Origin of the sequence: Bifidobacterium asteroides, assembly GCF_048001765.1 — a bacterium.
GTDB lineage: Bacteria > Actinomycetota > Actinomycetes > Actinomycetales > Bifidobacteriaceae > Bombiscardovia > Bombiscardovia asteroides_K.
Genome location: NZ_CP181447.1, coordinates 634,386 through 692,056 on the forward strand (window position 1 = coordinate 634,386; position 57,671 = coordinate 692,056).

46 protein-coding genes and 1 tRNA gene (1 of these 47 only partly in view) are annotated in these 57,671 nt (G+C 62.8%); 32 read left to right on the forward strand and 15 right to left on the reverse strand.

The genetic code is table 11. The features are described from left to right. Positions 1-2,947: the 3' portion of a mupirocin-resistant isoleucine--tRNA ligase gene (gene ileS / locus ACNAOV_RS02340; RefSeq protein ID WP_416517804.1), read on the forward strand. 398 nt of this gene lie to the left of the window's left edge; the window shows 2,947 of its 3,345 coding nt (coding positions 399-3,345); its start codon lies beyond the left edge, outside the window; its stop codon occupies positions 2,945-2,947. Between the two features lie 123 nt (positions 2,948-3,070). Here the strand turns inward: ileS and ACNAOV_RS02345 are convergent, their stop codons facing one another. After that, a complete protein-coding gene (locus ACNAOV_RS02345) occupies positions 3,071-4,018 on the reverse strand; it encodes an aldo/keto reductase (RefSeq protein ID WP_416517805.1) in 948 nt (315 codons plus the stop codon). A 166-nt stretch (positions 4,019-4,184) separates the two neighbouring features. On the opposite strand from ACNAOV_RS02345, the gene ACNAOV_RS02350 reads away from it, so the two are divergent. Continuing rightward, a complete protein-coding gene (locus ACNAOV_RS02350) occupies positions 4,185-5,150 on the forward strand; it encodes an SPFH domain-containing protein (protein WP_416517806.1) in 966 nt (321 codons plus the stop codon). A 62-nt stretch (positions 5,151-5,212) separates the two neighbouring features. On the opposite strand, the gene ACNAOV_RS02355 is transcribed toward ACNAOV_RS02350, so the two are convergent. Both ACNAOV_RS02355 and murI read right to left on the reverse strand, forming a co-directional pair. Continuing rightward, positions 5,213-6,064, reverse strand: a complete 852-nt coding sequence (locus tag ACNAOV_RS02355; protein ID WP_029677877.1) for a patatin-like phospholipase family protein — start codon at positions 6,062-6,064, stop codon at positions 5,213-5,215. A 68-nt stretch (positions 6,065-6,132) separates the two neighbouring features. Beyond that, on the reverse strand, positions 6,133-6,918 hold the full coding sequence (gene murI, locus ACNAOV_RS02360; protein ID WP_416517807.1) for a glutamate racemase: 786 nt from the start codon (positions 6,916-6,918) through the stop codon (positions 6,133-6,135). Positions 6,919-6,985: 67 nt separating this feature from the next. On the opposite strand from murI, the gene dapF reads away from it, so the two are divergent. Continuing rightward, complete coding sequence (dapF, locus tag ACNAOV_RS02365) at positions 6,986-7,951, forward strand: diaminopimelate epimerase (RefSeq protein WP_416517808.1); 966 nt, start codon at positions 6,986-6,988, stop codon at positions 7,949-7,951. Here dapF and ACNAOV_RS02370 read toward each other — a convergent pair whose 3' ends face one another. Further along, the gene (locus tag ACNAOV_RS02370; protein ID WP_416517809.1) at positions 7,952-8,560 is read right to left on the reverse strand and encodes a vitamin K epoxide reductase family protein; all 609 of its coding nucleotides are present in this window, start codon (positions 8,558-8,560) and stop codon (positions 7,952-7,954) included. It lies immediately after the preceding gene. 71 nt (positions 8,561-8,631) lie between these two features. Between ACNAOV_RS02370 and ACNAOV_RS02375 the strand changes: the two genes are divergently transcribed. Next, on the forward strand, positions 8,632-9,519 hold the full coding sequence (locus tag ACNAOV_RS02375; protein WP_416517810.1) for a PHP domain-containing protein: 888 nt from the start codon (positions 8,632-8,634) through the stop codon (positions 9,517-9,519). A 64-nt stretch (positions 9,520-9,583) separates the two neighbouring features. Here the strand turns inward: ACNAOV_RS02375 and ACNAOV_RS02380 are convergent, their stop codons facing one another. Next, positions 9,584-9,823: a DUF3107 domain-containing protein gene (locus ACNAOV_RS02380; protein ID WP_024627268.1), complete on the reverse strand. Its 240-nt coding sequence runs from the start codon at positions 9,821-9,823 to the stop codon at positions 9,584-9,586. An 89-nt stretch (positions 9,824-9,912) separates the two neighbouring features. Beyond that, positions 9,913-11,487 carry a phosphotransferase gene (locus tag ACNAOV_RS02385; protein WP_416517811.1) on the reverse strand — a complete coding sequence of 525 codons (1,575 nt, stop codon included), beginning with the start codon at positions 11,485-11,487 and terminating at the stop codon, positions 9,913-9,915. A gap of 103 nt (positions 11,488-11,590) precedes the next feature. Between ACNAOV_RS02385 and ACNAOV_RS02390 the strand changes: the two genes are divergently transcribed. Next, positions 11,591-13,081 (forward strand): ATP-dependent helicase, encoded by a 1,491-nt coding sequence (locus ACNAOV_RS02390; protein WP_416517812.1) that lies wholly within the window; start codon positions 11,591-11,593, stop codon positions 13,079-13,081. A gap of 40 nt (positions 13,082-13,121) precedes the next feature. On the opposite strand, the gene ACNAOV_RS02395 is transcribed toward ACNAOV_RS02390, so the two are convergent. Beyond that, on the reverse strand, positions 13,122-14,744 hold the full coding sequence (locus ACNAOV_RS02395) for a zinc-dependent metalloprotease (RefSeq protein ID WP_416517813.1): 1,623 nt from the start codon (positions 14,742-14,744) through the stop codon (positions 13,122-13,124). Between the two features lie 93 nt (positions 14,745-14,837). Between ACNAOV_RS02395 and ACNAOV_RS02400 the strand changes: the two genes are divergently transcribed. After that, entirely contained in the window at positions 14,838-15,704 is an 867-nt protein-coding gene (locus tag ACNAOV_RS02400; RefSeq protein ID WP_416517814.1) for a S16 family serine protease, read from the forward strand. Between the two features lie 51 nt (positions 15,705-15,755). Beyond that, a complete protein-coding gene (locus ACNAOV_RS02405; RefSeq protein WP_416517815.1) occupies positions 15,756-16,172 on the forward strand; it encodes a DUF3052 domain-containing protein in 417 nt (138 codons plus the stop codon). Positions 16,173-16,291: 119 nt separating this feature from the next. On the opposite strand, the gene ACNAOV_RS02410 is transcribed toward ACNAOV_RS02405, so the two are convergent. Beyond that, complete coding sequence (locus ACNAOV_RS02410) at positions 16,292-17,836, reverse strand: MDR family MFS transporter (RefSeq protein ID WP_416517816.1); 1,545 nt, start codon at positions 17,834-17,836, stop codon at positions 16,292-16,294. A gap of 130 nt (positions 17,837-17,966) precedes the next feature. Here ACNAOV_RS02410 and ACNAOV_RS02415 point away from each other — a divergent pair. From ACNAOV_RS02415 to ACNAOV_RS02455, 9 genes are all read left to right on the forward strand, one after another. Next, positions 17,967-18,040: transfer RNA gene (locus ACNAOV_RS02415), tRNA-Val, on the forward strand. A 100-nt stretch (positions 18,041-18,140) separates the two neighbouring features. Then, on the forward strand, positions 18,141-19,862 hold the full coding sequence (locus ACNAOV_RS02420) for a DivIVA domain-containing protein (protein ID WP_416517817.1): 1,722 nt from the start codon (positions 18,141-18,143) through the stop codon (positions 19,860-19,862). Next, positions 19,859-21,142: a 1-deoxy-D-xylulose-5-phosphate reductoisomerase gene (dxr, locus tag ACNAOV_RS02425; protein WP_416517818.1), complete on the forward strand. Its 1,284-nt coding sequence runs from the start codon at positions 19,859-19,861 to the stop codon at positions 21,140-21,142. The genes ACNAOV_RS02420 and dxr overlap by 4 nt, the downstream gene beginning before the upstream one ends. Continuing rightward, positions 21,139-22,368 carry a flavodoxin-dependent (E)-4-hydroxy-3-methylbut-2-enyl-diphosphate synthase gene (ispG, locus tag ACNAOV_RS02430; protein WP_416517819.1) on the forward strand — a complete coding sequence of 410 codons (1,230 nt, stop codon included), beginning with the start codon at positions 21,139-21,141 and terminating at the stop codon, positions 22,366-22,368. Before dxr ends, ispG begins: the two co-directional genes overlap by 4 nt. A gap of 101 nt (positions 22,369-22,469) precedes the next feature. Further along, positions 22,470-24,122, forward strand: a complete 1,653-nt coding sequence (locus ACNAOV_RS02435) for an alpha/beta hydrolase family protein (protein WP_416518123.1) — start codon at positions 22,470-22,472, stop codon at positions 24,120-24,122. A 15-nt stretch (positions 24,123-24,137) separates the two neighbouring features. Further along, positions 24,138-24,860 carry a DNA repair protein RecO gene (gene recO, locus ACNAOV_RS02440; protein WP_416517820.1) on the forward strand — a complete coding sequence of 241 codons (723 nt, stop codon included), beginning with the start codon at positions 24,138-24,140 and terminating at the stop codon, positions 24,858-24,860. Between the two features lie 3 nt (positions 24,861-24,863). Further along, positions 24,864-25,658, forward strand: a complete 795-nt coding sequence (locus tag ACNAOV_RS02445; protein WP_416517821.1) for an isoprenyl transferase — start codon at positions 24,864-24,866, stop codon at positions 25,656-25,658. Between the two features lie 166 nt (positions 25,659-25,824). After that, complete coding sequence (locus tag ACNAOV_RS02450; RefSeq protein WP_416517822.1) at positions 25,825-27,255, forward strand: amidohydrolase; 1,431 nt, start codon at positions 25,825-25,827, stop codon at positions 27,253-27,255. Between the two features lie 92 nt (positions 27,256-27,347). Continuing rightward, a complete protein-coding gene (locus tag ACNAOV_RS02455) occupies positions 27,348-28,544 on the forward strand; it encodes an MFS transporter (protein ID WP_416517823.1) in 1,197 nt (398 codons plus the stop codon). Positions 28,545-28,749: 205 nt separating this feature from the next. Here the strand turns inward: ACNAOV_RS02455 and ACNAOV_RS02460 are convergent, their stop codons facing one another. From ACNAOV_RS02460 to ACNAOV_RS02475, 4 genes are all read right to left on the reverse strand, one after another. Next, the gene (locus ACNAOV_RS02460) at positions 28,750-30,273 is read right to left on the reverse strand and encodes a glycoside hydrolase family 32 protein (RefSeq protein WP_416517824.1); all 1,524 of its coding nucleotides are present in this window, start codon (positions 30,271-30,273) and stop codon (positions 28,750-28,752) included. A 50-nt stretch (positions 30,274-30,323) separates the two neighbouring features. Then, complete coding sequence (locus ACNAOV_RS02465) at positions 30,324-31,616, reverse strand: MFS transporter (protein WP_416517825.1); 1,293 nt, start codon at positions 31,614-31,616, stop codon at positions 30,324-30,326. Positions 31,617-31,876: 260 nt separating this feature from the next. Further along, positions 31,877-32,950 (reverse strand): LacI family DNA-binding transcriptional regulator, encoded by a 1,074-nt coding sequence (locus tag ACNAOV_RS02470; protein WP_416517826.1) that lies wholly within the window; start codon positions 32,948-32,950, stop codon positions 31,877-31,879. Positions 32,951-33,011: 61 nt separating this feature from the next. Then, positions 33,012-33,347, reverse strand: a complete 336-nt coding sequence (locus tag ACNAOV_RS02475; protein ID WP_416517827.1) for an MTH1187 family thiamine-binding protein — start codon at positions 33,345-33,347, stop codon at positions 33,012-33,014. A gap of 197 nt (positions 33,348-33,544) precedes the next feature. Here ACNAOV_RS02475 and ACNAOV_RS02480 point away from each other — a divergent pair, with 197 nt between their 5' ends. The 16 genes from ACNAOV_RS02480 (at position 33,545) to glnA (ending at position 51,845) form a co-directional block, all read left to right on the forward strand. Then, on the forward strand, positions 33,545-35,062 hold the full coding sequence (locus ACNAOV_RS02480) for a glycine--tRNA ligase (protein ID WP_416517828.1): 1,518 nt from the start codon (positions 33,545-33,547) through the stop codon (positions 35,060-35,062). Next, entirely contained in the window at positions 35,049-36,227 is a 1,179-nt protein-coding gene (dusB, locus tag ACNAOV_RS02485) for a tRNA dihydrouridine synthase DusB (RefSeq protein WP_416517829.1), read from the forward strand. Before ACNAOV_RS02480 ends, dusB begins: the two co-directional genes overlap by 14 nt. A gap of 230 nt (positions 36,228-36,457) precedes the next feature. After that, complete coding sequence (gene ftsZ / locus ACNAOV_RS02490) at positions 36,458-37,630, forward strand: cell division protein FtsZ (protein WP_416517830.1); 1,173 nt, start codon at positions 36,458-36,460, stop codon at positions 37,628-37,630. Between the two features lie 18 nt (positions 37,631-37,648). Continuing rightward, complete coding sequence (locus ACNAOV_RS02495; protein ID WP_029677902.1) at positions 37,649-38,116, forward strand: cell division protein SepF; 468 nt, start codon at positions 37,649-37,651, stop codon at positions 38,114-38,116. A gap of 41 nt (positions 38,117-38,157) precedes the next feature. Then, positions 38,158-38,442, forward strand: coding sequence for a YggT family protein (locus ACNAOV_RS02500; RefSeq protein WP_416517831.1), 285 nt, complete (start codon positions 38,158-38,160; stop codon positions 38,440-38,442). 91 nt (positions 38,443-38,533) lie between these two features. Then, positions 38,534-39,838, forward strand: a complete 1,305-nt coding sequence (locus ACNAOV_RS02505) for a DivIVA domain-containing protein (RefSeq protein ID WP_416517832.1) — start codon at positions 38,534-38,536, stop codon at positions 39,836-39,838. 12 nt (positions 39,839-39,850) lie between these two features. Then, positions 39,851-40,381, forward strand: coding sequence for a signal peptidase II (locus ACNAOV_RS02510; RefSeq protein WP_416517833.1), 531 nt, complete (start codon positions 39,851-39,853; stop codon positions 40,379-40,381). After that, on the forward strand, positions 40,378-41,307 hold the full coding sequence (locus ACNAOV_RS02515; protein ID WP_416517834.1) for an RluA family pseudouridine synthase: 930 nt from the start codon (positions 40,378-40,380) through the stop codon (positions 41,305-41,307). The genes ACNAOV_RS02510 and ACNAOV_RS02515 overlap by 4 nt, the downstream gene beginning before the upstream one ends. Positions 41,308-41,350: 43 nt before the next feature. Further along, complete coding sequence (dnaE, locus tag ACNAOV_RS02520; protein WP_416517835.1) at positions 41,351-44,908, forward strand: DNA polymerase III subunit alpha; 3,558 nt, start codon at positions 41,351-41,353, stop codon at positions 44,906-44,908. A gap of 82 nt (positions 44,909-44,990) precedes the next feature. Next, positions 44,991-46,388 (forward strand): histidinol dehydrogenase, encoded by a 1,398-nt coding sequence (hisD, locus tag ACNAOV_RS02525; protein WP_416517836.1) that lies wholly within the window; start codon positions 44,991-44,993, stop codon positions 46,386-46,388. Then, complete coding sequence (locus ACNAOV_RS02530; protein ID WP_416517837.1) at positions 46,385-47,533, forward strand: histidinol-phosphate transaminase; 1,149 nt, start codon at positions 46,385-46,387, stop codon at positions 47,531-47,533. Before hisD ends, ACNAOV_RS02530 begins: the two co-directional genes overlap by 4 nt. Before the next feature lie 98 nt (positions 47,534-47,631). Further along, positions 47,632-48,234: an imidazoleglycerol-phosphate dehydratase HisB gene (gene hisB / locus ACNAOV_RS02535; protein ID WP_416517838.1), complete on the forward strand. Its 603-nt coding sequence runs from the start codon at positions 47,632-47,634 to the stop codon at positions 48,232-48,234. Then, positions 48,231-48,965, forward strand: a complete 735-nt coding sequence (locus ACNAOV_RS02540) for a hypothetical protein (RefSeq protein WP_416517839.1) — start codon at positions 48,231-48,233, stop codon at positions 48,963-48,965. The genes hisB and ACNAOV_RS02540 overlap by 4 nt, the downstream gene beginning before the upstream one ends. A gap of 31 nt (positions 48,966-48,996) precedes the next feature. Beyond that, positions 48,997-49,728, forward strand: coding sequence for an imidazole glycerol phosphate synthase subunit HisH (hisH, locus tag ACNAOV_RS02545; RefSeq protein WP_416517840.1), 732 nt, complete (start codon positions 48,997-48,999; stop codon positions 49,726-49,728). Between the two features lies 1 nt (position 49,729). Beyond that, a complete protein-coding gene (gene priA / locus ACNAOV_RS02550) occupies positions 49,730-50,461 on the forward strand; it encodes a bifunctional 1-(5-phosphoribosyl)-5-((5-phosphoribosylamino)methylideneamino)imidazole-4-carboxamide isomerase/phosphoribosylanthranilate isomerase PriA (RefSeq protein WP_416517841.1) in 732 nt (243 codons plus the stop codon). A gap of 46 nt (positions 50,462-50,507) precedes the next feature. Then, complete coding sequence (gene glnA, locus ACNAOV_RS02555; RefSeq protein ID WP_416517842.1) at positions 50,508-51,845, forward strand: type I glutamate--ammonia ligase; 1,338 nt, start codon at positions 50,508-50,510, stop codon at positions 51,843-51,845. Positions 51,846-51,854: 9 nt separating this feature from the next. Here the strand turns inward: glnA and ACNAOV_RS02560 are convergent, their stop codons facing one another. Genes ACNAOV_RS02560 through ACNAOV_RS02570 form a run of 3 tightly spaced genes read right to left on the reverse strand, consistent with a single transcriptional unit; the run spans position 51,855 to position 57,489 of the window. Next, the gene (locus ACNAOV_RS02560) at positions 51,855-52,742 is read right to left on the reverse strand and encodes a hemagglutinin (protein ID WP_416517843.1); all 888 of its coding nucleotides are present in this window, start codon (positions 52,740-52,742) and stop codon (positions 51,855-51,857) included. Continuing rightward, a complete protein-coding gene (gene hrpA, locus ACNAOV_RS02565; protein ID WP_416517844.1) occupies positions 52,739-56,824 on the reverse strand; it encodes an ATP-dependent RNA helicase HrpA in 4,086 nt (1,361 codons plus the stop codon). Before hrpA ends, ACNAOV_RS02560 begins: the two co-directional genes overlap by 4 nt. Continuing rightward, positions 56,821-57,489: a class I SAM-dependent methyltransferase gene (locus ACNAOV_RS02570; protein WP_416517845.1), complete on the reverse strand. Its 669-nt coding sequence runs from the start codon at positions 57,487-57,489 to the stop codon at positions 56,821-56,823. Before ACNAOV_RS02570 ends, hrpA begins: the two co-directional genes overlap by 4 nt. Positions 57,490-57,671 lie beyond the last annotated feature (182 nt).

Genomic DNA, 57,671 nt, shown 5'->3' on the forward strand with positions numbered 1-57,671 from the left:
CGTGGATCAGATCGAGCAGATGGGCATCGAGAAGTTCAATGATGCCTGCCGCGCCTCGGTGCTCAAGTACACCAGCGAGTGGAAGGACTACGTCCACCGTCAGGCCCGCTGGGTGGACTTCGACCACGGCTACAGGACCCTGGATGTCTCCTACATGGAGTCGGTCATGTGGGCCTTCAAGACCCTCTACGAGAAGGGCCTGGCCTACGAGGGCTACCGGGTGCTGCCATACTGCTGGAAGGACCAGACCCCGCTGTCCAACCACGAGCTGCGCATGGATGCCGATGTCTACCAGGATCGGCAGGACACCACCGTCTCCGTGGCCGTCAAGCTCAGGGATGAGGACGCCTATGCGGTCTTCTGGACCACCACTCCCTGGACCGTCCCCACCAATCTGGCCATCGTGGTTGGCGCCGATATCGAGTACTCGGAGGTCAGTCCGGTCTCGGGACCCTATGCCGGCAAGCGTTTCTACATTGCCACGGCCCGTCTGGGCGACTACGCCAAGCAGCTGGGGGAGGACTACCAGGTGGTCCGCACCCTCAAAGGGGCCCAGATGGAGGGCTGGCGGTACTGGCCGGTCTTCCCCTATTTCGCCGGAGAGCAGGCCGAATCAGAGGGCGGCACCCCCGGTCCCAATGCCTATACCATCTACACGGCCGACTATGTCGACACTGTGGAGGGCACCGGCCTGGTCCACCAGGCTCCCTATGGCGAGGATGATATGAACACCCTGAACGCCAAGGGTATCCGCAGCGTGGACGTTCTCGATGCCGGGGCCGTCTTCACCGAGCAGTGCCCCGACTACCAGGGCCTGCAGGCCTTCGATGCCAACATGCCCATCGTGCGTAACCTGCGCGCGGGCGATGGCCCCCTGGCACGGATTCCTGCCGAGCATAGGGCCATCCTCTTCCAGGAGAAGAGCTACGTCCATTCCTACCCCCACTGCTGGCGTTGCGGCACCCCGCTGATCTACAAGCCGGTCTCCAGCTGGTTCGTCTCCGTGACCAAGATCAAGGACCGCCTGCTGGAACTCAACCAGCAGATCAACTGGATACCCGAGAACGTCAAGGACGGACAGTTCGGCAAGTGGCTGGCCAATGCCCGCGACTGGTCCATCTCCCGCAACAGGTTCTGGGGCTCGCCCATCCCGGTCTGGGTCTCGGACGATCCCAAGTACCCGCGGGTGGATGTCTACGGGTCCCTGGATGAGCTCAAGAAGGACTTCGGCCGTTACCCGACCGATGACAAGGGTCAGATCAACATGCATCGGCCCTGGATCGACCAGCTGACCAGGCCCAACCCGGACGACCCGACCGGCAAGTCCACCATGCACAGGATCACCGATGTGCTGGACTGCTGGTTCGAGTCGGGGTCCATGCCCTTCGCCCAGTTTCACTACCCCTTCGAGAACAAGCAGTACTTCGAGGACAGGGATCCCTGTGATTTTGTGGTGGAGTACATCGGCCAGACCCGCGGCTGGTTCTACACCATGCACATCATGTCCACGGCCCTCTTCGACCGGCCGGCCTTCAAGAATGTGATCTGCCACGGCATCGTCCTGGGTTCCGACGGCCAGAAGATGAGCAAGCATCTGCGCAACTATCCGGATGTGAACGAGGTCTTCGACAAGTATGGATCCGATGCCATGCGCTGGTTCCTGATGAGCTCTTCCATCCTGCGCGGCGGCAATCTGGTCGTCACCGCCGATGGCATTCGTGACACGGTCCGTCAGGTCATGCTGCCGGTCTGGAGCTCCTACTACTTCTACACGCTCTACGCCAACGCGGCCAACAAGGGCGCCGGCTACCAGGCCCAGGCGCTGACACCGGACCGTGTGGCCGACCTGCCGGAGATGGACCGCTTCCTGTTGGCACGGACCCGTCGGCTGATCCAGTCGGTGCAGAAGGCCCTGGACGACTTCGCCATCTCGGATGCCTGCGATGCGGTGACCGACTTCATCGACGTGCTGACCAACTGGTATATCCGCAACAATCGCGACCGCTTCTGGAGCGAGGATCACCAGGCCTTCGACACCCTCTACACGGCCCTGGAGGCCTTCTCCCGCGTTCTGGCCCCCCTGGCACCCATGGAGGCCGAGCAGATCTGGCGCGGTCTGACCGGCGGCGAGTCGGTCCACCTGGCCGACTGGCCCTTCCTGGCCGATGAGGCCACCGGGCAGGAGACCGAACTGGGACAGGTCCTGTGCGACGATCCTGCCCTGGTAGCCGCCATGGAGAAGGTCCGCGAGGTGGTTTCGGCCACCCTGGCCCTGCGCAAGGCCGAGCAGATCCGTGTCCGCCAGCCCCTGTCCCGGTTGACCGTGGTGGTTCGTGACCCCGATGCGGCCCGTCCCTATGTGGACGTGCTCAAGTCCGAGCTCAACATCAAGGATGTGGAGTTCTGCACCCTGGACCAGGCCGGCCAGCATGGTCTGCGAATCATCCACGATCTCAAGGTCAATGCCCGAGCGGCCGGACCTCGTCTGGGCAAGCAGGTCCAGTTTGTCATCCGTGCTTCCAAGCAGGGCGACTGGTCCGAGCAGGATGGCCGTGTGGTCGTCACAACCCCCGACGGACCGGTGGCCCTGGAGCCAGGGGAATACGAGCTGGACAACCGGATCGAGCAGGAGGATGGTTCCCAGGCCGACAGGTCGGCCTCCGCAGCCCTGCCCACCGGCGGCTTCGTCATCCTCGACACCCAGCTGGACGACGATCTCCTGGCCGAGGGCTATGCCCGGGATCTGATCCGCCAGGTTCAGGATGCCCGGAAGACCGCCGGTCTGGACATCGCCGACCGGATTCGGCTGACCCTGACCCTGCCTGCCGAGGATGCCCCCAAGGCCCAGCAGTTCAATGACCTGATCGCCCACGAGACCCTGGCTACCAGCCTGACCGTCGATGTCGGCGATCTGGACCAGCCGCAGGTGGACCTGGTCAAGGCCTGATTGCAGCTGCATAAAAAGGGCTTCCATCCTGTATTGGATGGGAGCCCTTTTCTATTCGACCTGCCTGGATGGGTGTCCGCTCGCGTCGCACTTGGCCGTGCTGCGGGCAATCAAGCTTGCAGATCAGCCCTTGACCTTGTCGCTGACCTGGTCCAGGGTCTGCATATCCTGGTCGCTCAGTTCCAGATGGGCAGCAGCGAGCAGGGCCGGCAGCTGCTCAGGGGTGCGTGCGGAGGCGATGGGGGCCGCAATCCCAGGCCTGCGGTTGAGCCATGCCAGGGCTACGGTGGCCAGTTCGACCCCGTGGGCCTTGGCGATGCCGTCCATGGCGGCGACCACGTCCAGCCCCTCCTGGGTGAAGAAGTCCTTGACCATGCCCTCGCGCTTCTTGCCCTTGAGGTCGTCCATGGTCCGGTATTTGCCCGTCAGGAAGCCCGAGGCCAATGAGAAGTAGGGGAAGACCGCCAGATCCTCGTCCTTGGCGACCTGCATGAGGCCACCCTCATAGGTTTTGCGATAGACCAGGTTGTACTGGGGCTCCAGGGCTACCGGCAGGGTCAGGTCCTCCTTGCGTGCAATGCTGAACCATTCGCGGATCCGGTCCGGTGTGTAGTTGGACACTCCGATGGCCCGGACCTTGCCCTCCTTGACCAGCTTGTCGAAGGCTGCCGCAGTCTCCTCCAAGGGGGTGGAACTGTCGTCGAAGTGGGCGTAGTAGAGGTCAATCACGTCCAGGCCCAGCCTGAGCAGGGATGCGTCGGCGGCGGCCTCTATGTTCTTGGCCGAAAGACCGGAGTACTGGGGGTGCTGGCTGACCTTGGTGGCCACCAGAACCTTGTTGCGGTTGCCGTTCTTGGCCAGCCAGCGGCCCAGGACGATCTCGGACTCGCCGCCGGAGTGGCCCGGGGCCCAGGCCGAGTAGACGTCAGCTGTATCGATCAGGTTGCCTCCGGCTTCCGTGTATGCGTCCAGGACCCGGTCAGACTCGGATTCGTCGCTCGTCCATCCGAAGGTATTGCCGCCCAGAACCAGGGGGAAGATATCGGCATTGATGCCACGTAGCTTTGCCATGTTCATCCTTTCAGTCCGAAGTCTTTTTTAAGCCGAGTCTATTACCGCTTTATCGTCAGAAGGGATTATTCAGTCGGGTTCATCGTGTATAAATGATTGAAAAGGCCGGAATGAGGCGGTTTGTGGGTCCGGCATCCAAGGGTTTTAAGCTCGAAGGAGAACGCTTATGAGTTTGGGCATTGTCATCCTGGTCGTCCTGCTGATCATCTTCCTCATGGGGATCTTCGTAGTGCCTCAGCAAAAGGCATACATCATCGAGCGCTTCGGCAAGTACCAGCGGGTGGCCCTGGCGGGCATTCATGTCAAGATCCCCCTGGTGGACCGGGTGGCGACCAGAACCAACCTGCGGGTCAACCAGCTGAACGTCAAGCTGGAGACCAAGACCAAGGACAACGTCTTCGTCACGGTTGAGGTCTCTGCACAGTTCCGTGTGGAGGCAGCCAACGTGGCTACGGCCTACTACGAGCTGGGCGATCCGGAGGGCCAGCTGCGCTCCTACATGGAGGACGCCCTCAGGTCGGCCATTCCTGCCCTGAGCCTGGATGATGCCTTCGCCCGCAAGGACGATATCGCCTCCGACGTACAGCAGACAGTAGGCCAGGAGATGCAGCGTTTCGGTTTCTCGGTCATCAAGACCCTGGTCACTGCCATCGATCCCTCCAACGAGGTCAAGCAGGCCATGGACTCCATCAATGCGGCCCAGCGTGAGAAGGAGGCCACTAGGGAGCGTGCCGAGGCGCGTCGGATCGAGATCGAGACCCAGGCCAGGGCTGATGCGGAGAAGACCAGGATGCAGGGCGAGGGCCAGGCCAACTACCGGCGGGAGATCGCCAACGGTATTGTGGACCAGATCAACAGTCTGCGTGCCGTGGGCATGGATATCGACGCCGTCAACAATGTGGTGCTTTTCAACCAGTATCTTGATGTGATGCGTTCGCTGGCCGAGTCCGGCAATGCCAAGACCCTGGTTCTTCCTGCGTCGACCCCCGGTGGGTACAACGACCTCTTCAACCAGATGACCGCTGCATTGATGACCGCCCAGAGCAGCCAGGAGAGTCAAGAGAGTGTGGATTCCCGAGACGGCCGCGGGGAGGTACGGACAGAGAGCGGGACCGAGGCGCCGTCTCTCTAAAGTCTCATAGGAGGAGCCGAAGAAATCCGCCCTTTACATGGCAGGCCCGGTGGGGGCGGATTTCAGCTTTTCAGGAAGTCGGCTATAGCCTCGGCAGCCCGATAGCCCTTGTCGTACATGGCGTTGAGACCCTTGAGTGACTTGCTCAGCGTGGTCAGCCCGCACAGACTATCCGGGGCCAGGATGAGTACCTGGCCCTTCTTCTCGGCTTGTTTGGCTATGGCCACCTCGTCGTTGTAGGTGCGATAGCGCTCCATCAGGCGCTCGGCGGCCGCCGGATAGGTCCTGGCCAGGATTCGGGCCGGCAGGACATCCTTCTTCTGCTCGCGCAGAATATCCCTCTGGCGCGTCAGGACCAGCACGATGCGCTCATAGCCCTCGTCCATGGCCTTGCGGACCGGGACTGGATCGGCGATGCCGCCGTCCAGATAGGGCACGCCATCGATCATGTAGGGCTTATTGGCCACCGGCACAGTGGACGAAGCCTTGAGGACGTCATAGTTGTCCTGAGCCAGGTCCGACTTGTCGAAGTAAGCGGTGGATCCGTCACTGGCCTTGCAGGCCACAATGGTGAACAGGGCGGGATTGGCCTTCAAAGCAGGGTAGTCCAGGGGGCATTCCCCATCATGGGCTGACAGTTTGCCATAGACGTAGTCCAGGTCGACGAAGGTGTGCTTGGTCAGGAAGTTGCTCACACTCGCGTACTCCTTGCGGGAGGAGTAGACGGTGTAGAAGCGGTAGCAGCGTCTGAGCTGGCCCGACAGGAATGAGGCCAGATTGGCGCTTCCGGCTGAGACCCCGTAGCAGTGATCGAAGGTGATGCCCTGCTCCATGCAGCGGTCGAAGACTCCGGCGCCGAAGATGGACCGGTAGCCGCCGCCTACGTCGATAACGGCTGTTCTTTTGCGTGCCATGGACACCTCGTTTCCTGACAGAAATCCGCGCTTGATGACAGCTTATGCGTGAACGTTGGACAAGCTGTTCAGGGGCAGCAGGAGGCCAGCAGCCGCTTGGACAGGTCCAGCATGGCCGGTGAGGAATCAGAGTTGGCGATTTGTATTCTGCCGGGGCCAGGGCCCGGGTTGAGGGCATCGGCTTGGGCCAGCAGATCCTTGAGGTGGCGGGCCGTTCCCGTGTTGCCGTCGATCAGCGCCAGGTCCGGCGGGCAGATGCTGGCGATGGACTGGCGGAAGAAGACGAAGTGGGTGCAGCCCAGAACCAAGGCATCCAAATTCTGCAGATCATAGGGGTCCAGATAGCGGTGCAGGGTGGCAGCGACCAATGCCTGGTCATTCAGCTTGTCCGACTCCACAATGGTCACCAGGTCTGGGCAGGGCTGGGTCAGGATGGTGTGCCTGCCGGAGAACCGTGCCATCAGGCGCGCAAACCTGGTCTCTTTTAGAGTCAGCGGGGTGGCCGTGACCAGAACCCGCTGAGGCCGGCCTCCGCCTCGTGTGCAGGCCAGTTTCAGCGCCGGCTCCATGCCGATGACAGGGACCGGGTAACGTCGGCGCATCTGCTCCACGCAGACGCTGGTGGCGGTGTTGCAGGCTATGACCATGGCCTTGACGCCCTGGTCCATGAACCGGTCGCCGATGACCTGGCAGCGTTGGGCGATCTGGGCCGGCTCCTTGGTGCCATAAGGGGCGTAGGCGGAATCGCCGAAATAGAGGAGATTTTCTCGGGGCAGAAGGTTCTGGATGGCTGCGGTGACGCTCAGACCGCCCAGCCCGGAGTCGAAGATCCCGATTGGTGCATCTGATGCCATGTGATCCGCTCCTTTCGCAGCCGAAAAACCAGCCTAGCCTGTCGCCGAAGGGCCGTACTCTACAAGCATGAGTATTCCCCGGACTGTTTACAAAATGCAAGCCACCGGCAACGATTTCGTGGTCTATGCCGATCCCCGGGGGGATTTGGAACCTACGGACGACCAGGTGCGATGGCTGTGTGACCGGCATTTCGGGGTCGGAGCCGATGGGGTCATTCGGCTGACCCATCCGGCTGATGTCAGCGACCTGAGCCAGGAACAGGTGGATGCCTGTGACCGTTTCGGCTGCCAGTGGTTCATGGATTACCGGAATGCGGACGGTTCCTTGGCCCAGATGTGCGGCAACGGGACGCGCGCAGTCACCCTCTTCGCTCAGAAGCAGGGGCTGACGCCGACCATGGAGGGCTCCTCCTTCCTGCTGGGGACCCGGGCCGGGGTCAAGCGGATCGTCTCGCGCAGTCCTCTGCAGTGCGAGGGCGAGCATGTGTTCAAGGTCAAGGTCGGATCTTGGCGGATGGGCCCAGTGGGGGACCAGCTGGTCGACGGTGGGGCCCTGTCAGGCTCGGCTCCCGGCACCCTGGTGGATATGGGCAATCCCCACGCAGTCGTTCTGAACTCAGTCGCTGCCGAATCAGAGGCCGATGGGTTGCCCGAGACCATGACCGACCTGCTGGCCAGGACTGATCTGCCTGACCTGGGCGATCTGGACCTGTCTGTCCCACCGCGGGTCAGGCCTGGACTGGACCAGGGGCAGAATGTGGAGTTCCTGCGTCTGGATGCCTTGGATGCTGAGAATGGCATCGGGCGGGCCACCATGAGGGTCTATGAGCGTGGCGTCGGCGAGACTCTGTCCTGCGGGACCGGTCTGTGCGCCAGCGGTGTGCTGCTGCGAGCCCTGACCGGGATTGATCACTGGACCGTTCAGGTGGGTGGGGGCCGTCTGAAGGTGGACGTGGACCCTCAGGATGTATGGCTGACGGGACCGGCCAGAATGGTGGCCCGTCTGACCCTGGAGAATGTTCCCGGCTGCTGATCAGCCGAAGAGGGCGGATCCTTCCACAGCCAGAACGATGGTTGCCAGGGCGACCAGCCAGATCAGGTCGACCATCAGGTCGAAGTGCCGCTGGTAATAGGTCTGTAGCCATCCTGGCCGCTTGCGAGGCAGACCCTGCTGGATGACCGTGGCATGGCTGAAGGCCATGAATTGCAGGCTGGTGGCGAAGGTCATGACCAGGCACCAGGGGCAGAGGGCGTGGATGACGAAGAGCGACTGGGTGAACAGCCAGAGCGCATAGGCCAGGGCGGCAAGCGAGGCCAGCCAGGTCCCTGCCGCCAGCAGTGTGGGCATCTTGATCCGGCACAGGCCCACGACGGCCAGCGTCAGGAAGACAGACTCGGCTATCAGTCCCAGAAAGGCATTGGGGACCGGCAGGGTGCCCAGGCGGATCAGCTCGGCCTGGGGAGACTGGGCCACGGCTGAGCAGGAGACCACCGAGTTGATGTCACAGCTGAGCTGGCCCTGGGGGTGACGTGCCAGCTGAAGTGTCTCCGCTGACAGGACCAGGCTGGCATAGAGGGTTGCGAGTGAAGCCAGGGCGGCAATCAGATAGCTGGAAGTGGCTGAAGAGGTCGGTTCGCTCATAGGGTCCATCACCTCGGTGGTCGGGAAGGTTCTCTGAGACGGGAACGCGTTCACGAGTTTAGGATGGAGGCATGACGCATGAGGATACTGCCATGGTCTCCGGCTGGGACCTGCACTGCCACACCGTGTTCTCCGATGGCACCGTGACGCCTCGGGGGATGGTCGAGCAGGCGCAACAGCTGGGTCTGGAAGGTCTGGCCATCACCGACCATGACACCAATGCGGGCTGGGATCAGGCCCGTCAGGCGGCCCAGGACTTGGGGATGCCCCTGCTGCCGGGGACCGAAATCACCGCCCAGGATGGCCGTGTATCGGTTCACATGCTGGCCTACCTCTATGATCCGGAGGATCCGGTCATCGCCGGGCTCTTTGCCAGGACCAGGGAGGCCAGGCTGAGCAGAACCAGGACTATGGTCGAGCGTATCTCTCGGGATTATCCGATCACCTGGCAGGATGTGCTGGATCAGGTCAAGGAAGGGTCGAAGACCACGGTGGGCCGTCCGCATATCGCCGATGCCCTGGTCAAGGCCGGTGTCTATGCCGACCGGAGCCAGGCCTTTGCTGGGGTCTGCTCTTCCGGAAGCACTTACTACCTGCCTACGCCATCGCCGACCACCCATCAGGTGCTGGCAGCGGTCAACCATGCTGGGGGCGTCCTGGTCATCGCCCACCCCGGTGCGGTCAACCGCAATCCCGTCCTGCTCTCCGACCAGCAGATCGCCGCGCTGGCCAGGGAGGGTCTAGGAGGCCTGGAGGTCTGGCATCGGGACAACCCGCCTGAGCAGCGACAACGGCTGCTGGCCCTGGCCCAGCGCTGGGGGCTGCTGGTGACCGGAGGATCGGACTGGCACGGCCAAGGCAAACCCAATCGGATGGGGGAGAACAGCACCACTGATGAGGTGGTGGCGCGAATAGTGGATAGGGCTCGGGGAAGCCGTCCGGTCGCCTGGAGGGGTTAGCGGATACGAATCAGGGGCGGTCGGACCACAAGGACCCGGCCGCCCCCATCAGGCAGTCACAACCTCAGTCGGAGGAACCTCCCAGAACGCCGAAGCCCACAGGATGGGTGGTGTCGGAACCAACCACTGCGTAGCCCAAGGACTCCTTGGGAACGATGATGTGCCGACCCTTGTCGTCCACCAAATCGATGGGTCCGCCCTCGTTCAGGGCCTGGGCGATGTGGGCAGCCACCTCATCCGCCTTGGCATTGGTGCTGAAGTTGACCGTGCGGGCCACGTTCTTGATGCCGAATTCGATATCCATTGCTACCTCCAAGGTTGTTCTCCGTCGCCCAGACCTGCCGGTCCACGGATCTTCCGGTCTCATTATTCGCTGACCCGGGTGATTACGCTCTAAGCGTCCCCTTGGGGCTCCTCCGGGGAAGGGCTGGTCTCCGGCGGCGATGCCGATGCCTGTCCCTCTGCAGTGAGCGTGGGGGTCTGCTCGGGCAGTGGCTTTCTGGGAAGGAGGATGGTCTCTGCCTGATCGTTCGCAAGAGACTGGGCGGACGAGGCATCGTGCGGTTGGGAAGCAGCCGAAGGCGGTTCGTCTCCGGACGTGTCTGCGGACGAGCTGCTTACTGTAGCCTTCGGGTCCGCTTCGCCATCCGCATCCTCGTCGCCGGTGGCTGGGTCGCCGATGCCGCGGAAGTGATCGCTCAGGCCTGATTCCTCCTCCTTGGGAATAGGGGCAACAGCTGGTGGCTTGGATTTATTCCTGGCATCGGAGTGGTCCATGGCGGTCTGGGCCAGAGCCAGGCCAGCCATTTCCACCCTGTTGATGGCGATGGTGGCCGAACTTTCATCCGATACTTCTGCCGAGTCGGGGTCAGGCTTCGGCGTTGGATTCTCCTGTAGCTTGGCTGCAGAGGGGTCTTCAGCATTATCGTCGCCCAACAGGGTGCCCACGGTGATGGTGGAGGGTGTGCCAGCGGGTGACGGACTTGGCGTCTGCTGCCGGCGACGGGCGCGTTGGTCCTGCTCGTGGTCGCCCAGCTGCTGGGCCAGGCGCTCAACCTGGGCCTTGAATTGGATGATCCGTTCGTTGTCTGCATGATCCAAGGCGGTGATGAAGTCGCCCACCTGCTCCATCTGCAGCCAGAGATTGGCCCGGAGCATGATCAGGTCGTCCAGTCGGGCCCCCATCATCCTGCCGTAGGCTGCAATGACGGCGTTGCGGCGGGACCCGTCAAGCTTGGCGAAAATCCAGGCCAGGTCGCGGGCAGGATCGTTGATCTGCATGTCCTGCCAGCCGTAGACCCCGCTCAGTCCTGAGCCTGCATAGAGCAGATCGCCGTCGGAGAAGCCCCCATGCACAGTGCAGGTGTCGAAGGACCAGAGTCCGTCGGTCGCCACGATGGAGGCCCAGGAATCGGTGATTTCCTTGGGCACGTGACCATCCATACGCAGCCGTTTGATCCATCCCCGCAGTTGGGCTGCGATCTGGGCAGTTGAGAAGGCCGGATATCCGTGGGTTTTCAGAAAATCGGGGCGCACCCGGTGGATGGCGCCGATGGCTGTGCCCGCAGCCGTGCATTCGTTCAGGGTCAGCAGATGGAGGGGACGGATTCGGCCTGGGCAGTGGGTCATGACGGCAACAGCTGTGGTGCCGGTCGGGCTGTCGGCCTTCTCGCCTGGCTGGTAGGCCAGGATGCGCTCGACCTGGAAGCCCATGGCTGCCATCTCCTTGGCATCGGCCAGGGCCTGGGCTGCCTTGACTCGAGCAGCCAGCCGACGTTTGCCGGCCTCCGTGCTGGTGGCCCAGACGTCGTAGACGTTGCCGGTCGCGTCCTGGACCACGGCGCAGTCCACCCCCTGGGCGCGGTCCAGGCTGCTGAGCTGGTCGCAGTCGCGCGCGCCGGTCATGGGCACCTCAGGCATGGCGGCCGATGCCAGGGCGGCCAGGGTCAGCTTCGTTCGTTCAGTCACATTCTCAAGGATAATACAAGGACTGTTGCGGATTCGGTTGTCCACTTGACCACATGGGCACGCCGCCGCCGGTTCCGGTACCGGACTTTGACACAATGGGGGTGTGCATGAGGATGAGGAACGATTGCTGGAGGGACTGGATCCTGCCCAGCGGCAGGCGGCTACCGTGCTTGACGGACCTGTGCGTATCGTCGCAGGGGCCGGGGCTGGCAAGACCAGGACCATCACCCGGCGAATAGCCTATGCCTGCGCATGCGGTAGCTGGGAGCCCTCCAAAACCCTGGCGGTGACCTTTTCGGTTCGTGCCGCGGCTGAGATGCGTGATCGACTGACCAAGCTTGGCGTGTCGGCCGCCCTGCAGGCGGCGACCTTCCATTCGGCCGCCCTGCACCAGCTCAGGCGGGTCTGGCCCCAGGTCAGCGAGACCTACCCTCCCGATTTGATCGAGGATGTGGGTCCCCTGGTGTCTTCTGCCTATCAGCGGGTCTGCGGGCAGGAGGCCGATCCGGGCCAGGTCAGGGACCTGACTGCGGAGATCAACTGGGCCAAGGTGGGGCTGATCGCCCCCCAGGACTACGTTCGGGTCTGCGCAGCCAGTCACCGTCTGCCACCGGCTGGTCTGGAGGCTGATCGGATGGCCGACCTGTACACGGTCTTCGAGAGTTCCAAGGCCGCCCATAATCAGATGGACTTCAACGATATTCTCCTGCTGGTCTGTCACATATTGGAAGAAGGCGGCCAGGCCGCTGCAGATATTCGAGACCGAATCGGCTGGCTGACGGTGGACGAGTACCAGGATGTCTCGCCCCTGCAGCACCGGCTGCTCAAGCTCTGGCTCAACGGCAGGCAGAACATCTGCGTGGTGGGCGACCCGGCCCAGACCATCTACTCATTTGCCGGTGCCACATCCTACTACCTGCTGAACTTTCCACAGGAATTCCCGGGCATCAAGGCCGATCTGGACCTGTCCACCGACTACCGGTCCACTGGAAGGGTGGTCCACTACGCCAACGGTATTCTGGCGCGCTCGCCGGTGCGTGACGACTATCTGAAGCTGACCTCGGCCCGTCAGGATGGCAGCAGAGTCGCGATGACCCGTTATGAGGATGATGCTGATGAAGCTGGGGCCGTGGCCTCCCGTATATCCTCCATGATCCGAAAGGGGGCCCGGCCTGGCCAGTTTGCAATCCTGACTCGGATCAATGCCCAGCAGACCCTGATCTGCCGTGCCCTGCACGAACGCGGAATCGGCTACCGGGTGCGTACCGAGTCAGGCTGGCAGAACCAGTCGGTCAATCTGAGCAAGCAGGAGGTGCTGGAACAGTTGGAGGGAGGCATAGGCCAGGGGAGGGTCACGGTCTCTACCATTCACGCCGCCAAGGGGTTGGAATTCGCCCATGTCTTCATCGTCGGCTGTGCCGAGGGGTTGATTCCCTTTGGTTCACCGCAGGAGGGGGATGCCCTGGAGGAGGAACGCCGTCTCATGTACGTAGGGGCGACCCGTGCCGAGGACACCCTGCACCTTTCCTACGCGGAGCACAAGGACGGCAGCGCCTTCGCCCGACGCGCCCCCAGCCGGTTCATTCACCGCTGAGCACTATCGCCTGGGCCCTCGGAACATAGGGAGCCACGGTTCAGGCTTGGCCGATGTCTGAGTCGCCTTTGTCTGAGTCGTCCTGGTCAGGTTGACCGTCATCGGGGTCCTTGGAATCCTTGTCGGCGCTCTTCTGGTCGCCAGGAGCCTCATGGTCTGGATGCTCCTGGTCATTGGAAGCGTCGGGGTCTGCCGGGGTGATCGGGTTGGCAGAGGAATCCTTCTCCTCGGCATTCAGCAGTTTGTCCAGCTCGGCATCCCAATCCACTGAGGTGGCGGGAGTGTCGGCCTTCTGCTCGGATTGCCCGTCTGCAGAGGTCGATGTTCCGACTTGGTCGGCATCCTCCTTGACAGGCAGGGAGGGCAGCAGATCAGGATGGGACCAGTGATCGTCGCGGCCCTGGACACCCTCGTCAGCGGTGATGCGCTCCCAAAGGTCGGCGGCCTCGCGCAACCGCTTGGGATGGAGATGCAGGCCAAGCAGGGACTCGAAGGTCTGTTCGGCCGGCCCTCCGACGGCGCGCTCGCGTCGGGTCATCTCCCGCAGCTGCTCCAGGTGGGGAAGGTGGGCCATGCCGGCGTTCCAGACCACACAGTCCACCCAGCCGTCCACCAGGGCCAGCAGGTCGCCCAGGCTGTGCAGGGCCTCCTTCTGCTCAGGGGTGTCTTCGATGCCGACATTGCTGAGGTTGATGGCGCCGGCGATGGATTCGGGGTTGATTTGCTCAGCATCACGCAGCTGGTCCTCCACAGCGTCCAGGTCGATGGAGACTCCCCGGGCGTATTTGCCAATCAGGGCCTCGAAGCGTGGCATCAACCAGGGGACGGCGGCGTAGAGCCGGGCGTGGGCGGCCTCCTTGAGGGCCATGTAGCGGGTGACTTCGTCCAGATCCAGTTCAAGGGATTTGGCATAGGCCTTGATGTTCTGTGGAATGAGAGCTCCGGCGGGATTCTTCAGCAGCGGGATTCCCTGGTCGAATCCTCCTCGGACCTCCTTGGCCAACTCGCCGGCGGCCTGCCCCAGCTGCATGGCGAAAGAGGTGTTTCCCAGCAGCTTCATCAGCGTGGTGGGATCCTTGAGGTTGTCTGGCAGTGGAATGGGCACAGGTCCGGCGAACATTCCCGAAATCTCGCCCTGGTCGAAGCCCTGGAAGCGCTGGCTTATGACGGAGGTCAAGGCGTCGCTGACCGCCTGGGCCACCGGGGAGGCGAACTTTACCCAGGCGTCTATGCTGCCCTCGATCCATCCGGCACGGGTCAGGGCTTCGGTCTGGCCCGGGGCGGGGTCGAAGGCGCAGACGGTGTCCAGCCAGAGGTTGGCTTCGCTCATGACTCGGGCCACCCGGTCGCTGTCCTCGGCTGTGACTGTGGTATCGGACTGGTCGGCCCTGGTGCGTCCCAAGGCGATGTTCTTGGCCAGTGCAACGTTGATGGGACCCTGGTCAGCCTGGGCCTGCATATCGGCCGGGGTGTTCAGCCCTCCAGCAGTGAAGGCCTGGATCAGGGCCTGGACCTCGGCGGGTTTGGGCAGCTGATCTGCTCCCTGGGCCGCCATCTGGGAGCGGATGGACTCAGGCAGCTGTGAGAACTGACTCCAGGCCAGCTCGCCCTGCACCGGGCCGAAGCACTCGATGAGCCATTGGTGGATTGCATTCTCGTCCATTGCTTTGTTCCAGTCCTCGCCAAGGCAGGCCGTCCGCCCTCAAGGGTGGTGCCTGCCGGGATTATCGTCTTCATCAACCATAATATTGGAGCTATGACACTTCCGCACGGGAAATCGCATCACTGCGCCACAGGCGCACCCGAAAGGCAATCCGGAACGCTTGGCGGGCCTACCCGCAAAATGCTGGTTGGCGGTCTTCTGGTCATTCTGGCCATCTTGGTGCTGTTTCTCCCTTCGCCTTATACCATCGAGACGCCCGGACCCACCCAGGATGTGCTGGGAAGTTCAAAAGGCTCACCGGTCATCATGGTGAAGGGTGGCCAGGTTCACCATGACAAGGGTCGCCTGCTGATGACCACAGTCAATGCCCGCGGAATCCCCGGCTACCCGGCCTCAAATCTGGATGCCTTGGTGGGCTGGGCCGATCCTCACGCCACGGTGCTTCCCCAGGAGGCCGTGGTCCCTCCCGGACAGAGCGTTGAGGAGTATAAGCGCCAGGAGCAGGGCGATATGCACGGCTCCCAGAAGGCCGCATCATCCCAGGCTCTGGCCTTTCTCAAGGCCCGAGGATATGACGTGTCAGGCCTGCAATTCAGCATGAAGGTTGCCGACATCGGTGGTCCCTCGGCCGGGCTCATGTACACCCTGGGTGCCATCGACAAGATCACGCCGGAGCAGGAGACCGGAGGTCTGACCATCGCTGGAACCGGCACCATGGATCAGAAGGGACGGGTCGGTGCCATCGGCGGTATTCAGCTGAAGATGCTGGGGGCCAGGCGGGACGGCGCCACCTGGTTCCTGGCGCCTGCGGCCAACTGTTCACAGGTGGCAGGCCATGTGCCACAGGGTCTGCGCGACGTGCGGGTGTCCACCTTGGACGAGGCCTACAAGGCCCTGGTGGCCATCGGTCATGGTCAAGGGGAGGGGCTGCCCCACTGCACGGCCGCCAAGGCCAAATAAGACAAGGCCGGTCCAATTGGTGAATTCCGGCAGTCTTGTTATGCTGAAAACGTGGCTGAGACTACAACCTATACAGCGGAAGAGTTCGGTTTTCATCCCGGCGATATCGTTCAGGAATGGATGTGGGACGACGATGTCGACGACGGGATCCGGACCAGGATCGAGGATCTGACCGGCGAAGAGCTGGTGGACGAGGACTATGACGCAGCCGTGGATGGGGTCATCATCTGGTGGCGGGACGGCGATGCCGAGGACGATTTGGCGGACACCATCATGGATGCCTCGGCCATGGTCAACAAGGGCGCGCCTTTCTGGGTGCTGACCCCCAAGCCAGGCAGGCCTGGGGCCTCGGCTCCAGGGGTCGTTTCCAATGCGGCCAAGACCGCGGGCATGAACGCCCTGATGCCCACCACCGTCAGCAAGGATTGGAACGCCACCCAGCTGCGGGCTTTCGGCAAGGGCAGGTAAGACTTCTGGCCGCATAAGCGCCAATGAACGAGGTGGTGGGCATCAGGATCAACCAATGCCCACCACCTCGTTGTCATTCAGGAGGAATTCCCGGAGGAATCCGCACGGCGAGCGGCCCTTTACTGCTCGCTCTTCTCAGCAATTGCAGGAGCCACCGTCGTGGCCTTGTTCTGGTATTCAGCCAGCAGGGTGCGCGAGCGGATGTCGCAGAGGTTGGCTACCAAGGCCATGATCAGGATGACCAGGCCCACCACGAAGATCCAATGCAGGCCGTCGAAGACGATGGTGCGGGCCGGACCCAGCAGGCGTGAGGGGATGCTCCCTGCCGTGGCCGGGTTGATCATGCTGTTCATCATGTCCTCGGTCAGTCCCTTATACCGGGGTACCTCGCGGGCAATGACTGTGTTCATGACGATGCCGAAGATGGAGACCATCAGCGTTTGTCCCAGGGAGCGGGCCAGGGTGTTGAAGCTGGTCGAGGCACCCACGTCGCCTGCGGGCACCACGCTCTGGGCGGTGATGGTCGAGGTGGTGATGGTCAGGCCGAAGCCGAAGCCGACCACGGCCGAGATGGCCAGGAAGACCCAGTAGGTGGTGGCCTGGGGGACGGCTATGTAGCAGACACAGGCCGTCAGGATGAAGGCCAGGCCGATGTTGGTGGCCCGGTGTGGCGGGTGGTGCATGGTCAGCGGTCCGGCCAGGTAGGCGCCCAGGAGCCAAAGAATGGAGGAGGGGGTGACCACGAAGCCGCCCAAGGAGGGATTCATCCCCAGCACGGATTGCATCCAGATGGGCATGTAGGTGTCGAAGCCCATGAGGAATCCGGCCACCAGGAGCATGCAGATGTTCTGGATGACGAAGGTCCTGATGTGGAAGAGCCGCAGGGGCAGGATGGGATCCTCCTGGTGGCCCTCAACATGAAGAAGCAGGGCAAAGGTGACCAGAGTGGCCGCAGCCAGAACCAGGGTGATCCGTGCATCGCCAGCCGATCCCAGGCTCTGCAGGCAGAGCATCAGGCAGATTAGGCAAATGCTGAGCAGTCCGATGCCCATGTAGTCGACGCGGGTTTCACGCGCCTGGATATGCTCGCTCAGGAAGATCTGGATCATGATGATGACCAGCAGACCGATGGGAACGTTGATGGCGAAGACCCAGTGCCAGCTTATCTGCTGGACGATGAAGCCTCCCAGCAGGGGGGCGATGATGGAGGCGATGCCCCAGGCCGAGCCGTTCAGGCCGATCATGCCCGCCCGCTTGTCCAGGGGATAGATATCGGCCAGAACCGTGTATGTCAGCGGCTGGATGGCGCCTGCCCCCAGGCCCTGCAGAAAACGGGCGCCGATTAGCTGGGGCATGGACTGGGAGAGTGCGCACAGGGTGGAACCGATCACGAAGACCAGCAGACCGATGGTCAGCAGCGGCTTGCGGCCGAAGCGGTCCGAAAGCTTGCCGTAGATGGGTGTGGTGACCGCCGTCATGAGCAGATAGATGGAGTAGACCCAGTTCATGATGGACAGCCCATGCAGGTCCCCGATGATGGTGGGCATGGCGGTGGAGACGATGGTCCCCTCGATGGCCGTCATGAAGGTGGCGATGAAGACCGCCACCGTCACCAGGGTGCGGTTGGTCTTCCTGCCACTGCCTGTATCGACTGTCTGTGACAACCCGAACCCCCTCTTATATGGTGTATATGTTGTGTTTCTCTTCTTTTGCGGACCAGGCCCGCGAATTCCTAGTGGATTATAGCCGCACCGTGCGGCCTTGTCACCGTGTAATCTGCTAAGGTAGTGTGCTGGTCCCGTGGCTCAGTTGGTTAGAGCGCCACCTTTACACGGTGGATGTCCCCGGTTCGAGTCCGGGCGGGACCACAGGGGTTTTTAGGGGGTGTGCCCGAAATCGCGTCTTAGCGCTCACGTAGAATCGATGCACGACGATCGTTGACAAGAAAGGTCAGGAGGTCGATGCCTGATGTCAGCTAAGCCTGATGCCCGTGGAACCGAGGCGACCATCGCGCGCTCGGGCAAGCGCAAGTGGGGATATGACACCAAGCAGGTGGACGCCTTCCTGGAGCGGGCTCACTCGCTCTATGAGAGCCAGGACCCTGATCTGACCCAGGAGGAGATAGCCAACGCTTCCTTCGACCTGTGCAAGAACGGCTACATCATCACCCAGGTGGATGCTGCCCTCTCGCGACTGGAGAGGGTGATTTCCGACAGGCAGACCAGTTTGGAGATAGCCCGGGTGGGCGTGGACGGTTGGACGACCAGAATGGTCAGCCTGCAATCAGAGCTGACCACTCATGCCGGCAGGCCCTCAGGCAGCGTCTTCAAGCGTGGGGATCCCGGCATGCCCTCATACGACTGCAAGCAGGTGGAGCGGCTGATCGAGCAGGTCCTCAATAAGACTTCTGACCAGCTCAACCTGCAGGCGGGACGGAAGGCCGACTCAGGCAAGTCGAAGAACACCGACATCACGGCTGACCGCGTCTCCAACGTCATCTTCACCCAGCGGCGGGGGAACAAGGGCTATGACGAGCGCCAGGTGGACTTCTTCCTGGCCAAGGCCGTCGAGCTTCTCGAGCAGCTGGAGTCCTTTGCCAGGGTCAGCGAGAGGGCCAAGAGAGCCAGAGCCAATGCAACGGCGCCTGCTGCTGTTCCTGCGCAATCGCAGTTGCCGGTGCAAAACTCTTCAGCTTCGGGCGTTCAGCCGCTGATCGGACAGAGCCAGGCACCCGCCTGGAGCATCCCCAATGCTTCCGCTGCTGCGAATGACCAGGGCAGTCAGGACGATTTCGCTCAACTGCACCAGGCAGAGCGTGCTATCTTCGAGGCGCCGGTCGCCAGCACGCAGACGACGCCTACAGCACAGACGGCGCAGCCCAATAGCTCGCTGAGCGCTCTGGCTTCGGCGGTCAACCAGCGGCTGGCCCAGGAAGGCGCTGGGGCGGCTACAGCAGCATCGGCGGTAGCAACTCCAGCCTCTTCGTCAGCCAGGTCGGCCTCCTCAGCAGGTATGAGCGGCGGAGCCCCCGTTGCCTCTGCCAATTCCGCCCCTGCCAATCTCCCTGTCTCCGGTCAGCAGGAATCAGTTATGTCCGCTTCCGTGCCGCCTGCGGCTGCACAGCCGGCCTCTGCGCCGACCAGCCACAATCCTGTGGCTCCCGCTGCAGCGTCAGCGGCACCTGCGTCGGTTGCGCAATCCGCGCCTTTCAACCCGGTGACGCCTTCTTCGCCCTCGCCTGCACCACAGACTCCTCAGCCGACCCCTTCGGCACCCGTAGCCTCCACTCCGCCTACTTCAGCCGGGAATGCTTTCGCCCCCTCGGCGACAAGGGCTGACACTGACGGCTCGTCTACGCCAGGATCCACCTCAATCATCTCCTCGCCCTTCGTCGATGGTCCTCTGGGCGCAGGCGGACCCCTGGGCAACTATGAGGAACCAGCACCTGCAGCGCCTGAGGTCCAGGAGCGTCCTTGGGCTGAGACAGCCGGAACCAGCACGGATACGCCCGACTGGGCCAAGCCCAGGTATTCACAACAAAACACGCAGGGGAATAAGCAGGACCAGGACCCGGATTCCTACCTGGCTTCGCTGCTCAACCAGGATCTGCCCAAGATGGATCTGGACATCCCCGATATTTCTTTCCCGGCTTTCGGAGACGAGGGGGAGCAGGATAAAGGCAGTCGATGAGTCATCAGACAACAATCAATACAGGTAGTGAAGGTAGACAGGGCGGTTTGTCAGTCGGGCGTGAGCGCACCTTGGCGGATTGGTCGCCCAGGGAAGATGCAGACCAGTCTCGCAGTCTGGTCATCTTGGGATCCACGGGATCCATCGGCACCCAGGCTCTGGATCTGATCAGTCGTCATAGGGATCGGTTCCAGGTTACCGGGTTGGCCGCTGGCGGGGCGCATGTCGAGCTCCTGGCCCGTCAGGCCCGCGATTTTGGCGTGACCCGTCTGGCTCTGGCCGACAAGGCGCAGGTTCCAGCCCTGCAGCAGGCTCTCAAGGCCCTGGGATTGACCGGCATTCAGGTAGAGGCAGGCATGGAGGCGGTTCAGGCGCTGGCTGGTTCCGGCAGCGATCTGGTCCTCAATGGCATCACCGGATCAGTCGGTCTGCGTCCATCCATTGCGGCCCTGCAGGCCGGATCCCAGCTGGCTCTGGCCAACAAGGAGTCCGTGGTGGCCGGCGGCCATCTGCTCTTTGATGCCGAGATAAGACCGGGCCAGATCAACCCGGTCGATTCCGAGCATTCGGCCATCTGGCAGTCCCTGCGTTCGGGACAGCATGGAGAGGTGGCCCGTCTGGTGGTCACCGCCTCAGGAGGTCCCTTCCGGGGTTGGAGCCGTCAAGCCATGCGCGAGGTCACACCTGAGCAGGCCCTGAACCATCCGACCTGGTCCATGGGTCCGGTGGTCACCATCAACTCCTCCACCATGGTCAACAAGGGTCTGGAGGTCATCGAGGCCAGTCGGCTCTTCCGGATCGAGCCCGAGCGGATAACCGTGGTGGTTCACCCCCAGTCCGTGGTCCACTCCATGGTCCAGTTCCAGGACGGGGCCACCATAAGCCAGGCCTCGCCTCCGGATATGCGTCTACCCATCGCCCTGGGCCTGTCGGCGCCCGCCCGTCTTGACAATGTGGCTGCGGCCTGTGACTGGTCCAAGGCCAGCACCTGGACTTTCGAGCCCTTGGATGACGAGGCTTTTCCAGCGGTCAATCTGGCCAGGCGGGCTCTGGGAAGCTGCGAGCCTATGACCGCGGTCTTCAACGCCGCCAACGAGCAGGCGGTCAGGGCCTTCCTGGATCACCGGCTGCCTTACTTGGACATCGTCGAAACCATCCGTTCGGTCATGGATGCCATGGAAACGCATCTTCCGGGAACATTCACATCCGTGGAGGTAATGGAGCAAGTCGAACATGAGGCGCGCCAAAGGGCTGATGCTTTGATAGACATGACTGCGTGAGTAGCATTCCCAAGACCGAACAGTCATCATCCTCCCAAGGGTTCCGCAAGACAGGCGAGCAGGCCATCAGCCAGACTCCGCTGCATCCTCGTCGCCGCTCCCGCCGGATCATGGTGGGGCCTGTGCCGGTCGGCGGGGGAGCCCCTATTTCGGTGCAGTCCATGACCAATACGGTCACTGCTGACATCAATGCCACCTTGCAGCAGATCGCCGAGCTGGCCGCCGCCGGCTGCGATATCGTGCGGGTGGCTGTACCCAGCCAGGACGATGCCGACGCGCTTCCCATCATTGCAAAGAAGTCGCCCATTCCGGTCATCGCTGACATCCACTTCCAGAGCAAGTACGTCTTCCAAGCCATCGATGCCGGCTGTGCAGCCGTCAGGGTCAACCCGGGCAACATCCGCAAGTTCGACCAGGTCGGCCCCGAGATTTGCAAGGCGGCCACCGACGCGGGCATCTCCCTGCGCATTGGCGTCAATGCCGGCAGCTTGGACAAGGACATCTACGCCCGCTACGGCGGCCCCACCCCCGAGGCCCTGGTCGCCTCGGCCTTGAAAGAAGCCCATATGTTCGAAGACGTGGGCTTTCACGACTTCAAGATCTCCGTCAAGCACCACGACCCCGTCACCACTGTCCAGACCTACAGGCTCCTGGCATCCAAGGGCGACTGGCCCCTGCACCTGGGCGTGACCGAGGCCGGGCCCTCCTGGCAGGGGACCATCAAGTCCTGCCTGGCCTTCGGCGCGCTCCTGGCCGAGGGCATCGGCGACACCATCCGGGTCTCCCTGTCCGCGCCGCCTGTGGAAGAGGTCAAGGTGGGCTGCAAGATTCTGGAATATCTGGGGTTGCGCCAGCGCCACTTCGACATCATCTCCTGCCCCTCCTGTGGCAGGGCCCAGGTGGACGTGATCGAGCTGGCCAAGGAGGTCACCGAGGGGCTCAAGGACATCACCGCCCCCATTCGGGTGGCTGTCATGGGCTGCATCGTCAACGGACCAGGCGAGGCCAGGGAGGCTGACCTGGGAGTGGCTTCGGGCAACGGCAAGGGCCAGATCATCATCAAGGGCAAGGTGGTGCAGACCGTGCCTGAGGACCAGATCGTCCCCACCCTGCTGGAACGGGCCAAGGAAATCGCCGCTCAGATGGATGCCAAGGCGGCGGCCGAGGGTGAAACCCTGCCGGAGGCGGGCCCCATGGTGGTCCCGGTCACCGGCCGTGCCAGCTGAGGGCGTAAGCGCCATCCCCGCCACCGGCTACAATGGCCGACGTGTCCCAAGAGGTTGAGCGTTCCCTCCCTGCAAGCGGGTGGAGCAGGGTCAGGCGGCTGATGACCAGCCTGCCCATCTTCGTCATCCTCATGGGACTGCTGGCCTCTGTCTCCCACTTGACCGCCGTTCCTTGGAAATACGAACCAGTGGATCAGAATTTCCCCACTCTGACTCCGGACACCGCGGTTACCTTCGACTGGCCTGCCGGGGTTGCCAGGGATGCCATGGGACAGTACCAGGTCGAATCCCGCCACCAGGAACTGAGCGTGGAAAGGCCCGCCACTGGCGAGCACCAACGCATCAGAATTCTAATTCGCGCTCCCAAGGGGGCTTCAGGCCATCGGCCGGCTGTAGTCTTCATGCATGGCGCTGGTTATGGCACCTGTGACAACTCCTTCGGGGACGTGGCCCGGTCCTTGGCCTCTGCCGGTTTCGTCACCGCTGTACTGGACAAGCCGGTCTGGTCCACCACGGATGCGGACCGGGACTATCCTGCTTCGGCCAGGGCCTACGAGCGGGTTGCCAATCTTTTGCGCGATCGTGATGATGTGGATGCCTCCAAGGTTGGCATCTATGCCACCAGCGAGAGCACCTGGATCGCCGCCATGTTGCTGACCATGGACCACCGGATCGCCTTCCAGATCCTGCTGAGCCCCATGGTCTATTCCCCGCGGCACGCCATGGGCTTCTTCGTGGCCCAGGACTTCGCCATCGCAGGGGCCAACCAGGGCTACCAGTCGGTGGTCCGTCGGCTCTTCAGCACCGATGCCTCCCTCTTGGGCCTGAACAATCTGGACATCGAACCCACCGACCGCTACACCTATGCCATTCCCACCCTGTTGGCCTACGGGGCCAAGGATGTGATGACCGCCCAGGTGGAGGGGGTGCAGCGCGTGCTGTCCCAGGCCCACGCCTCGGGCAACGAGAACGTCACTGTGCGTTCCTACCCGGTCTCCAACCATGTGTTGCGGCTGGGGGATGAGGCCCGGACCGGCACGCCCCTGGCCGACCACTACCAGCAGGACATGATTGACTGGGCGGTGGGTCAGGTCCATGGCCTGCATCAGACCAGCCCCAGCGTGGGCGGGGCCACCATCCACCAGTCCATCGCCGTGCCCACTGATCTGCGGGGGCGGCGCTCACTGACCATTTATATGTTCGTCCTGCACCTGCTGACCCTGGTCCTTTTGTTGGCGGCTCTGGTCATGGCTATGGTCGCCGGTCTGATGAAATTGTTCCGTCTGCGCCGGCGCAGGGACCCGGTCCTGGGCTTCAGCCATGGCTTCGGCGGCACCTTGGTCACCATCACAGGCACCACTCTGGCTACCCTGGTCCTTTTCGGAGCCGGTCTGGGCCAGGTCATCATGGCCGTGGTGCGCCTGGGTTGGGGCGGCGTGCCCGACCAGGCTGGGGTCAGCTACTGGAGTTGGCCTGTCATCCAGGTGGTCTGCGCCCTGGTCATCTGGGCCTGGTCGCGCACCTTTGCCCGCATGGTCGAGGTAGCCTCCCTGAGGGGACTGGACCGGCTGCCCGACCAGGTCCGCACAAGCAAGGCTGGCGGCCCTACTTTGCGTCAGCAGATGCGCAACTTGGATCCCAGGCCTGTTCTGGCCTCCACCCGCTTCGGCGTTGCCCTCTTTATCGTCACCACCCTGGCCATGTTCGGAGTCCTGCTGATCTTCGCCTTCTGGGGCCTGTTCATCTACCAATGAAAGGACGGGACCGTCGTGGCCATCTATCGTGACGAGGGCCTGGTCCTCAGAACGGTCAAACTGGGCGAGGCCGACCGGATCGTCACCATTCTGACCAGGGGACACGGCAAGGTCAGGGCCGTGGCCAAGGGGGTGCGACGGACTAAGTCCCGCTTCGGCGCACGGCTGGAGCCCTTTATGCGTGACGATCTGCTCATCTCACGCGGCCGCAACCTGGACATCGTATCCCAGACCGTCTGCATAGCCCCCTATGCGGATGCCATATGCGCCGACTATGACCTCTATGCCAACGGGGGCGTCATGCTTGAGACCGCCGACAAGCTGGTGGTGGGCGAACATGAGCCGGCTCCGGAGCAATACCGTCTGCTGGTCTCCGCCCTGGCCAGCCTGGCCGGTCACCGACATGGACCCCGTGACATCGGTGCCTCCTACCTGCTGCGTTCCCTGGCGCTGGCTGGGTGGAGGCCCCGGCTGGATTCCTGCATCGTCTGCGGCAGGACTGACCAGCTGACCCACTTTTCGGTGCCTGGCGGCGGTGTGGTCTGCAGTCGGGATAGGCCTACTGATGCCGTGGCGGTGGATCCAGCCACCCTGTCACGTTTCCGGGCGCTGAGCAGCGGGGACTGGTCCAGGCTGGACGGCAAGGGCTCAACCCCCCTCTGCGATGGTCTTGTCGAGAAATGGGGCGAATATTACCTGGAGCGGCCCATCAGGTCCCTGCGGCTATTAGATTCTTGAAGCATGAGCTTTGACCCCGTCGATTACACCTCCCTGGATGTGCCTGCAGCCCCCTTCTCCGACCCCGCTCGCATCCCGCATTTCCCCGAGGGCTCAGTCCCTCGGCACCTGGGTGTGATCATGGACGGGAATGGCCGTTGGGCCAAACAGAGGGGGATGGAGCGCACCCAGGGCCACCGGGCTGCCGAGCCGGTGGTCTTCGACACCATAGCCGGAGCGATTGAGGCCGGGGTCCGATACCTGAGCCTGTATACCTTCTCCACGGAAAATTGGAAGCGCTCGCCTGCTGAAGTCCGTTTCCTGATGGGCTTTTCCCGGGATATCATCCATCGTCGAGTGGCCCAGATGGACGACTGGGGGGTGCGCGTGCGCTGGGCGGGCCGTCGGCCCCGGCTCTGGAAGTCGGTCATCGACGAGCTGGAGGCGGCCATGGAGCGCACCCGGCACAACACTAGAATCGATGTGATCTTCTGCATCAATTACGGAGGCAGGGCTGAGCTGGCCGATGCAGCCACAGATATCGCCCGGGAGGTGGCAGCCGGGCAGATCAAGGGCTCCAAGGTGACCGAAAAGATGATCGCCCAGCACCTTTATAACCCCGACATACCGGACTGCGACCTGGTCCTGCGCACCTCGGGGGAACAGCGCACCTCCAACTTCCTGCCCTGGCAGGCGGCCTATGCGGAGCTGGCCTTTGTGCCTGAGCTCTTCCCCGACTGCGGGCGCGACGTGCTATGGCGGGCCATCGACGATTACATCCATCGGGACAGGCGCTTCGGCGGCGTGGACCAAGTCTAAAGAAAACAAGACAACTCAATTTGTGAAGTTAGCCATAGTCGTCCAAATTTACACGTCTGAACACTCTCGTAATGCCCTTGGAAGGTAGTCTGTGTCATATCGCAGCGGAGCAAGCCATGTCTGCTGTGGAATTCAGGGCAGCAAACGAAGCGAAGGAGTGACAGGCGTGGACGACAAGCAGCGCATTATGCAGATCATCGAAGATAAGTCACAGGAGTTCATCGAGGCCGCCGACCACATTTGGGGTACCCCCGAGACCAGGTTTGCCGTAAAGGAGTCGGTCCAGCAGCACTACAAGGTGCTGGAGCAGGAGGGCTTTGACATCGAGAAGGGCGTGGGCCATATGGACTATGCCTACGTGGCGACCTGGGGATCGGGCCGTCCGGTGATCGGCATCACCGGCGAATACGACGCCCTTGGAGGCCTCAGCCAGGTGGCTGATCTGGGCGAGCACAAGCCCCTGGTCGAGGGCGGCAATGGGCAAGGCTGCGGCCACAACATCCTGGGCATGGCCGCTGTAGCGGCAGGCGTGGGCATCAAGACCTTCATGGAGGAGAAGGGGCTCAAGGGGACCATCAAGGTCTTCGGCTGCCCAGCTGAGGAGTCGGGCTACGGCAAGGCCTTCATGGCCAGGGACGGGGTCTTCGACGGGCTGGACCTGGCCCTGTCCTGGCATCCCTCGGATGTGACCCAGGCCTGGGGCTCCTCCAGCCTGGCGGTCCTGCAGGCCTACTTCGACTTCACCGGCGTGCCGGCGCACGCGGCTGCGGCTCCTGAGCTGGGCCGGAGCGCCCTGGATGCCGCTGAGCTCATGAACGTGGGTGTGCAGTTCCTGCGCGAGCACATGATCGATGAGGCCCGCGTGCACTACGCCTTCATCGACGCAGGCGGCGAGTCGGCCAATGTGGTGCAATCCCACGCCCGGCTCTACTACTTCGTGCGCGCCCCCAGGATGGATCAGGCTCAGGATCTGTTCAAGCGTGTGGAGAAGATTGCCCAGGGTGCGGCCCTGATGACCGAGACCCAGGTCAAGGAGGAGTTCGACGCGGCCTGCTACAACTTCATCCCCAACCATCCGCTGACCGAGGCCATAGACAGGAACCTGGACCTCGTCGGCCCCCTACCACTGGACCAGCAGGAGCTGGACTACGAACGCCGCTACACCGACACGGTCCCCGAGGCCGGCAAGCAGCGGGTGCTCAGCCGTACCAAGGCCGCCTTCCCTGATCTTCCGGATGAGGAAGTCAGGAAGATGGCCGAGTCCACCATGGCCCTGAAGAAGTACCCGCTGGCCTTCACGGATACGGCATCGGGGTCCACCGACGTTGGCGATGTCAGCTGGCAGACGCCCACCGCCCAGTTCAGCGGCGGGTTCGAGCCCCAGGGAACCTCACCGCACTCCTGGCAGTGGGCGGCCAACGGCAAGTCCTCGGTGGCCCACAAGGGTCTGCTGGCTGCAGGCAAGACCCTGGCTCTGACCGCCTATGATGCCTTTACCGACCCGGACCTGGTCAAGGCCGCCAAGGAGGACTTCGACAAGACCTTCGCCGGCCAGGAGTACAAGGTCGTCATCCCTGACGATGTGATGCCCCACTGACCTACCTATTGTTCGGCTGCCGCCGGACCCGATGATCTCTGCGGATCACTTTGTCCGGCGGCGGTCGGCTTCGACTGAAGGATGACAGACCAATGGCAATCAAGCAATCCTCAAAAACGGCGAGCGGAACGCTGATCTTCTCCCTGATGGCCGGTTACTCGATCGTGTACATGGACAAGAACATGATCTCGACCGCCATCATCCCCATCTCCGAGCAGTTCCACCTTGACTCGGGGCAGACAGGCATCATCATGTCGGCCTTCTTCCTGGGCTACTCGCTCATGCAGATACCCAGCGGCTGGCTGGCCGACCGGCTTGGGGCCAAGCGTGTGCTGATGGCCTCCATGATCATCATTGGTCTGTTCAGCTACCTGTTCGGCCTGGCCAATGGTCTGGTCTTCTTCATCATCGTCCGGTTCTTCGCTGGCATGGGCCACGGCGGCTATCCTCCCTCCTGCTCCAAGTCGATTGCGGAGAACTTCCCCCAGGAAAGGCGTACCTTCGTACAGTCGCTGATTCTATCGACCTCGGGCATCGGCGGCATTCTGGCCTTCGTCCTGGGAGCCAACCTGGTTGCCATCAACTGGCATCTGGCCTACGCCGTGCTGGGCACCCTCTACCTGTTGGCCTTTGTCTGCATCCTGATCTTCGTGCCCTCCAAGCCACGCCAGCCCGAGGTTGACCAGAAGCCCGGAACCAAGGGTGCAGGGTTCCTGGAGGTTCTGAAGAATCGGAACGTGTTGGTCCTCTTCGTGGCCATGCTTCTGCTCAACATCCTCTTGTACGGCAATATCTCCTGGATGCCCACCTTCATCAAAAATACCTTCGGACTCTCGATCGGTCAGGCCGGCATTCTGCTGGCGGTCAATGCGGTCTTTACGACCGTCGCCACCATCTATGCTGGTCAGCTGCTCTCGAAGCTCTTCCTGGGCAGGGAGAAGGTTGCCATCCTGGGTGCCGGGCTGATCAGTGCCGTCCTGGTCGTCTGCTTTGTCTTCTCGCGCAACATCTGGCTCTCCCTCCTGCTGCTGATCCTGGTATCCTGCGTCTCCGTGGTGGCCTTCACCGGCATCTTCACCTGGCCCCACAAGATCATGGACCCGCACATCATCGGTTCCGCCATTGGCATCATCAACACCGGCGGCACCCTGGGCGGATTCCTGGCCCCCATGATCATCGGCTACCTGGTCAAGGCAGCCGGCGGCTCCTTCGTCGGGGCCTTCCTCTTCATGGGTGCGGCGGCCATCGCCTCCGGGCTTATGGCTCTGTTGGTCAAGGTCGGCAAGTAAAGCCGAGATTAAGGCGGCTGTGACGGTGTCATGGCCGCTGGTCCATGGCAAGGAGTCACTGTGAAAGGACCGGTATCTCTTCTAGGATCTCCGATTCTTTGGTTCTGAACATGGCTGCTTGAAGGCGATGCTTGCAAGATAAAGGGCCCGCCCCCTGAGGGATTTCAGGGGGCGGGCCCTTCCTGTGCCGACTAGAGGAGTAGGATCAGCGATCCGGCTCTTCCCAGATGGTGCCCAGTTTGGCGATGGAGAGGGAGTTGATCAGGGCCTTGCCCTCGCCGGACTCGGCGATCAGGCGGATACCGCGCGGTCCTTCGGCAGGGAAGGAGTAGGAGGACATGATCTCCAGCCCGTCGTTGACGACGACCTCGACCGATCCCCGGTCCACGATGATGCGCAACTTGAGCTTGCCCGAGGACTTGTCGACGGGTGCTGTGCGGTAACCCCGGTCGCCGTAGGTGTTGCAGTGGCGGTCAAGCACCACGCGGCCCAGCTGGTCGTCATAGCAGACCAAGGTGTGGTCGCCTGATTGTGTCCTGTGGATCTCCAGACCGATGCGCTCGGCCTGGGATTTGTTCAGGTCGATCTCCATATTGATGTCAGCGGTCTGCGCATCGTCCACCAGATCCTGGCTGCCGTTGACCTCCAACTCGATGGGACCGAAGTCCTGCTGGTCCTGGTCCAGGTTGGAGAACTCGCGTATGGGCAGGCAGCGCAGATGATCACCGGCCAGGGTGACCTCGCGGGGCACCGTGAACTGGCCGCACCAGCCATCATCCTGCATGGGGATGGGCTCGGTGAAGGGGCTCATCCAGCCGAAGACCAGTCGGCGGCCGTCAGGGGCCTGGAAGGTCTGAGGGGCATAGAAGTTGTGACCGTCATCCCAAAGGTGGAACTCAGTTTCCTGATGGAAGTCGCCGCCAGGCTGCCAGCTGCCGATCACATAGCCGGCGTTGTTATGGTTACGGGCTTCGAATCCGTGGGGCTTCAGGCCCATGGCCGAGTAGCAGATCACCCACTTGTCATCCAGGGGGAACATGTCGGGGCATTCCAGCATGAAGACCTCAGGGTCGGGATGCCGGTAGATGACCCGGTCGAAGGTCCAGTGCTCCATGTCCTTGGAGGTGTACATCCAGATCTCGCCTCGGTGGGCGGGGGTGCTGACTCCGAAGACCATGTACCAGAGCCCGCCCATTTTCCACACCTTGGGATCGCGGAAGTGCAGGATCTTGTCATCGGGGCAGGGGACTACGACCCCCCTCTTTTCGAGGTGGATTCCGTCTGAGGAGACAGCCATGCACTGCTCTTGGAGGTTGCCGTCATCTTCGTTGACTCCATTGCGCCAGCGGTGACCGGTGTAATAGATGGTCAGCCGGCCGTCGTCGCCCACCACGGCCGATCCGGAGAAGACTCCATCCTTCTCGACCTCCATGGTGGGCGCCATGGCCAGGGGCTCGCGCCGCCAGGTGACCAGGTCGGCGCTGGAAACATGCCCCCAGTGCATGTTTCCCCACTCGCTCCCGTAGGGGTTGAGCTGGAAGTAGGCATGATAGCGCCCCTTGTAGTAGCTCAGGCCGTTGGGGTCGTTGATCCATCCGGCCTTGGAGGCTATGTGGCACTGGGGATACCAGCGGTCATTTCGGGTGGCGAAGAGCCGGTCGATACTCTTCTGGGCCTTGTCCAGTTGAGCGTTCATGTCGACGTCTTCCTTTGTTGTTTGCTGGTTCATCCTTGAATCCTTTCGGGTTGGATGGGTGCTGTTGATGGTTGGTATGGGGATTAGCCCTGGGTCACGGTGGGCTTCTGCGAATCCCTGATAAAAGGATCACCGTCCACCTGCTGGTCGTCACGCTTGAGCACGAAGATGCCGTAGATCAGAGCGACCAGCACCACCAATGAGATGGTGTAGAAAGTGAACCGATCGCCGGCGCGGTCGTGGAGGATGCCCAACGGGGTGGACATGGCCACTTGGCCGACCTGGGAGGCAATCTGGAAGCCCACCATGTAAAGGGTGGCGGACAGCTTGGGGTTGAAGTGCAGGGTGAAGTAGCGGAAGGCCGGCAGGCTGAAGAGCGGGACCTCAATGGAGTGGAAGAGCTTGACGATGGAGACCATGACCGGGTCGTGGAAGAAACCGCACAGGCCGATCCTGGCGAACATGACCGTAGCCCCCAGCAAGAGGGAGTTGCGCACGCCGATCTTGCGCATGATGATGGGAACCACGCCCATCATGGCCGATTCCAGGAACACTTGGAAGGAGTTGAGGATGCCATAGACCTCGTGGCCCTGTTCCGGGGTGGGGAAGAGGTTGGCATAGTAGTTGGGGAACATCTGCTGGTCGAAGACCGTGTAGAAGGTGTTGGTGAAGATCACAAAGACAATCAGGAGCCAGAGGGCGGGCATACCCAGGACATGGATCATGTCGCGCAAAGAGGGCTGGGACTTTTCGCCCTCGGGGGTGGACTCCCTCTTGATTTCCTCGCGCTGCTCATCGGGGATCCAGAAGGCGTAGACCAGGAGCATGCACGCGCCGAAGGCGGACCCCAGCCAGAAGTTGATCATCGGGTTGATGTTGAAAGTGAACCCTGCGATCAGAGCCACAATAGCGTAGCCGAAGGAGCCCCAGGCGCGGGACTGGCCGTATTCGAATCCGAATTTGCGGCTGTACCGCTCGGTGATGGCCTCGATCAGGGAGCAGCCTGACATGAAACCTGCGGATAGAACGATTGAACCGAGTACGGCGCCCAGGATCAGGTTGGAATGCATGAGGGGGGCGTAGACGAACTGCACGAAAGGTCCGACCAGCGCTGCAATGGCGGCGATGAAGATGGCGAGCCTACGCTTGACCCCCAGCTCGTCCTGTATTACCCCGTAGACAAACATTATTATCAGCGTGCCGACGGAGTTGATGGAGTAGATGTTGCCGACCTGGGTGTTGGTCATGCCAAGGCCGTTGATCAGCCATGGCGAGTAGAAGGACCACCAGATGCCCCAGGCGCAGAAGAAGAAGAATATTCCGGTAGAGGATTCCAAATATGATGGATTCCTCCATGCTGATGATTTGGCGGCCATGCTGCCCCTCCCTCACTTGTTGTGCACCGCTTCTCCGCAGTGCCTTCCGTTTCGATGCACTTACTGTGTGCAGAGCGAATCCTGGTAGGTATCGTAGGCCGTCAATCGATTTACGTCAAACGATTGATGGTTGTTCTGCGTGCCTGTAAGCACGATTAGCGACTAGCAAAGGGTGCTGGCCGATTGGCGATTGGCACGAAGCCCTTCAGAGTTCGACCTTGTTTTACTATCTTGCGGTGAGGAGAGGGTGCGATTCGGCTTTAGTGATTGGCTGGGACCGAGTCCAAGGCAGCATCGAGGCGGGTGGAACCCTTGCGGATCAGGGCGCAATGGATGCGCACTCCGCCGGCCTGATCGAGCCTTGGCAGGACAGCACGGGTTTTGGGCAGGGGCATAGCAACGCGACGGGGATTGATTTGTGCAAGAAGTCGTCGCACCGCCCAGAAGCCCATCTCGTAGTGGGGCAGTTCGACCGTGGTCAAAGGGGGTGCCGTGGTTTCAGCGATGACCTGGTGGTTGTCCACGCCTACCAGGCTCAGATCCTTGCCGATGATCAGATGGCGAGCCGCGGCAGCCTGGTAGAGGTAAAAGGAACGTGAATCGTTGAAGCAGAAGACGCCATCGGGGTGCTGATCGTCCATCAGATCATCTACCTGGTCCATGGCTTCCTGGTTGAATCCCACCAGTCGGATCAGGTTCTGGTTTGAGGGTAAGCCAGCTTCCTTGAGAGCAGTTTGATATCCGCGCATTCTGTCTTCTTGCGCCGGCAGATCCTGTGTGGTGCCCAGGTAGGCCACTCGGCGGCAGCCTGATTCGATTAGGTGGCGGGTGGCATCGTAGCCAATGAGAAACTCGTCGGGTGCGATGCTTGGACAGCGGTTGGCCCGCTCCACTGCGTTGACCACCACGGCAGTGCAGGAGCGCAGAGCCTGTGGCAGGTCAATATCTTGGTCGTACATCTTGGCGAAGAGGAATCCGTCCACCCCATAGCGCTTCAGGGCCTGGATCTGCTCGGCCTCCCGAACGCCCCCATCGGTGGAGACAGTGAGAAGCACATAGCCGCGCTCGGCTGCCGCATCCTGTGCACCCTGAATGATGGCGCCGGCGTAAGGCGTGGTGGCCACCTCTTCGCTGATGAAGCCCAGCATGCCGGTCTTGCTCGTACGCAGCGACCGGGCCATGGGATTGGGCCGATAGCCCAGTGTCTTGGCCGTGCTACGCACCTTTCGGGCGGTTTCCGACTTGACTCTGCCCTTGTCGCGGCCGTTGAGCACCAGGGAGACCGTGGAGACGGATACGCCTGTGCGTTCGGCGATCTGCTTCATCGTGATCATGGGCACACCTTAACTTGCTCAGGCGATTTCAGCCCGGCTGATCTTGAGTGGCTGGGAGCTTTCAGCGGCTCTCCCCGCCCAGGATCTTGTTGACCCGCTCCACCTTCTCGTGGATCTGATCCCGCTTGCCAGGACGGATGTCCAGCCTCAGGCTGACGCCGGTCCTGTATCCCTTCTCGGCCAGAACCCGTGTGGCCTCTTCCACGACCTCCATGACCCGGTGCAGATCCCCCTCGATGACGGTGCTCATGGCGTTGGTCTGGTTGGGCAGCCCAGAATCCCTGATGACCTTGATGACCTGGGCCACGTAGGTGGACAGCTCCTCACCCTGACCAGAGGGTGCAATCGTGACCTCGGCTACGGTGTTCAGATAGGATGAGTCGTTCATGTCGGGCATATCGGGAACCTTTCCACATCGATTGGTGTTCGTAGGCAGGATGCCCGGTGTCCCCAGCGGTCACCTGCGCGGCCTCCCGCACCTGCCTTGATGGTAGGCCTCTACGCTGACAGCAGGTCACCCGCCGAAGGTATGCTGGAGGCCGGTCATCAGGTCGTATGCCCCCAGGAGGGGCTCCCGAGCAGAAGGTGTGATCAGTGGCAGTATCGAAACTGGATGAGGTCATTTCCCTGGCCAAGCGCCGAGGATTCGTCTTTCCCGCAGGGGAGATCTACGGCGGGACGCGTTCGGCCTGGGACTATGGCCCCTTGGGCGTGGCCCTCAAGGACAACATCAAGCGTGAATGGTGGCGGACCATGGTGGTCACTCGCGACGACGTGGTCGGCGTGGACACCTCGGTCATCCTGCCCACAGCGGTCTGGGAGGCCTCGGGCCATGTTTCGGTATTCAACGACCCCCTGATCGAGTGTCTGAACTGCCACAAGCGGCACCGGGCCGACACCCTGGAGGAGGCCTACGTCGAAAAGCACGGCCACGATCCGGAAAACGGACTCAAGGACATCCCCTGCCCGGACTGCGGCACCAAGGGACAGTGGACCGAGCCGCGGGACTTCAACATGATGCTGCAGACCCACCTGGGACCCGTCCAGGACGAGAAGAGCCTGCACTACCTGCGCCCCGAGACCGCCCAGGGCATCTTCGTGGACTTCAAATCCGTCATGGCCTCCTCACGCTCCAAGCCCCCCTTCGGCATCGCCAACATGGGCAAGAGCTTCCGTAATGAGATCACGCCCGGCAATTTCATCTTCCGTACCCGCGAGTTCGAGCAGATGGAGATGGAGTTCTTCGTCCACCCCGGCACTGACGAACAATGGCATCAGTACTGGATCGACGCCAGGACCCGTTGGTACGTGGACCTGGGCGTCAAGCCCGAGAACCTGCGCCACTACGAGCACCCCAAGGAGAAGCTGGCCCACTATTCCAAGCGAACCGTGGACATCGAATACCGGTTCGGCTTCCAGGGCTCCGAGTGGGGCGAGCTGGAGGGCGTGGCCAACCGCACCGACTACGACCTCAAGGCCCATGCCGAGCACTCGGGCGAGGATCTGAGCTATTTCGACCAGGCCAGCGGGGAACGCTACATTCCCTACGTGATCGAGCCTGCGGCAGGTCTGACGCGCTCGCTGATGGCCTTCCTGGTCGATGCCTATGACGTGGACGAGGCCCCCAACACCAAGGGCGGGGTCGACCGGCGCACCGTGCTGCGTCTGGATCCGAGGCTGGCCCCGGTCAAGGCCGCCGTCCTGCCCCTGTCTAAGAAGCCTGATCTGCAGCGGATCGCCCATGACCTGGCCGCCGACCTGCGACAGAATGAGTGGATGGTGGACTACGACGAGTCCGGCGCCATCGGCCGCCGCTACCGTCGTCAGGACGAAATCGGCACGCCCCTGTGCATCACCGTGGACTTCGACACCCTGGACGACAAGGCGGTCACCATCCGCAACCGCGACTCCATGCAGCAGGACCGGGTGGCCCTGGACCAGGTAGAGGACTATGTGCGCCGGGTCGTCGGTGAGCAGCGGGTGCGTTACCCCATGGGCCCGTCCGACCTGACCGGCACGCGCGCCGCTGACGGCTACACGGACCTGGCCAGCGAGCCGGGTACGGACGAGAGCGAACCGATCAAGGTGGCCGAGGCCGGTGGCCGGTACTGAGACTGATCGCCCGACCCCAAAGGTTGCCCCGGTGCAGCTGGGCCCGATAACCGTACCTGTGCCGGTCATGCTTTCGCCCATGGCGGGCGTGACCAACTGGCCCTTCCGCCTGCTCTGCCGCGAGTACGGACCCGATGGACTGTATGTGGGGGAGATGGTGACGGCCCGGGCCCTGGTGGCGCGCAACCCCAAGGCCTTCCGGCTCTGTCGCTTCGCCCCCCAGGAGAAGGTGCGCTCCCTGCAGCTGTACGGGGTGGACCCTCAGATTATGGAGCAAGCCACCAGAATGGTGGTTGATGCGGGCTGGGTCGACCATATCGACATGAACTTCGGCTGCCCTGTCCCCAAGGTCACCAGACATGGCGGCGGATCCGCCCTGCCCTGGAAGACCGACCTCTTCTCCGAACTGGTCCATCGTGTGGTGGCTGTCTGCTCGCCTGCCGGAATCCCCGTCACTGCAAAGATCCGGGTGGGCATCGACCATCAGCATGAGACCTTCCTGGAGGCGGCCCACATCGCCCAGGAGGAGGGGTGCGCCGCCGTCACCCTGCATGCCAGGACCACGGCTGAGTACTATGGCGGCCATGCCGACTGGGACCGGATCGCTCAGCTGGTCCAGGCTGTTGATATCCCCGTCTTCGGCAATGGCGACATATGGACCGCTGAGGATGCCCTGGACATGTTCGCCCAGACCGGCTGCGCAGGCGTGGCCATAGGCCGGGGCTGCCAGGGCCGTCCCTGGCTCTTCGCCGACATCGCGGCGGCCCTGGCCGGCTCCCCGGAACGTCAGGAGCCCACCCTGGGCCAGGTGGGGACCATCATGGCCCGCCACGCCAGGCTTCTGGTCAAGTTCTACGACGGCGACGAGCGCATGGCCGTCCACGATATGCGCAAGCACGTGGCCTGGTATCTCAAGGGCTTCGCCGTGGGCGGCCAGGTACGCCGCGGCTTTATGGCCTGCGAGAGCCTGGAGGAGATGGACCGCTGCATCGCCAATCTGGACCAGGACATGCCATACCCGCGGGCCGTGGCTGGCAAGCCAAGAGGCAGGGTCCGCTATGCCAAGAAGGTCCGTCTGCCCTATGGCTGGCTGGATTCGCGGACCACCACCCATCAGGAGCGCGAGACGCTCTTCGGCAACGACCCCATGGACGCCTCCTACTGAAGCCGGAAATATTCCCGTCACCAACCATGCGCATCCGGGTCTAGAATCAGGGTTTAGAATACGGACAGAACGGCGTGGAGGTTCTTTCGGAAGGCCAGGGCGGTTGGCTCTGATCTCCCGGCCCTAGGCCCACGGCCGTCAGGGAGGGTCGGAACGCCTGTGGGCAAATGCGTGTTGGCGTATATGACCTGCGATAGAGTTGAGCGTAACGTGAGTGACGGGAGCATACTGTGAGCGAGATTGCCCAGAATGACAATTTCAATGACAAGACCAACATCAAGGTCGTTGGTGTTGGTGGAGCCGGTGGCAATGCTGTCAATCGCATGATCGCCGAGGGTCTGCAGAATGTCGAATTTGTGGCCATCAATACCGATGCCAAGGATCTCCTGCGCTCAGAAGCCGATGTGAAGATCTCCCTTTCTGACGCCAACAGCCGAGGCCTGGGGGCCGGAGCCGATCCGGAGAAGGGCGCCAAGGCTGCCCAGGACCATCAGTCCGACATCGAAGAGGTCCTCAAGGGCGCCGATATGGTCTTCGTCACTGCAGGGGAGGGCGGCGGCACAGGCACCGGCGCCAGCCCCTTGGTTGCGCGTGCAGCCCGTCAGCAAGGTGCGCTCACCATCGCCGTTGTCACCCGTCCGTTCACCTTCGAGGGGCCCAGGCGCTCCGCTTCCGCCGAATCGGGCATCGAGAACCTGCGCAAGGAGGTCGATGCCCTTATCGTTATCCCCAATGACCGGCTTCTGGACCTTTCGGATCGCACGGTTTCGGTCATGGACGCCTTCAAGACCGCCGACACGGCTCTGCTGGCCGGTGTTCAGGGCATCACCGACCTGATCACCATGAACTCCTACATTCACGTGGACTTCTCCGATGTCACCGCTATCTTGAAGGATGCCGGCACCGCCCTCTTCGGCATCGGCGCAGCCAGGGGCGAGGATCGCGCCACCCAGGCCGCCGAGATCGCCATCTCCTCTCCGCTCCTGGAGGAGAGCATCGAGGGTGCCCATGGGGCCCTGATCAATGTGGCCGGCCCTACCGACCTGAGCATGCAGGAGGCCTCTGCTGCCGCCCAGCTGGTTCAGGATGCCATCCATCCCGAGGCGCAGATCATCTGGGGCTTGGCCTTGGACGACGCCTACGGGGACGAGGTGCGGGTCACGGTCATCGCCGCCGGATTCGACCCCACCCCTAAGAAGGAGGAGACCCCGGCCCCTGCAGTGGACACGACTACAGCACCGGCAGCGGCTACCCCGGTCCAGGAGCCCCAGCAGCCGCTGACGACTCCGTCCGTCCAAGCGGAGTCCGATGAGACCTCCGAACACGATGTGGTGCCCCCCGCCTCAGGCGACGACGGCACCTCCGACCCGGGATATCTGGATATCCCTGACTTTCTGCGGTAATCAGGCGAAGGAGCAGGTATGGCAGGATTGATGAAGAACGCAATGTCCTTTTTCGGCATGTCGGATGTCGTGGATGACGATGACGACGACCTGGCCGACGATGACGAGGCCCGCGATGGCTTCGATACCGATCACTCTGTGACTCCCATGGCTCCGCAATCCACGTCCAGCAGCCAGGAGGCCGAATCCACGCCCTTCCAGAGTCGGATCAACCGCATCACCACCATCCATCCCAAGTCCTATGAGGATGCCCAGATGGTTGGCAGGGCCCTGCGTGACGGGGTGCCGGTGGTCCTCAACCTGACCGGTGTGTCCGAGTCGGTGGCCTACAGGATCGTCGATTTCTCGGCCGGCGTGGTCTTCGGGGTACGCGGGTCTATTGAGCGGGTCACCCCCAGGGTCTTCCTGCTCAGCCCTGCACAGGTCAACATCAAGGTGGAGGAGCCCGAGTCCGGCTCCTCGGCCAAGGGGCTTTTCGCCCAGTGACCGACGCCCAGGCAGCCGTGTCCGCAGGAGTCTAAAGACGCATGATTGTTCCTTTTATTCGATACCTGGTAGACATCTGCATTGAGACCTACCTGCTCATCCTCTTCGTGCGGATGATTCTGGACTGGGTCATGGTTCTGTCGCCCCGCTGGTACCCCCGTGGCTTCGTGGCCTCGCTCATTCGGGTCATCTATGCCTTGACCGAGCCGCCCCTGCGCTGGCTGCGCCGGTACATCCCGCCCCTGCCCATGGGTAGGATCCAGCTCGATGTCTCCTTCATGGTGCTCTACGCCGCCCTGATCATCATCCAGGTGCTCCTGGGGTAGAGACAAGACCGCTGATACGGCAGACTCCGTGCTAGCATGCAGTAAGAGAACACAATCGGGCTGGTTGGCCTGAAGCGAGGTGGAGAAACATATGGCTCTATTGACGCCTAATGACATAAGGGAGCATACCTTCCAGACAGTGCGGTTTAAGGAAGGCTACGACGTCGACGAGGTCGACGACTTCCTGGATCAGGTCACCGATACGGTTGAAGCCCTGGGCAAGCAGGCCATGCAAGGCAATGCTGCTTCCACCCAGTCCCTGGGTACCGATGTGGCCTCGCTGAACTCAAAGATTTCCGACTTGACTGCTCAGGTGGAATCCCTGCAGACAGAAAACCGGGATTTGAAGCAGGCCCAGGGTAATGCCGCCCAGCAGCCGGCCGTGGATGCCCAGACCAAGCGGCTTCTGGCCGAGTCGCAGAGCCAGGTCAAGACCCTGGCCTCCCAGAACGACCAGCTCAAGCGTCAGGTCGAGCAGCTCAACTCCCAGATCGACCAGCTGACCGCCCAGGCCGCCGCGGGCAACAATACCCAGTCGTTGACCAACCAGTTGACGGCCATGCAAAAGGAGCGCGACCAGGCCCGCCAGCAGGTCCAGGCGCTGACCAACCAGCTCAATGCCTCCCAGCAGAACATGGCTGCGGCCCGCCAGCAGGTCACGCAGGCCCAGAAGGCCTCTCAGGAGCAGCAGCAGCGCACCGAGCAGCTGAACAAGCAGTTGGAGGAGTCCCGCAAGCGCGAGGAGCAGCTGCGCCAGCAGGTCTCCAAGACCGAACCCTCCACTGAAACAGGCAGTCTGCAACGGATAGCAGGTGCCGGCGCCGACGAGGACGACGTCGAAGCGAGGTCCACCGCCATGCTCAAAATGGCCTCGACGCTGCACGACCAGTACGTGGATAGGGGCAAGGCCAAAGCTGCCCAGTTGGTTGCCGACGGCCATGCTAAGAACGACGAAATCGTCAAGAAGGCTGAGGACTACTCCAAGAGGACACGCGCCGAGGTGGATGAGTATTCCAAGCGAGTACACTCCGAGGCTGATGGCTATTCGCAGCGTATACGCTCCCAGGCCGATGAATACTCGGTCAAGACCCGTTCTGACGCTGATGCTTATTCCAAGCGCCAGCACAGCCAGGCCGACGAGTACGAGACCCAGGTGCAGATCCGGGCACAGGAGTACGACAAGAACACCCGCGACAGCGCCGATCGCTATGCCGCCGATGTCAAGAACAAGCTCATGGACCAGTCCAAGGTTCTGGAGGAGAATATCCAGGGGCTCAAGCAGTTCGAGGCTGGCTACCGCAGCAAGCTGACCGGGTTCCTCAACCAGCTGATCAACCAGCTTTCGGACACCAGCAATTACCAGTCCATGGAAAAGAAGTCCGAACAGACCCACTGATTCCATCCGGTAATGACGAAGAACACACACAAGGGACGGCTGCGCGGGCGCGTGGCCGTCTTCGTCGCTCTGGCGGCAGTGGCCATAGCCCTGGACCAGGTGACCAAGGCCCTGGCTTTGGCTCGGCTGGGCAGCGGTGTCAGGGTGGCCTTGCCTGGACCATTGCGTGGACTGCGTCTGGTACGCAACCCCGGGGCCTCTCTTGGATTGGGATCGGGTAGTACCTGGATCATATCCTTGATTGCCCTTGCAGCCTGTCTGCTCATCATTGTTCTGGCTCTGCGCACCACCTCCATGCTCTGGACCTTGGTTCTTTCCCTGGCCTTCTCCGGGGCGGCAGGCAATTTGATTGACCGGGTGGCCTATGCCTCCGGTTTTCTTGACGGTGCCGTGGTCGACTTTCTGGACTACGGCTGGTCGGTGGGCAATGTGGCCGATATCTATCTGACCCTGGCTGGTGTGGCCGTAGTGGTGCTCATTATCTGCAATGTGCGATTCAGCGACAGGGATAAGCTCAGAGAACATGGGGGAGCGGCCAAGTGACCCGCCTTCTTCCTGCGCCGGATGCCCTGGTGGGTCGGCGCCTGGACATGGCCCTGTCCAAGATGTTGGGCCTGTCCAGGGCCAAGGCCAGCGAACTGGTGGCCCAGGGCCATGTGCGGATCATGGGCCGTCGGGTGAACAAGGCCACCACACTGATGAGCGGCGATCTGATAGAGCTGGACGAGCCCGAGCCAGCCAAACAGGTGGAGCCGGTGGCCGAGGACATGCCCGTGGTCTACGAGGACGAGGACGTGGTCGTCGTAGACAAGCCGGTGGGGGTGGCAGCCCATCCCTCAATAGGCTGGACCGGCCCAACCGTTCTGGGCAGCCTCCTGCAGCGGGGCACCCACATCACCTCCATGGGGGCCCAGGGCCGTCAGGGTATCGTCTCCCGCCTGGACGCTGGCACCAGCGGCCTCATGCTGGTCTGCAAGTCCGACCTGGCCTACAAGGAGATGCGCCGGCAGTTCGCCCGGCATGAGGTGGTCAAGATCTACCACGCCCTGGTCCAGGGCAATCTTTCCGAGGACAAGGCCACCATCGAGGCCCCCATCGGCCGGGCCCGGGTCTCGGATTTCCGCTTCACGGTCACCCCTGCCGGCAAGGAGGCCATCACTCACTGGGATGTGCTGGAGCGCTTCGGCTCGGCTACCCTGGTCAGTATCAACCTGGAGACCGGGCGCACCCATCAGATACGCGTGCACTTCTCATCCATAGGCCATCCCCTGGTGGGCGACCACATGTATGGGGCCAATCCCGACCTGGCGGACAGGCTGGGTCTGAAACGGCAGTGGCTGCACGCCATGCGCCTGGAATTCCGCCATCCCCGCACCAAAATCTGGACCAAGGTGGTCTCCTCCTACCCGGCTGATCTGCGCCGCTCCCTGCAGATCGAACGTCAGAGCGCCACTGGTATACGCAGCTAGCGGACTCCGGCGATTCGGCCAGGGGCCTGGGTAAGTTGGAGATATGTCCTCAACCCGGTCAGACTTCGTTCATCTTCACACCCACACCCACTATTCCACCCTGGACGGGGCCAGCAGGATTCCCGACCTGGTTGCCGAGGTGGGGCGGCTGGGGCAGCCGGCTGTGGCCATCACCGACCACGGCAATATGCACGGGGCCTACGAGCTCTGGCGAACGGCCGTGGATGCTGACATCAAGCCCATCATCGGCATCGAGGCCTATGTGACCCCAGAGACGGCCCGTCAGGACAAGAGCCGGGTCCACTGGGGAACCGACGAGCAGCGTTCCGACGACGTCTCCGGCGGCGGCTTCATCACCCATATGACCCTCTGGGCCAGCGACGACACGGGCCTGGTCAACCTGATCAAGGCCTCCTCGGTGGCCAATCTGGAAGGCCTGGTCGGCAAGTGGCCCCGCATGGACAAGGACCTGCTGTCCACCTACCACAAGGGGGTCATCGCCACCACTGGCTGCCCCTCGGGCATCGTCCAGACCAGGCTGAGGCTGGGCCAGTTCGACGAGGCGCTGCGGGCCGCCGGGGAATTCCAGGACATCTTCGGCAAGGAGAACTACTACGTGGAGCTGATGGACCACGGCCTGGAGATCGAGCACCGGGTGACCAAGGACCTGCTGGAGATCGCCCGTCGTCTGGATGCCCCCCTGGTGGCCACCAACGACTCGCACTATGTGCGCAAGGAGGACGCCTCGGCCCAGGATGCCCTGCTCTGCATCAATTCGGGATCCCGGCTGACCGACCCCGGCCGCTTCAAGTTCGATGGCAGCGGCTACTACATCCGCTCGGCCCAGGAGATGCGCGAGATCTTCAAGGAGTTCCCCGAAGCCTGCGACAACACCCTGGAGATCGCGGAACGCTGCAACGTCATGTTCGATGACCACGAGGACGGGGCCTTCATGCCCCGCTTCGACTGCCCGGAGGGCTGGGATGAGACCTCCCTCTTCCTGAAGAAGGTGGACGAGGGGTTGAAGAACCGCTACCCGGACGGGGTGCCCGAGGAGGTCTCCCACCAGGCCGACTACGAGTGCGGGGTCATCTGCCAGATGCAGTTCACCGGATACTTCCTGGTGGTGGCCGATTACATCAACTGGGCCAAGAACCACGGAATCATGGTGGGGCCGGGCCGTGGATCGGCGGCAGGGTCCATGGTGGCCTACGCCATGGGCATCACCGAGCTGGACCCGCTCAAGCACGGGTTGATCTTCGAGCGCTTCCTCAACCCTGAGCGCGTCTCCCTGCCCGATATCGACGTGGACTTCGACCCCGAGGGGCGCATGAAGGTCCTGGACTATGTGGGCCGCAAGTACGGATCCGACAAGGTGGCCCAGTGCGTGACCTACGGCACCATCAAGACCAAGCAGGCCCTGAAGGACTCGGCCAGGATCATGGACTACGAGTACTCGGTGGGCGACCAGGTCACCAAGGCCCTGCCGCCTACGGTCAATGGCAAGGATATGAGCCTTAAGGAGATCTTCGATCCCCAGTCCAAGCGCTACCCGGAGGCCAAGGAGTTCCGCGACCTGTACGAGTCCAACCCGGACGTCAAGCGGATCACCGAGGAGGCCAAGGGCATCGAGGGCATCATCCGCCAGACAGGTGTGCACGCCTGCGCCACCATCATGGCCTCCAATCCCATCACCAACACCTCGCCGCTGATGGAGCGCACCGACGGCACCGTGACCACCACCTTCGAGTACCACACCTGCGAGACCCTGGGGCTGGTCAAGATGGATTTCCTGGGGCTGTCCAACCTCACGGTCATCAGGGACACGGTCAACAACATCAAGCGCAATGGCAAGGAGCCCATCAGCATCGAGAAGGTCCCCTTGGATGACAAGGAGACCTACCAGCTGTTGTCCCGGGGTGACACCCTGGGCGTCTTCCAGCTTGATGGCGACGGCATGCGCTCCCTGCTGCGCATGCTCAAGCCCGACAACTTCAACGACATCTCCGCTCTGATCGCCCTCTACCGGCCAGGGCCCATGGATATGAACTCGCACATCAACTACGCCAAGCGCAAGAACGGGCTGCAGAAGATCGAACCCATCCACCCTGAGGTGGCCAAGCCTCTGGCGGGTGTGCTGGACGAGACCTACGGCCTGATCGTCTACCAGGAGCAGGTACAGTCCGCTGCCCGAATTCTGGCCGGCTATTCCCTGGGTCGAGCCGATGTGCTGCGAAGGGCCATGGGTAAGAAGAAGCCCGACGTCCTGGCCAAGGAGCAGGTCCCCTTCTTCGAGGGCATGAAGGAGCATGGCTACTCCCAGGAGGCGGCCCAGGCTGTCTGGGATGTTCTGGTGCCATTCTCCGGCTATGCCTTCAACAAGGCGCACTCCGCGGCCTACGCCCTGATCGCATACTGGACCGCCTACCTGAAGACCCACTATCCGGTGGAGTTCATGGCCGCCCTGCTGCAGAACGAGCGGACCAACAAGGACAAGACCGCCCTCTACCTGGGTGAGGCCAGAAGGATGGGCATCCGCATCCTGGCGCCTGACATCAACGAGTCCGTGTCCGAGTACTCCGCTGTCGGCGACGTGGTCCGCTTCGGCCTGGGAGCCATACGCAATGTGGGCGACAAGGTGGTGGCGGACATCATCAAGGAGCGCCAGGGACCCCGGGGTAAGTACGTCAACTTCATGGACTTCGTCAAGCGGGTGCCCATGGAGGTGCTCAACAAGCGAACCGTGGAATCCCTGATCAAGGGCGGTGCCTTCGACAGCATCGACCCCAACAGGAGGGCCCTCTTCCAGATCCACGATGAGGCCATCGACCAGGTCATGCCCATCAAGCGCAAGCAGGCCGAGGGCCAGTTCGACCTCTTCGCCGACGCGGATGACGACGAACCCCAGCAGGATGCACTGGGCGATGCCCAGGTGACCGTGCCCGACATCGACGAGTGGGACAAGTCCACCAAGCTCAACTTCGAGCGACAGATGCTGGGCCTGTATGTGTCCGACCACCCGCTGAGCGGCATGACCTCGGTTCTGGCCGGCATGCGTGACATGTCCATCGCCCAGCTGCTCAACCGGTCCAAGAGCATGGACGGCAAGGCGGTGACCCTGGCCGGACTGGTCACTGCAGTGGACCGCCGGGTCTCCAAGAAGGGCAATCCCTGGGCCATCGTCACCATCGAGGACCTGGAGAGCTCCATCCAATGCATGTTCTTCGGCAAGGTCTATGACGCCCACTCGGACGACCTGGTCCTGGACTCGGTCATTCGGGTGAGGGGAGTGGTCGAGTTGCGGGACGAGGCCACCAACATCCGCGTCAACGATATGGAGGTGCCCGTCCTGGAGTCGGCGGACGAGCGGCCTCTGACCATCACCCTGCCCAGGCAGGCCCTGGATCGGGGGCACATGGAGCGGCTGGCCCGGATACTCAAGTCCCACCCCGGCTACTGCCAGGTCCGTCTGGCCGTCACCGACGACCGGGGCAACGTGCGTCTGTTGACCTTTGGCGATGGATTCCGCACCCGGCACGACACCTCTATGATGGCCGAGATCAAGTCCGTCTTCGGACCCTCCTGCCTGCCGTCGGCCTAGGACGCGCCCGGAACCGTCTCACCATTTGGGACGGTGGTGAGTCGCTGGCTTTGGCGACACAAAAGTTCACTACCATCAAAGTATGTCAAAGCTCATGATGAGAACCATGGATCTGCGCGGGAAAACCATGTCCCGCGCCCAACTCCTCGCCGCCATGCCCCGGGCCGATATGGGTACCCGGGAGGCCAGCGCCCAGGTGCAGCCCATACTGGACCAGGTGCGCGAGCACGGGGCTGCGGCCCTGCGCGACCTGGAGGAGAAGTTCGATCATGTGCGTCCTCATGATCTGAGGGTCCCGGCATCGGCCATGCAGGAGGCCTTGGAGCAGCTGGATCCCAAGGTCAGGGCGGCAATCGAGGAGTCCGTCAGCCGCATCCGCAAGGTCTGCACCACACAGGTGCCCAAGCCCATGGCCACCGACCTGGCACCCGGCGCCCGGGTCAGCGAGCGGTGGATCCCGATTGAACGCGTAGGCCTCTACGTGCCGGGAGGCAAGGCACTGTATCCTTCCTCGGTCATCATGAACGCGGTCCCCGCCCAGATTGCCGGCGTCGATTCCCTGGCCGTGGCCACTCCGCCCTCATCCGATGACCCTCACGGTCTGCCGGCGGCCATCATCCTGGCTACCTGCGCCATTCTGGGAGTGGACGAGGTCTATGCCGTGGGCGGCGCCCAGGCCGTGGCCATGTTCGCTTACGGGGCCAGGGGGTCGGAACCGCAGGACGGGGAGATTCTCTGCGACCCGGTCGACAAGATCACCGGGCCGGGCAACATCTTCGTGGCGACAGCCAAGCAGATGGTTTCGGGCATGGTGGGCATCGACGCCGTGGCCGGACCTACGGAAATCGCCATTCTTGCCGACGGGCAGGCCAACCCTGACTGGGTGGCGGCAGATCTGATCGGCCAGGCCGAGCATGACGAGCTGGCCGGCTCGGTGCTGATCACCGATAGCCCGGAACTGGCACAGGGCGTTCAGGCGGCTCTGGAGCGCAGGGTCCCTCGAACCGAGCACGCCGACCGGGTGCGTACCTCCCTGGGTGGCAACCAGTCGGGAATCATCCTGACCGACGGGATCGACCAGTCCATCGACGTGGCCAATGCCTATGCCGCTGAGCATCTGGAGGTTCAGACCGCCGATCCTGACGCCGTCATCGACAGGATCCGGAACGCTGGAGCCATATTCCGCGGTCCTTACTCTCCTGTTCCCCTTGGCGACTACATGTCCGGGTCAAACCACGTCCTGCCCACCGGCGGAACCGCCCGGTTCGACGTAGCCCTGGGCGTTCATACCTTCATGAAGCCGGTCGAAGTCATTGAGTACGACCAGGAGGGGCTCAAGCCCATCGCGGCCAAGATCAACGATTTCGCAGTATCCGAGGACCTGCCCGCCCATGGCGAGTGCATCCTGAGCCGGTTCCTGGACGACCCCTACGACAAGGCCGATCTGGAAGCCAACGAAGAGAGGGCTGGCCTGCTGTGAGCGCCATACCCGCCGATCTGCCCCTCCGTATGGACCTGGTAGGGGAGGAGCCCTACGGCGCCCCTCAGTTGGATGTCCCGGTCTGCCTGAACGTCAATGAAAACCCCTACCCCCTGGACCAGGAGGTGGTCGATGCCATCTGCCAGCGTGTGCGCCAGGTGGCCCCCGGCCTCAACCGCTATCCGGACAGGGAGCATGAGGACCTGCGGCGGGCCCTGGCTGTCTATCTGAAGAGGGAGTCGGGGACCTCGCTTGAGCCCGAGCAGATCTGGGCGGCCAACGGGTCCAATGAGATCATGCTCCAGCTCTTCCAGGCCTTCGGTGGGCCGGGCAGGACCGCCTTGGGCTGCGACCCCACCTACTCCATGTATCCCGAGTACGCCCGGGACACCTTCACCGACTGGGAGCTGGCCCACCGGCGGTCTGATTTCAGCCTGGACATGGATAACACCATCGAGCGCATCAAGGCGCTGAGGCCAGCCATGGTCCTGGTGACCAGCCCCAACAATCCCACGGGGACACCCTTGCCCATGGATCAGCTGACCAGGCTCTTGGAGGTCTGTTCTCAGGTCCCTGTGGCGGGCGCGGATCCGTCCGCCCGACCCATCGTGGTCGTGGATGAGGCCTACATCGAGTTCCGCGACCCGGGCACACCCTCGGCGGTCAGTCTGATCGGGCAGTACGACCACCTGGCGGTCAGCCGTACCATGTCCAAGGCCTTTGCCTTCGCCGGCGCCAGGGTGGGCTACATGGCGGCCTCCCGGGGAATAGTCGACGCGGTCCGTATTGTTCGGATGCCCTACCACCTGAGCGCCCTGACCCAGGCTGCGGCCCTGGCTGCCCTGGAGCACACCGACCTCCAGCTGGCCCGGGTAGATCAGCTTCGCCAGACCCGTCAGAAGACCGCCGAGTGGCTGGCCGGGCAGAAATTCCATGGTCAGCCCTTGACTGTGGTCCCCTCGGCATCCAATTTCATCCTCTTCGGCATCTTTCCCGACCGGGATGCCGTCTTCGAGGCCATGAAGGATGAGGGTGTGCTGATCCGGGCCGTGGGTCCCCAAGGGTATCTGAGGGTCTGCATGGGCACGGACGCGGAGATGGAGCGATTCCGCCAAACCCTGGTCCATGTCCTCAAGCGGTTCTAGGAGGATCAGACCAGCGGCACGGCTATGCTGGTGGTCTAGACGCCGTGCAGGAGTCACAGTGCGAACTGGAGCGCGCGGCAGAAAGCGGAGGAGCAGCAATGGCAGGCAGAACAGCCACCATCACCCGCCAGACCAGTGAATCCAAGGTGAGCCTGAGTCTGGACCTGGATGGCACCGGGGTGACCGATATCGACACCTCGGTGCCCTTCTATGACCATATGATGACAGCCTTGGGCAGGCATTCCCTGATCGACCTGACCATCAAGGCCAGCGGGGACACCCAGATCGATGTTCATCACACCGTCGAGGACGTGGCCATCGTCTTTGGCGAGGCCCTGGCCCAGGCCCTGGGAGACAAGCGGGGCATCAAGCGCTTCGCCGATGCCACCGTCCCATTGGACGAGGCCCTGGCCCGAGCCGTGGTCGACATTTCCGGCAGGCCCTATGCGGTCTGCACCGGTGAGCCGGAGGGGTTCGAGTACGCCATGATCGGCGGGCATTTCACCGGCTCCCTGGTCAGGCACGTCATGGAGTCCATCGCCATGCATGCCGGCATCTGCCTTCACCTGACCCTCTTGTCGGGCAGGGACCCGCACCACATTGCCGAGGCAGAATTCAAGGCCCTGGCCAGGGCTCTGCGCTTCGCTGTGGAGCCAGATCCCAGGGTGAAGGGCATCCCCAGCACCAAGGGGTCGCTATGAGCGCCGATGAACACGACAACAACGACAGCAGGGATCAGGACCTGCCGGATTCCGGGCATCATCTGAGCGAGGAAGAAGTCGAGCGGGCCTTGGCCAGCTTTGAGGCCGAGTTCAATGAGGGCCAGAACCAAGAGGATCAGCCAGCTGAACACTCTGGATCAGGCGTGAATGCCGATCCCGCTGACCAAGGGTCGGTGGAACCGGACGAGGCTGATGGCGTTGCGGCTGACTTCGACCAGGAGCTTGAAGGCCTGATCGGCAACCGGGCCAAGGCCGCCGTCATGGTAACCCGTCTGGCATCTGCAGAGCTTTTGGCCGCCTTCTGCCAGATATCCGATATTTCTGCCTGGTGCATTCAGGCCCGTGAGGGTGCCGTGGCCGTCCTGAGAAACCTGGACGGGGACGGCCCCGAGGCAGCCATCCGCGATCTGACCACGGTCGTATCCGGGCTCAGCGCCATTCTGGCGGTCAACCGGGCCGACAAGCTCGAGGTGACACTCTGGATCAGCGGACAATCAGGTCAGACGCTTGCACCGCCCATTCTCTTTGCCGCCACCGCCGACTTTGTGGAGGACCTGATGATCGGGACCACCACAGTAGACAGGCTGCGCCAGGATGGGGCCACCATCTTCGACTCGGGGGAGTACAACCGCGAGAAGGCCATGGGCATCATCGCCTCGCACACCAGGTTCGGGGCCGGAGGATCGACTCGCAAGGGCCGCGTCGAGTAAACGTTTGGACAAAAGACCTGCTAGGAGGAACATGACCAGGATACAGGTGCTTGACTACGGGTTCGGCAATGTCCGATCCATGGTGCATGCCCTCTCCCAGCTTGGGGTCGATGCGCAAATCAGCGCCGATCCCGACCTGGCCATGAAGGCCGACGGCCTGGTCATTCCCGGCGTGGGGGCCTACGGAGCTTGTATGGCGGGGTTGCGGGCCGTGGGCGGCGACCGCATCATCCTGGATCGCCTGGCCCAGGGACTGCCTGTTCTGGGGGTCTGCATTGGCCTCCAGGTCATGTTCCAGTTCGGGGACGAGGACGGCCACAGCGAGCCCGGACTGGGCTTGATCCCCGGTCGGGTGACCAAGCTGGATGCCGATGTGGTGCCCCATATGGGCTGGGATCATGTCCAGGCACCTCAGGGAACACGACTGCTGGCAGGTGTCCAGGATCAGCGCTTCTATTTCGTCCACTCCTATGCCGCTATGGCGGCGCAGCCCGATCTGTCTGTGCGTGTATCAGTATTGAATGAACATAGCGACAGCCAGCCAGAGTCGAACAGGACCATACAGAATGCCTCTTTCGGCGAACCGCTGGTCACCTGGGCCACCTTTGGACGCAGCAGGTTCGTGGCCGCCTATGAATGCGGTCCCTTGAGCGCCACCCAGTTCCATCCTGAAAAGTCCGGACAGGCCGGCGCACGGTTGTTGACCAACTGGGTGCGGACCCTTCCCGAGGCTTCCGGACTCCCCTGCGAGAAAGGTGAATGAGATGCTGACGCTTCTACCCGCTGTCGATGTCCGTGACGGAAAGACGGTCCGCCTGAGGCAAGGGATCTCCGGCTCCGAGAAGGTCTATGGTGAGCCTGCTGATGCAGCCAAGGCCTGGGTAGACCAGGGTGCCGAGTGGCTCCACCTGGTCGACCTGGATGCGGCCTTCGGCACTGGAGACAACCGCGACAAGCTGGCCGCCCTGGTCAATCAGCTGGGGGACCGCGTCAAGGTGGAGCTCAGCGGCGGCATCCGCGACGACGCCAGCCTGGAGGCAGCCCTGGATGCAGGCGCCACCCGGGTCAACATCGGCACGGCGGCCCTGGAGAACCCGGAGTGGACCAGCCAGGTTCTGGGTCGCTACGGAGAGAAGGTCTGCGTGGGGCTGGACGTGCGCGGGCACACCCTGGCCGCCCGGGGCTGGACCAGACAGGGCGGGGACCTTTTCGAGGCCATGGAGCGACTGGACCGGGACGGGTGCAGCCGGTACGTGGTCACCGACGTGACCCGCGACGGGATGATGACCGGCCCCAACCTGGATCTGCTGGGGCAGGTGGCTGACCGGACCCCAGCCAAGGTGACCGCCTCGGGGGGCATATCCAGCCTGGATGACTTGAGCCACATCCTGGATCTGTCCGATCGGGGCGTGGACAGCGCCATCCTGGGCAAGTCCCTCTATGAGGGGGCCTTCACCCTGGAGCAGGCACTTAACCTGGTTTCGGGGCATTGTTAACGCTATAAGCAAATCTGCGAAATATAGGAATGGGAGCATAAGCTCTATGGATAAGCAAGAGGAGTTCGCGCTGCGCACTGTCGAGGAGCGTGATGTCCGGTTCATTCGTCTCTGGTTCACCGACGTTTTGGGCACCCTGAAGTCGGTGGCCATAGCGCCCACCGAGCTGGAGGTGGCCTTCGAAGAGGGGCTGGGCTTCGACGGCTCGGCCATCGAGGGCATGACCAGGGTCTCCGAGGATGACATGATCGTCAAGCCCGACCCGTCCACCTTCCAGATACTTCCCTGGAGGGGCGGGCCCCAGGGCACAGCGCGGATTTTCTGCGACGTGCTCACCCCGGACGGCGAGCCCAGTAGCGGTGACCCCAGGCACGTACTCAAGCGGGCCCTTGCCAAGGCCAAGGAGAAGGGCTTCATCTTCTATACCCATCCGGAGATCGAGTTCTACCTGTTTGAGAACCAGGATGACTGGTCCCAGACCCCGACACCCATCGACGAGGGCGGCTACTTCGACCACGTGCCCCGCAGCCCGGGGATGGACTTCCGCCGGGCCTGCGTCAACATGCTGGAGCAGATGGGCATCTCGGTGGAGTACTCCCACCATGAGGCCGGACCTGGGCAGAACGAGATCGACCTGCGCTATGCCGACGCCCTGACCACCTCCGACAACATCATGACCTTCCGGACCGTGGTCAAGGAGATCTCCCTGGAGCGGGGAATCTACGCCAGCTTCATGCCCAAGCCCTTCACTGACCAGCCAGGGTCGGGCATGCACACCCATCTGAGCCTGTTCGAGGGGGATACCAACGCCTTCTACGAGGTGGGCCAGGAGTTCAATATGTCCCAGACGGCCCGGCAGTTCGCCGCCGGCATCCTGGCCCATGCGGCCGAGATCTGCGCGGTGACCGACCAGTACGTCAACTCCTACAAGCGGCTTTGGGGCGGGGCCGAGGCGCCCAGCTACGTCTGCTGGGGGCACAACAACCGGTCCGCCCTCCTGCGCATACCCCAGTACAAGCCCGGCAAGGGCAACTCGGCCAGGATGGAGTTCCGCGGCCTGGATCCGGGAGCCAACCCCTACCTGGCATACTCGGTGCTGCTGGCTGCCGGCCTTGACGGAATCGAGCAGAAGATGACCCTGGGCGAGCCCACCAGTGACGATGTCTGGGAGCTGACCGACGCCGAGCGGCAGGCCATGGGCATCGAGCCCCTGCCTGACAGCCTGGATGCGGCGCTCAAGGTCATGGAGAAGTCGGACTTCGTGGCCCAGGTGCTGGGCGAGCAGACCTTTGAGTACTTCCTGCGCAACAAGCACCGGGAGTGGGCCGGGTACAGCCGTCAGGTCACCCCCTACGAGCTGGCCTACTACCTGCCCAGGCTTTGAACCCGAGTCTTACTGGTCCGATCGACCGAACCAGCTGTTGTAGATGATGACGAAGTTGCGGTTGCCGTAGCTTGAGCAGCGGTTGCCTTCGCCGTCGCCTGCCCGAAGCGCTGCCTCGTTGGGCTGGTAGGGCGTATAGATATAGAGCAGGGCAGTGGCATCGTTCTCGATGTAGACCTTGCCGCTGCCACAGGAGGCATCGGGGCTGAAGCGCACATCGTTCAAGACCTTGGTCTGGTAGCCGTATTGGTCCCGGTGGGCCTGATAGTAGCGGAATCGGTGGGCGGCCCCGTAGACCTGGTTGAAGAAGCCGGCATAGCGGGCGTCACAGTCTGCATCATCAGGGCAGGAAAGGCCCATGGCCGACTGGAGCTGGACCTGGGTGGGGGGCTGGTCGGTGGCCACCAGGTGCTGCTCCTTTTGCAGCATGGTCAGGAGGACCTTCTGGCTGATCCCACAGGAGCGGGCGGCCCCGTCGATGATCTGAGCCGCGCTCTGCCCCTTGCCGCCCTTGTAGGCATCACAGAGGCCGTCACTGGGGCGGTCGGGAACATCCATCTGCAGACTGCGCAGGCAGGTTGATCCGTTGCAGGAGGCCCCCTTCTGGTCCAGGAAGGCCTGAACATCGTCAGCGTTCATGTCCACGGTGTCATGGAAGCGGTGATCGGTGATGATCCTGCCTGGATTGAAGACGTACTCCTGCGAGAGCTGCTCCTGGTGGCGGATGACGCGGCCGACCATCAGCCGGTAGGAGACGAAACGGACGGCCAGGACACACAGGGCGACCACCAGGACTATGGCCATCAGGGCGGCCCCCAGGGTCTGCACGCGGCGGAGGGTCATCCGTCCGCGTTTGGTGCCGCCCCTGCGTCTTTGTCCGGATGGCCTTGTACTCATGGTTTTCCTTCCAGTGCCTTCCTGATCCTTTGCAGGCTGACAGGGATGGCCGTCCCCAGCTCCTGGGCCCAGATGGAGACAAAGTACTCCTCCATCATCCAACGTCCCCTTCGCGCACGGTCCATGGCCTGGTCTCGTCCGGGACCGGCGGGCAGAGCCTGGGCCGCCTTGGCCGCCTGGTCCACCAGATCCTGGGCGGTCTGCGCCTGCCATGCCCATCGTACGTCACGGTCCTTGTCTCTGCGGGCCTTGTCCAGGCGCATCAGGTCCGCCTTCAGGTATGTGCGCAGGCGGGGAAGGGCGTAGGGCGGGTCGGCACTGATGAAGCCCTTGGCCACCAGGCTGGCCGAATGCTGGCGTATCCACTGGAGGACCGAAAGCAGGGGTAGATCGGCCGGGCCGGACACGGCCTTGTCCACCTGGGCAGAAGTCTCCAGAATGGCGGTCACATCCTTGGCCACCTGATACACAGTGTCCTCGTAGACCTGGCTGACGCCGGCCACGGCTTCCTGCAGGGTCCGGTCGTCGGTAATGGCCTCGGTGTGGGGGATCAGGCGCTTGACAGCGGCCATCTGCAGGTCCTCGGCCAGGGCGGAGGTGTCCGCATAGGGGGCCGAGGCCAGCATCAGGGCCTCCCTGCTCAGCCAGCGTGAGGAGATTCGCTGGGCAGGCAGGTGAAGCTTATCCAGGGCGGCCTGCCAGATCAGTTCCTCGCGCGGCTTGGTGGTGGCGCCGGACTGATGGAGCAGGTCGGCACTCTTGACCACCTGGCCTTGTCGGGCGGCCTTGCTGGCCTGGGAGTCCACCCGGGACCGGGCCGACTGTCGGGCCTGTCCGGCCAGGTCGCGTTGCAGATCAGTCAGGGACTTGGACCGGCCCAGGACCTTGGGGTGGCCGTGGCCCTTGCGGCCCTGACGTCGATCCTCCTCCACCTGGAAGGTGGGCCGCAGGTAGTCGGGCAGTCGTTCCAGCCTGGACTGGGTGAAGACCTCCGGGTGCAACTGGGCTCCGACCGTATCGATGGCTGCGGCGGTGAAGGCCTGCTCGAAGTCCGGCCAGCCTCCGTCGGGGATGGCTCCTGCATTGTTTGCGTCCTCGTCCGCATGCTGCTGGTCCGCCGACCCGTAGGTGGCCTGGTCTGCCGAAGAAGGATCGGCACCGGGCAGCAGTGGATAGTGGCCGTCTATCCAGGCGCGGATGGCTCGGGCGGCATCAGGTGCGGGGACGAACTGGACCCGCAGGGCCTTGGGCAGGGACTTGATGGTGGCTGTGATCAGGTCGTCCAGAAGGCCGGGCACGGTCCAGCTGAACTGTCCGGGTGTCAGCTGGTTCAAGCAGTGCAGGGGAATGTGGACCGTGATGCCGTCGTCCGGCTCTCCGGGCTGATAGCGATAGGTCAGGGGCAGATCCATGGGCCGGCCGTCGATGCCCTGGGTATGCCAGTGGTCGGGATAGTCACCGGGCCGGTAGGAGGCGGACTGGTCGTTCAGGCGCTCCACCTTGTCGGGGTCAAAGTCCAGCAGGTGTGGGTCCGCATCGTGGTGCCGCCGCCACCAAGAGCCCAGCGCGGCCAGGGAGGTGGCCTCCTGGGGAATGCGCTCCTGGTAGAAGTCATAGAGGTCCTCTTCGGTGAAGGTGCCGGTCACCTGACGGGTCCGGCTGGTACGCTCGCCCGCCTCGCTGAGCACCTGCCGGTTGGCTTGGATGAAGCCATCATGCGGAAAGCGCTCGCGCACATCGCCCTGGACCAGGCCCTGGCGTATCAGCATGTCCCGGGCCTGGCCGGGATTGATACGAGCCCACTGGACGGTCCTGTCGCGCACGATGGGCAGACCGTAGAGCAGGACCTTGGAGGTCGCCACCGCGGCTCCGCGTGAGGCCGACCAATGGGGTTCGGCGTAGGTGGTCCTGGTCAGGGACTTGGCCAGGGGCTCGGCCCAGGCGGGATCGATGGCTGCGCAGCAACGCGCCCAGAGCCGGGAGGTCTCCACCAGTTCGGCGGCCATGATCCAGGGCGGGTTGGCCTTGGCCAGGGCGGAGCCAGGGAAGATGGCGAAATGCGTGCCGCGCGCCCCCTGGTAGTCGTTCTTGGCCTGTCGGCGAGCCCGCTTCATGGCCTTGGTCCGGGCCGCGCCATGTAATCCGGCGAAATCGGAGGCCTTGGGTTCGTGGATCACCTGCATGCCCATGCTGGAGAGCAGGCCGGCCAGCATGGACCGATGGATCCCTTGGTCGTCCCAGGAGCAGACAAGGGCGTGTGCCGCCTGCTGCCCAATAGGCAGGTCCAGCAGGGCCTGATCCGGTCCCTTGACGGGGACGGGGGAGCCCACCTTCATGTGCAGACCCCGGCACATCTGGGCCAGCTGCCGGTAGAGATCATGCCACTGCCGCATCCGAAGGAAAGCCATGTATTCCTGCTTGCAGGCCTTGCGTAGGGCCCCGTTGGAGGGCTCCTTGTCCTGCGGGAAGAAGCGGTTCCAGATATTCAGGGCCGTCAGGAAGTCGCTGGAAGGGTCCTCATAGCGGGCATGGATCCGGTCGGCCTCCTCGCGTTTCTCCTCAGGGCGCTCGCGGGGGTCCTGCAGGGAGAGAAATGCTACGACTACCAGAACGGCGGCCAGGGTGTCCGGGGTGGCATCCTGACCGGCCTGCAGGATCATTCTGCCAAGGCGGATGTCGATGGGGATCCTGGCCAGCCGTCGTCCAAGACTGGTCAGCCGGATAAGGCCCTGCTGGCGGGAGATGGCCTGCAACTCAGTCAGTTCCCGCAGACCGTCGCTGACTGCTCGGGTGTCGGGCGGGTCGATGAAGCCGAAGTCGGTCACGTCCTCGGCCGTATGGGCCACGCCCACTGAGAGCATGTGAAGGATGACCGACCCCAGGGAGGTGCGCAGGATCTCAGGATCAGTGAACTTGGGACGGGTGTCATAGTCGTCCTTGGCGTACAGGCGGATGGCGATGCCGTCGGCCACGCGTCCGCAACGGCCTGCACGCTGATCGGCGGAGGCCTGGGAGATGGGCTCGATGGGCAGGCGCTGGACCTTGGCCGACTTGGAGTAACGGCTGATCCTGGCCAGTCCCGGGTCCACCACGTAGCGGATGCCCGGCACCGTCAAAGAGGTCTCGGCCACGTTGGTGGCGATGACGATGCGCTGATGGCCGTGGTGTTCGAAGACACGGTGCTGTTCCTTGGCCGACAGGCGAGCGAAGAGGGGGATGATCTCCAGGGCATCCGGGCGGCGCATGTCGGAGGTTCGCGGACCGAAGTAGCGTCGCAGGGCGGTCTCGTACTCGCGGATGTCGCGTTCTCCGGCGGCGAAGACCAGTATGTCCCTAGGGCCGTCCACGTGGGTGGAGTGGATGACCAGCTCGGCGCAGGCCCGGGCCACCGCCTTGGGGATGTCCGGATCCTCCCTATCCTGGCCCTCCTCATCAGAGTCGAACCCTGGGACGTGCCGCATCAGTGCCGGAGCTGATCCGGCGGGCTCGTAAAGGGTCTGGACCGGGTAGGTGCGGCCGGAGACCTCCAGCACGGGCACCTGGGTGTGCAGGGCTTTGGCGAAGTGGTCTCGGAACTTGACCGAATCGATGGTGGCAGAGGTGATGATCAGCTTCAGATCGGGCCGCTTGGGCAGCAGGGCGGTCAGATACCCAAGCAGAAAGTCGATGTTCAGGCTGCGCTCGTGGGCCTCGTCGATGATGATGGTGTCGTAGGCCCGCAGCTGGGGATCGCCCTGGATCTGTGCCAGAAGGATACCGTCGGTGACCACTCGCAGTCGGGTGCTTCGGCTGGACTTGTCGGTGAAGCGCACCTGGTAGCCGATCTCATCACCCAGTCTGGTACCCGTCTCCGAGGCGATGCGCTCGGCCACGGTTCTGGCGGCGATCCTCCTGGGCTGGGTGTGCACAATCTGACGTCCGTGGTCGCCGCGGCCCATCTGAAGGAGAATCTTGGGGATTTGGGTGGTCTTGCCCGAGCCGGTCTGACCTGAGACGATGACCACCTGGGAGGACTGCACGGCATGGACGATGTCCTCCTTGGCCGCGCTGATAGGTAGCTCGGCGGGATACTCGAACCTCATGCCCGGCCCACCTCGATGATCCGGTAGCCTTTGGCCGAGGCATACTTCTGCGCTGTCCAGCCGGGGCCCAGTGCGTCAGCCAGCCAGGGAATCAGCGAGTCGGCACCCAGATTGCGCTGGACCACCAGATAGGCCCGGCCCAGAGGCTTCAGCCTGGGCAGGTAGGTCATTAGCAGGTCGTGCAGGGCCGCCTTGCCCACCCGGATGGGCGGGTTGGACCATATCAGGTCATAGCGCAGATCGTCCGGTACCTGCTCAGGGGTCAGCGTGCACACCTTGTCAAGGCCCAGGGTTTGTGCGTTGCGGGCAGTCAGATCCAAGGCCCGCTGGTTGGTGTCCACAGCGTAGACGTTGGCTTCGGGCGATTGCATGGCCATGCTCAGGGCGATGGGCCCCCATCCGCAGCCCAAGTCCAGAAAGTCGCCCTCGGCCGGGGGCTGGGGAACGCGTTTGAGCAGGACCGAAGTGCCCAGGTCAAGCCTCCCTGACGAGAAGACCCCGTGGGAGACCTCCACCTGGCAGGTGCGGCCGGCCAGCTCCACCTGGATGGTTCGCCGCTGGTCAGGGGATGCCGGACGGGCTACGAAATACTGTTCGCCTCCATCCGTCCCGGTCCTGGAGGATTGCCCCCGGCTGCTGCCATGGTCCCTGTCCGTCATGTCCATCCAATCCGTCTGTGAAGTTTGCCCGTCCCTCGGGCGCTCGCTGATGTCTGCTAAGAAGATGATAATAAAGACTGTGTCATGATTCCGCCTATACCGGATTCGTTCCCTAGTCCATAGATCAATGCAGAGGTGCCTTTGACCCAAGAAAAACCGACCCGAGAGCATGGTTCAGCAGTTGTCGA

Excerpts from the sequence above, each read along its gene's own strand:
- ACNAOV_RS02345 (WP_416517805.1), bottom strand. The coding sequence starts at position 4,018 with ATGGCAAAGCTACGTGGCATCAATGCCGATATCTTCCCCCTGGTTCTG.
- ACNAOV_RS02350 (WP_416517806.1), top strand. The coding sequence starts at position 4,185 with ATGAGTTTGGGCATTGTCATCCTGGTCGTCCTGCTGATCATCTTCCTC.
- ACNAOV_RS02355 (WP_029677877.1), bottom strand. The coding sequence starts at position 6,064 with ATGGCACGCAAAAGAACAGCCGTTATCGACGTAGGCGGCGGCTACCGG.
- murI (WP_416517807.1), bottom strand. The coding sequence starts at position 6,918 with ATGGCATCAGATGCACCAATCGGGATCTTCGACTCCGGGCTGGGCGGT.
- dapF (WP_416517808.1), top strand. The coding sequence starts at position 6,986 with ATGAGTATTCCCCGGACTGTTTACAAAATGCAAGCCACCGGCAACGAT.
- ACNAOV_RS02370 (WP_416517809.1), bottom strand. The coding sequence starts at position 8,560 with ATGAGCGAACCGACCTCTTCAGCCACTTCCAGCTATCTGATTGCCGCC.
- ACNAOV_RS02375 (WP_416517810.1), top strand. The coding sequence starts at position 8,632 with ATGACGCATGAGGATACTGCCATGGTCTCCGGCTGGGACCTGCACTGC.
- ACNAOV_RS02380 (WP_024627268.1), bottom strand. The coding sequence starts at position 9,823 with ATGGATATCGAATTCGGCATCAAGAACGTGGCCCGCACGGTCAACTTC.
- ACNAOV_RS02395 (WP_416517813.1), bottom strand. The coding sequence starts at position 14,744 with ATGGACGAGAATGCAATCCACCAATGGCTCATCGAGTGCTTCGGCCCG.
- ACNAOV_RS02400 (WP_416517814.1), top strand. The coding sequence starts at position 14,838 with ATGACACTTCCGCACGGGAAATCGCATCACTGCGCCACAGGCGCACCC.
- ACNAOV_RS02420 (WP_416517817.1), top strand. The coding sequence starts at position 18,141 with ATGTCAGCTAAGCCTGATGCCCGTGGAACCGAGGCGACCATCGCGCGC.
- dxr (WP_416517818.1), top strand. The coding sequence starts at position 19,859 with ATGAGTCATCAGACAACAATCAATACAGGTAGTGAAGGTAGACAGGGC.
- ACNAOV_RS02435 (WP_416518123.1), top strand. The coding sequence starts at position 22,470 with ATGACCAGCCTGCCCATCTTCGTCATCCTCATGGGACTGCTGGCCTCT.
- ACNAOV_RS02445 (WP_416517821.1), top strand. The coding sequence starts at position 24,864 with ATGAGCTTTGACCCCGTCGATTACACCTCCCTGGATGTGCCTGCAGCC.
- ACNAOV_RS02455 (WP_416517823.1), top strand. The coding sequence starts at position 27,348 with ATGGCAATCAAGCAATCCTCAAAAACGGCGAGCGGAACGCTGATCTTC.
- ACNAOV_RS02460 (WP_416517824.1), bottom strand. The coding sequence starts at position 30,273 with ATGAACCAGCAAACAACAAAGGAAGACGTCGACATGAACGCTCAACTG.
- ACNAOV_RS02465 (WP_416517825.1), bottom strand. The coding sequence starts at position 31,616 with ATGGCCGCCAAATCATCAGCATGGAGGAATCCATCATATTTGGAATCC.
- ACNAOV_RS02470 (WP_416517826.1), bottom strand. The coding sequence starts at position 32,950 with ATGATCACGATGAAGCAGATCGCCGAACGCACAGGCGTATCCGTCTCC.
- ACNAOV_RS02475 (WP_416517827.1), bottom strand. The coding sequence starts at position 33,347 with ATGCCCGACATGAACGACTCATCCTATCTGAACACCGTAGCCGAGGTC.
- ACNAOV_RS02495 (WP_029677902.1), top strand. The coding sequence starts at position 37,649 with ATGGCAGGATTGATGAAGAACGCAATGTCCTTTTTCGGCATGTCGGAT.
- ACNAOV_RS02500 (WP_416517831.1), top strand. The coding sequence starts at position 38,158 with ATGATTGTTCCTTTTATTCGATACCTGGTAGACATCTGCATTGAGACC.
- ACNAOV_RS02505 (WP_416517832.1), top strand. The coding sequence starts at position 38,534 with ATGGCTCTATTGACGCCTAATGACATAAGGGAGCATACCTTCCAGACA.
- ACNAOV_RS02510 (WP_416517833.1), top strand. The coding sequence starts at position 39,851 with ATGACGAAGAACACACACAAGGGACGGCTGCGCGGGCGCGTGGCCGTC.
- dnaE (WP_416517835.1), top strand. The coding sequence starts at position 41,351 with ATGTCCTCAACCCGGTCAGACTTCGTTCATCTTCACACCCACACCCAC.
- hisD (WP_416517836.1), top strand. The coding sequence starts at position 44,991 with ATGTCAAAGCTCATGATGAGAACCATGGATCTGCGCGGGAAAACCATG.
- hisB (WP_416517838.1), top strand. The coding sequence starts at position 47,632 with ATGGCAGGCAGAACAGCCACCATCACCCGCCAGACCAGTGAATCCAAG.
- ACNAOV_RS02540 (WP_416517839.1), top strand. The coding sequence starts at position 48,231 with ATGAGCGCCGATGAACACGACAACAACGACAGCAGGGATCAGGACCTG.
- hisH (WP_416517840.1), top strand. The coding sequence starts at position 48,997 with ATGACCAGGATACAGGTGCTTGACTACGGGTTCGGCAATGTCCGATCC.
- priA (WP_416517841.1), top strand. The coding sequence starts at position 49,730 with ATGCTGACGCTTCTACCCGCTGTCGATGTCCGTGACGGAAAGACGGTC.
- glnA (WP_416517842.1), top strand. The coding sequence starts at position 50,508 with ATGGATAAGCAAGAGGAGTTCGCGCTGCGCACTGTCGAGGAGCGTGAT.
- ACNAOV_RS02560 (WP_416517843.1), bottom strand. The coding sequence starts at position 52,742 with ATGAGTACAAGGCCATCCGGACAAAGACGCAGGGGCGGCACCAAACGC.
- hrpA (WP_416517844.1), bottom strand. The coding sequence starts at position 56,824 with ATGAGGTTCGAGTATCCCGCCGAGCTACCTATCAGCGCGGCCAAGGAG.
- ACNAOV_RS02570 (WP_416517845.1), bottom strand. The coding sequence starts at position 57,489 with ATGGACATGACGGACAGGGACCATGGCAGCAGCCGGGGGCAATCCTCC.